The sequence below is a fragment of the Kitasatospora sp. NPDC054768 genome (assembly GCF_053612025.1).
The window spans coordinates 45,550-102,622 of record NZ_JBSHBN010000003.1 but is presented as its reverse complement, the minus strand read 5'-3'; the positions used below and the strand labels follow the sequence as shown (position 1 = coordinate 102,622).

The following is a 57,073-nucleotide window of genomic DNA, read 5'->3' as shown; positions in this document are numbered from 1 at the left end:
TGGCCACCGGCCTCGCCGGGCTGCTGGCCCTGCTGGCCGGCCGCCGCTTCGGCGGCCGGCCCGAGCGGCTCCCGGCGGCCGGGGCGGATCCGCTGGAGATGCCCGCGGGCGAGCGGTTCGTCTGGCTCTCCCGGGCCGCCAACCCGTGGTTGCAGCTGGCCGCCGCGGTGTTCGCGCTGGTGACGGTGGCGGGGGTGCTGGCCGCCGCGAGCGGGGTCGCCGAGCTGGACTGGGCGCTGGTGGTGCCGTTCGCCGTCGTCTCCCTCGCATGCCTCGCCTGCTCCTCGGTGCGGGCGCGGGTGACCGCCGGCGGCCTGACCGTCGGATTCGGCCCGTTCGGCCGGCCCGTGCGCCACTGGTCCCCCGCCGAGCTCGAATCCGCCCGCGCCGAGCAGCGCACCGCCGCGCAGGCGGGCGGCTGGGGCTACCGGATGAACCGGCTCGGCACCACCGTGATGCTGCGCGGGGGCGTCTGCCTGGTGGTCCGCACCCGTCAGGGCACGGACTTCGCGGTCAGCGTCGACGACGCCGAGCGCGGGGCGGCCCTGCTCAACGCGCTGATCGCGCGCGCCGGGCAGCCGACCGGCTGAACCGGTTCGGCGGAGGCGAAGGGGCGGTTCGGCCACCACGGCCGGACCGCCCCACCGCTTGCACCGCTCGCACGGCCTGCACCGCTCGCACGGCCTGCACCGCTCGCACCGCTTCCGCCGCCGTCAGGACTCCCCCGCGCGCAGTTCGGTGGCGATCTGCCATCGTCCCGCGACCAGCGTCTCCAGCACCACCCCGAGGCAGGCCACGAGCGCCAGTCCCGCCGTGGGCAGCAGCACCGGCAGCACCGCCGGGCCCAGGCCGTCGCCGGCCTTGGCGCCGATCAGGGTGGAGAGGTCGAAGGCCGGCCCGAGCAGGACGGCCGCCACCGCCGCGACCACCGCACCGCCGACGGCCGCCGCCAGCGTCCGCGGCAGTGCCTCGGCGACGATCAGCGCCAGCCCCTGACGGGGTCGCAGGCCCATGGTGCGCAGCCGGGCGAGCACCGCCGTCCGGTCGGGCGCGGCGCGCAGCAGCGTCAGCAGGACCGCGAGGACGGCGAATCCGGCACTGGCGGGCGCCGCGTACCAGAACAGCCGTCCGGCGGCCTGCTGCAGCGGGTCGTCGGCGAGCTGCGCGGCGTACTCGCGGCTGCCGCCCACCGCGTAGGCGGGCGGCAGCCCGTGGTCGCCCTTGCCGTCCGCCGCGGCGTTCTCCGAGATGAGCCTGGCGAGGCCGGTCGGCTCGACCAGGCCGCGTTCCAGGAGGAGCGACCTGATCCGCCCGGGGTCGAGGCCGTCGCCCACGGCCAGCCACCCGGTCCACCGGCCGAGCTCCGGCAGGCGTTCCACCGCGGGACCGCTGGGCACCACGACGAAGGGCAGGGCCGGCTCCGGCAGCGCCGGGGTCGCGGTGACGATCCCGGCGACGGTGGTACGCAGCTCGCTCGCGGTGGACAGGTGCACCGTCGGTGCGCCGGCGCCCAGCCGCGCGGCCAGGTCGCGGCTGAACAGCGCGGGCACCGGGGTGTCCGGGCCACCGGGGGTGCCGGCGAGCTTCGCCGGGTCGAACTCGCCGGCCCCGAGGGTGCGGGCGATCTCGGCGTACGCGGTCGGCTCGGCGACCACCAGGGTCACCTTGGTGTAGTTGTTCGCGTCGGCGCCGACGAACAGCGCCCGGGGGTCCACCCGGACCGCCGTCGCGCCCCGGGCCTGCGGAAGGTCGCCCGCGGCCTTGAGGAACGGTTCCGGCAGGGTCGCGTAGCCCGGCACGGAGACGGCGACGTCGCCGCCGGTCGCGAGGCGCGCGGCGCTCAGCCTGCCGCGGTCCACCGCGTCGAGCAGGGTGGCGCCGAAGCCGGTCGCGGTGACGGCGATCAGCAGGGCGAGCAGCGGCAGCGCGGAGGGCCGGCGCCGGCCGGAGTGGTCGCGGGAGGCCCGGGAGAGGCCGAGGAAGCCGATCAGGCCGCGGCCCCGGCGGGCCAGGGCGGCCAGTCGGCCGATCACCACAGGCTCGATCCGTGCCAGCAGCAGCCCGCCGGCGACGGCGAGCAGCAGCGGCGCGGCCACCAGCAGCGGATCCGCCCCCCGGCCGGGGTGGCCGACGCCGCGCCGGCGGACCTCGGCCACCGCCACCGCGGTGACGGCCAGCAGCGCGACTTCGCCGATCAGCCGGCGCCACGGCCCGGTCCGCCGGGGGTGCGTCCGGAGCAGGGCGGCACGCACCGGGAAGGCGAGCAGGGCGAACAGGGTGGCGACCAGGCCGGCCGCCACCGCGAAGCCCCACCGGGGGGTGGGCAGCAGCACCAGGGCGAGCACCGCTCCGAGTACCGCGGCGGGCAGGACCGTCACCGCGCTCTCGCCGAGCAGCCGCAGCAGCACCCCGCCGCGCGAGCAGCCACGGGCCCGGAGCAGCCGCAGTTCGGCGGCGCGCCGGTCGGTGCCGAGCGCGGCGGCCAGGCAGAGCACCACGGCGGCGACGCCCGCGACGCCGGCCGGGCCGACCGCGCCCAGCGCCATCGCGGCCCGGTAGCGCTCGGCCGCCCAGGTGAGGACCACGGGCAGCGTCGAGACGACCCGCAGGTCGGCGCGCCCGGTCGCGGTGACCAGGGCGTCGGCCTCCGGCCCGGCCAGGAGGGGCGCGACGGCGGCGCGGGTCCGTTCCAGACGGTCGGCGCGCAGCGGGGCGGGGTCGACGGAAACCCGCCAGAAGTTCTGGACGGACGGGCTCCAGGCGGTCAGCGCGCCCACGCTGCCGTCGTCGACGAAGCCGGTGACCTCCTGCCAGTTGCCGTGCTCCGGGTCGAGCCCCAGGCAGGGGCGGTTCGGGCAGCCGATGCCGACCCAGAACGGGTCCGACGGGTCGTTCTGCCGGTAGATGCCGGTCACCACGGTGGTCCGGCGGCGGTCGGGGCCGCTGCTGCCGTTGTCGAGGACGTCTCCGACCCTGATGCCGATCGCCTCGGCGGCCGCCCGGCTCACCACCGTCGGCACCGGGGCGCCGGCCGCGGCGGGGCCGGGCCAGCTGCCCTCGGTCAGGGTGACCCGGTCGGCGAGGCCCTGCAGCCGGATCAGCAGGATCCTGGGCGGGATGTCCTGGCTCACCCGGTGGTAGCCCGGGTTGTACACGGGGTTGGTCTCGGTCCTGGTGCCGTGCGCCAGGCGTTCCGGTGCCAGCGCCACCGTCGCGCCGACGCGCGCGACGATGTCCCGGTCGACGGCGTCGAGGGCGGCGGCGGTGTCCGTCGGGCGGGCCTTGGAGGCGAAGTGCAGGCTGGTCGCGTGGATGCCCTTCTGGCGCACGAAGTCCCGCAGCGCCGCGTCCGCGTTCCGGTCCGTGACGCGGGGGACGGCCACGGTCAGCAGGACGGTGACGAAGGCGAGGGCGGCCGTCAGCAGGGCCGCCGAGGGGCTGGCGCGCAGCCGGGTGCGGACCCAGCGGGCCGGACGGAGGGCGGTCCCGGCGGGGTCGGCCCTGGTGGTCACGGTTCCTCCACGAGGCGCAGCGGGACGGCGGCCGCCGATCGGCCGGGGTGGACACGGCGCACGGCGGCGCACGGGTCACCGGTGCACGGGGCTCCGGCGACCGGACAGCGGACAGCGGACAGCGGACAGCGGACAGCGGACGATGCTGTCAGATCCGATCGCCGATCGGAAGGGAACAGCACGAATCAATTCCCGCTCGGTCGGTGACGATTGGGCTGGTGGCAGCCGCCTGCCCGGCTCTCCGCGGGGGAGTTGAACCGGTGGAGCCGTCACGGCCGTGGTGGATGGTGACCCGAGGTTCTCCGGACGGTCATTGAGGGCGTAAACCGCTCACATCAGTGGTGCTTCGAACGCCGATGCGGGTACACAAGGTGACGGTCGCTCAGGTGTGTGGCGGCGCCCGTCCGACGCCGCCCCACCCCGTCCCCCCGCGACCGGAGGAACAACGGGCCGAGGAGCCCGTGGAAAGGCAAGGAGGCGTCCGTGACGCACGACTCGCGCACGCAGAACTCCCCCGGTGTCCGGCGGAGCATCCAGGACGTTCGAACCATCGCGATCCTTCGCCTCGGCGTCGGCCTGATCGGCGTCCTGCTGCCGCCGGCCCTGCCGTTCGGCAACTGGCTGGCCGCCGAGGTGACGGGGCGCGGCACCGACGACTTCTGGCCGGGCTCGATGAGCGCCGCCTACTACACCGACACCCGGAACCTCCTCGTCGGCGGACTGTGCGCCCTCGGGGTGTTCCTGATCTGCTACCGCTTCGACCGCCGGGACGACCGCTGGAGCACGGCCGCCGGGTTCTTCGCGGTCGGGGTCGCGCTGTGCCCGACGGCCCCGGCGGGCGCCTCCGGCGTCCAGCGCACCGTCGGCGTGTTCCACCTGGTCTTCGCCGGCCTGCTGTTCGTCATGCTGGCGATGTTCTGCCTCCACTCCTTCCGCAATCCCCGCTCCACCCAGCCGGCCCGGGTGAGCACGGCCTACCTGGTGGCCGGGGTGGTGATCCTGGTCGCCCTGGCGCTCTCCGTCCTGGCCGGGGTGACGGGCCTCGGCTCGGGCTGGTCGGTGCGGCCGCTGTACCTGTGCGAGTGGCTGGCGACGTGGGCCTTCGGCATCGCGTGGATCGGCGCCGCGCTCGAACTGGCGGCGCACGGCCGGGGCGACGCCGGGTCCGCCGCCGTCCCCCGTCAGCCGGGCGCCGCCGCGCTCGACCCGAGGCACCCGGAGGCGCGGGCCTGAGGCACCTGGAGGCACGGGCCCGAAGCACCCGGAGGCGCGGGGCCTGAGGCACCCGGAGGTGCGGGCCTGAGGGCCCGTCATTCCGCCGCACCGGTCGACCGTTACCATGCGCACCATGGGCCGCCACCTCGGCGGTCGCTGACGGACGCCCAGCAACGGGAGAACGAGCATGGCGAACGAGATCCGGGCGGAGCACGGTCCGCACGAGGATTACCCATCGGTGGACCTGCGGATGGACGTTCCGCACTCCGCCCGGGTCTACGACTACCTCATCGGCGGCAAGACCAACTTCGAGGCGGACCGGGTCGCGGCGCACGCCTCGGTGCAGGCCTGGCCGTCGCTGCCGATCTCGATGCGCACCACCCGCGACTTCATGCAGCGCTCGGTGCGCCGACTCGCCGAGCAGTACGGCGTGCGGCAGTTCCTCGACATCGGCACCGGCATCCCGACCTCGCCGAACCTGCACGAGGTCGCCCAGGCGATCACCCCCGAGGCCCGGGTCGGGTACGTGGACAACGACCCGATCGTGCTGACCCACGCGCGGGCCCTGATGGACAGCACGCCCGAGGGCCGCACCTGTTACGTGGACGCCGACTTCCGCGACCCGGAGTCGATCATCAACAACCCCCGGCTGCGCGAGGTGCTCGACTTCTCGCAGCCGGTGGCGCTGTCGCTGATCGCGATCGTCCACTTCGTGCTGGACGAGGACGACCCGCAGGGCATCGTGCGCCGCTTCATGGACGCCCTGGCCCCCGGCAGCTTCCTCGCCCTGACGGTCTTCACGGGTGACACCGACCCGGTGGGCGTGGGTGGTGTCGGCCGCGAGTACAACGCGCGCGGCATCCCGCTCCAGATCCGCGACAAGGCCGAGGCCGAGGCGTTCTTCGAGGGCTACGAGCTGCTCGACCCGGGCGTCACGCTGGTGCACAACTGGCGGCCGGACGCCGACGCCCCGCCCGTCCGCGACCGGGACATCGCGATGTACGCGGGCGTGGCGGTCAAGCGCTGAGTTCCGGCTCCTCGTGATCGAGTGCCGAATCGTTTCTGCGATGGGCCCGGCCGACCGGCCGGGCCCGTTCAAGCAGGCCCGTGAAAAGCACGCCCGTTCCAGCAGGCCCGTTCAAGCGGACACGGAGACCAGGCCCGCCTCGTAGGCCAGGATGACCAGCTGCACCCGGTCCCGGGCGTCGAGCTTGGCCAGCAGCCGTGTCATGTAGGTCTTGACGGTCGCGATGCTGAGCACCAGTTCGGCGGCGATCTCGGTGTTGGACAGACCCCGGCCGACCAGGGTGAGGATCTCCCGCTCGCGCCCGGTGATCGCCGCCAGCCGCCGCTCGGCCGCCACCGCGGCGGCTGCGGCAGGGGCGTGCCCACCGCCCCCGGGCCACTGCGGGCGGCCGGCGATGAACGCCCCGATCAGCCGCCGGGTGACGCCCGGCGCGATCAGCGCGTCCCCGGCGGCGACCACCCGCACCGCGCCGAGGATGTCGTCCAGCGCCATGTCCTTGACCAGGAAGCCGGACGCCCCCGCGTGCAGCGCCGCGTACACGTGCTCGTCCTCGTCGAAGGTGGTGAGCACCACCACCCGGGTCGGCCCGCCGTCGGCGGTCACCAGCCGGGTGGCCTCGATGCCGTCCATGCCGGGCATCCGGATGTCCATCACCACGACGTCCGGCCGTAGTTCGGCGGCCAGCCGGACGGCCTCCGCCCCGGTGCCCGCCTCGCCCACCACCTCGACGTCGTCCGTCTCCGCGATCACCATCTCCAGCGCGGCACGCACCAACGGCTGGTCGTCCGCCAGCACCACCCGGATCACGCGCCCGCCCCCTCGACCGGGACCGGCCCGGAGACCGGCACCGGCAGCCGGGCGGCCACCCGGAAGCCGCCGCCGGGCAGCGGCCCGGCCTCGAACTCCCCGCGCAGCAGGACGGCCCGCTCCCGCAGCCCGGCCAGCCCGAACCCGGCCCCGGGTGTCCGGCCCCGGCCCCGCCCCCGGTCGGTGACCTCGACGGACAGCTCCCCCGCCGTGCGGTGGTCCACCGCCACCACGCAGGCGTCCACGTCCGCGTGCCGCACCACGTTGGTGACCGATTCCTGGACGATCCGGAAGGCCGCCAGGTCGACCTCCGGCGGCAGCGGCCCCGGCTCGCCGTGCCGCCGGACCTCCACCCGCACCCCCGCCGCCGTGGTAGCCCCGGCCAGCCGGTCGAGGTCGGCCAGGCCCTGCGACAGCGTCGCCGAGGCCTCGCCGTCGGCCCGCCGCAGCACGACCAGCATCCGGCGCAGCGCGGCCAGGGTCTCCCGCCCGGCGGCCTCGATCTCGCCCAGCGCCTGCGCGGCCCGCTCCGGCCGACGGTCGATCACCCGGCGGGCCGCCCCGGCCTGGAGGGCGACGATGCCGAGGCTGTGCGCGACGGTGTCGTGCATCTCGCGGGCGATCCGCAGCCGTTCGGCGGTGACCGCCTCGTCGGCCGCCCGGGCGCTGAGCGCCTCGGCGTGCTCCCGGTTCTGCCGCACCGAGCGGCCGACCAGCCAGGCGACCAGCGCGAGCAGCGCGGCGCCGTCGGCCGAGCCGATGTGGGTGCCGGTGAAGATGCCCACCGTGCTGCCGCGCACCAGGCCGATGTGCAGCACCAGGAAGACCATGACCAGCGCGAACGCCGCCCGGGAGCTGCGCCGGGGCCGGTCGGCGGTGATCAGGCAGAGCGCGGTGTCCACGGCGAGCAGCGCACCGGGCGGCACCTGGGCGCCGCCGGCCCAGCCGTCGGTCTCGGTGAACGCGGCGACCAGCAGCAGGGCGACCGAGAGCACCGGCAGCCGCCGCACCAGCGCCGCGCCCGCGAAGGCCAGCACCGTGTCGGCCAGGGTGAACGCCCAGCCGCCGTGCGCGGCGGCGCCGGGGTGCTGCGCGGCGGCGCCGCCGAGCCGTACGGCGGGGTAGCCGGCGGCCGCGCACCAGGCGAGACCGACCCAGACCTCGGGCGGGACGCGCCGGAACAGCGGCGGGGAGGGGGTCGTGGACATGGTTCAAGATCGTAGCGACGGGCGCCGCCCGCCGTCATCCAGCCCTGGTTGTACGACCGCGGGTGACCTGCGGTGTCGACGCCGGTCCGATGCGCCCGACCGGTTCCCCCGGGCACCGTGGACCCCATGATCGAAGTTACCGAACTGACGAAGCGCTACGGCCGCGGCCGGCACGTCCGCACCGCCGTCGACCGCCTCTCCTTCACCGTCCGGCCGGGCCTGGTCACCGGCTTCCTCGGCCCCAACGGCGCGGGGAAGTCCACCACCCTGCGACTGGTCCTCGGCCTGGGCGACCCCACCTCCGGCACCGCCACCGTCGACGGCCGCCCGTTCCGCGGCAGGCCGCGCGGCCTGCGGCACGCCGGTGCGCTGCTCGACGCGGGCGACGCGCACGGCGGGCGCACCGGCCGGGCCCACCTGCGGGCGCTGGCCCGCGCCAACGCGATCCCGGCCGCGCGGGTCGAGCAGGTGCTGGAGGAGGTCGGGCTCGCCGCGGCGGCCGGGCGGCGGATCGGCGGCTACTCGCTGGGGATGCGCCAGCGCCTGGGCATCGCCGGGGCGCTGCTCGGCGACCCGCCGGTGCTGCTGTTCGACGAGCCGCTGAACGGGCTGGACCCGGAGGGCGTGCTCTGGGTGCGCGGACTGTTCCGGCGGCTCGCGGACGAGGGCCGCACGGTCTTCGTCTCCAGCCACATGATGGCCGAGATGGAGCACACCGCCGACCACCTGGTGGTGATCGGACGCGGGCGGCTGCTCGCCGATGAGAGCCTCACCGGGTTCGCCGCCCGGGCCGGCCGGGCCGCCGTCACCGTCCGGTCCGCCGAACCCGACCGGCTGGCGGCCGTGTTGACGGCGGCGGGCGCGGCCGTGCGGCCCGGCCCGGACGGCACCCTCGCAGTGAGCGGCCTGGACGCCACCCGGATCGGCGAACTCGCCCTGGAACAGCGCCTGTTGCTGCACGCCCTGACCACCCGGGGCGCCTCCCTGGAGGAGGCGTTCATGGACCTGACCGCCGACAGCGTCGAATACCTCGCCGGAGAGCCCCGATGAACACCCTGCCCACCCGCACCGCCACCGAGCCCACCGGCGCCGCCACCGAGCCCGCCCGCGCCGCCGCCCTGCCCACCCGCGCCGCCACCGAGCCGCGCGCCCGCTTCGGCGACCTGCTGGCCGCCGAGTGGATCAAGTTCTGGTCACTGCGCTCGATCCCCTGGGTGCTCGGCCTCGGCGCCCTGGCGAGCATCGCCGCCAACCTCAAGTCCGCGGTGTACACCCGCGACCACTGGACGCCGGGCGAAGGCGATCCGGCGGTCATGGCGCAGACCGCGCTGAACGACGCCTTCAACCTCGTCTCCGCCGACATCCTGATGCTGGTCGCGGGCGGCCTCGGCGCGATCGTCATCGCGGGCGAGTACGCGACCGGGCTGATCCGCACCACCCTGGCGGCCGTGCCCGACCGCCGGGCGGTGATCCTCGCCAAGGCCTGCGTGCTGGCCGCCGTGCTGTTCGGCTACGGGGTGCTCACCGTCGGCGTCTCCTTCGGCGGGAGCCAGGCGATCCTGGCCGGGACCGGCATCGGACAGTCCGTCACCGACCCGGCCGCGCTGCGGTACGTCGCGGCGGCGGTGCTGTTCGGCCCGGTCTGCGCCCTGGTCGGGCTCGGCCTCGGCACCCTGATCCGGCACAGCGCGGGCGCCGTGGTGGGCACCGTCGTGGTGCTGTTCTTCCTCCCCTCGCTGGTCACCGAGCGCTACCGCTGGAGCGCCGACCTGCTGCACGCCCTGCCGATGCCCGCCTGGCAGCGGCTGGCCCGGACCACGCTGGCGGGAATGCGCCCGTCCGAGTACCCGGCCACCGTCACGGGCGCCTGGGTCACCTTCGCGGTGTGGTCGCTGGCCTCGGTGGCGGTCGCCGCGGCCGCGGTCCGCCGCCGGGACCACTGACCGCCGGGAGAGCGCCCGCAGCGGAAGGCCCGCAGGGGACGGGCCCGCAGCGGAGAGCCCCGCACCGGAAGGCCCCGAGCGGGGGCGCTCAGAACGCCGCGATGCTCCCCGGCGCCCGCTCGGCCCGGCTGAGCGCCCGCAGCACCGCCGCCCGGCCGTGCCGCCGGGCGGCCAGCCGGGTCAGCAGGACGACGACGGACTCGAAGGCCTCCGGCGGCAGTTCGGGGCCCGGCACTCCGACGCTGACCGCCAGGTCGTCGCCGTGGACGGCCAGTTCCATCGTCCGGGTGGCCAGCAGGTCGTCCAGGGTGAGCGACCACGGGCCCCAGAACGGCAGCCGGACCGGTCGGGTGCCGTCCGCCGCCGCGAGCGTGCCCGCGAGCTCCGGCAGCACGGCGGCCAGCCGGCGGTGCAGCGCGGCCGCACCGTCGGCCGCGAAGGCCTCGCTGCCCTCCCGGATCCGCACGTTGGCGTCCGCGGCGAGCGCGGCGCCGACCCAGGCCGAGCGGGCGTAGTGCTCCAGCAGGCCGACCACCGGCTCGGCCGGCACGGCGGCGGCCAGCAGCTCCGGCAGGCAGAGGACCTGGTAGGCCAGGTGCCCGGCCAGTCCGCCGACGCTCCACCGCGCCAGCGCGCTCGGCCGCTGCCAGGCCCGGGCCACCTCCGGGCGGCGCAGGAGTTCCTCGGCCGTACCGGCGGCGGCCAGGAAGTCCCTCCGGGCGCCCGTCACGGCCCGTTCCCCACTCGTGGCCCGGTGGCCCGGAAGCCGCCGCGGCCCGAGGCCATGTCGGCGACCGCCACCAGCAGCGCCGTCAGCACCAGCCCGGCCGCGACCGTCACGCCCAGCTGGAAGGCCAGCGCCCAGTCCGGGCGGGGGCCGGCCGCGTGGGCGAAGAACACCGAGCCGACGACGGCGATGCCCACCGCCGAGCCGACCCGCTGCGCGGTCTGCATCACCCCGCCCGCGCTGCCCGCCCGGGCCACCGGCACCTGCTGGAGGGTCAGCGTCTGGTTCGGGGCGATCACCAGCCCACTGCCCACCCCGGCGACCAGCAGCGGCAGCGCCGTCGTCCAGCCCACCCGGGGCCCCGACCACAGCTGCACCGCCAGCGCCGAGGCCAGCAGCCCGGCCAGCACCAGCACCAGTCCGGCCACCACCAGCCGCCGCCCCAGCCGGCTCACCAGGCGCCCGCCCACCGCCGCGGACACCCCCGAGCCGACCGCGAACGGCGTGATCGCCAGGCCCGCCGTCAGCGCCGAGTAGTGCAGGCCCGCCTGGAGATAGAGCGTGAAGATGAAGAAGATCGCGGTGAACCCGGCGAAGTACACCAGCGACAGCAGCGTGCCCGCCGCGTACGGCCGCACCGCGAACAGCGCCATGCTCACCAGCGGTTCGCGCCGCCGCCCGTAGTGCAGTTCCCAGCCGACGAAGGCCGCGAGCAGCACCGCCGCCAGCGGCAGCAGCAGCCAGCGGGCCGAGCCGTGCCACTGCTGCGCCTGGACGAACGGCAGCAGCAGCGCGACCGTCCCGGCGCCGAGCAGCAGCACGCCGACCGGGTCGAAGTCCCGGTGCCCGGCCCGCTGGTCGGCGGGCGGGGGCGCCGGGAGCAGCCGGCGGGCGATCGGCAGCACGGCGACGCCGATCGGCAGGTTGACCAGGAACACCCAGCGCCAGCCGTCCTGCGGGCCGACCAGGTGGATCAGCAGCCCGCCGAGCAGCGGCCCCACCGCGGTGGACAGCCCGATGGTGGCACCGAGCGCGCCGAAGGCCCGGCCGCGCTCGGCGCCCTGGAACAGCACCTGGATGAAGCCGGACACCTGCGGCACCAGCACCCCGCCGGCCGCGCCCTGGAACAGCCGGGCCAGCACCAGCCACTCCTGGCTCTGCGCCGCCCCGGCGAGCGCGCTGGCCACGGTGAACAGTGCCAGCCCGGCGAGGAAGACGGCTCGTCGGCTGCGCGCGTCGCCGAGCCGCCCGGCGGGCACCAGCACCAGGCCGAAGGCCAGCGCGTAGCCGCTGAGCACCCACTGCAGGCCGCTGTCGGACATGTGCAGCCCGGCCCGTACCGTCGGCAGGGCGACGTTGACGATGCTGACGTCCAGCAGGGTCATGAAGCCGGCGACCAGGCAGACGGCGAGCGCCCGCCAGCGCCGGGTGGCGGCCCGGACGCCCACGGCGGTGGCGCCGGGCCGGGGCGGGTGCACGCTGCTGCGCGGGGGGTCGGCGTTCATGGGAGCCTCTTCCCGGGGCCGGGGCGTCCGGGTCGGTGGATGATCGCCGGTCGGCTTCGTTCGGCCCGTCGTCGGTCGGCCTCGGTCGGCCTCGGTCGGCTTCGTTCGGCCCATCGTCGCCCGGGCCTCCCGGGGCCGCCACCCGGGCCACCGCTCGGGCCGGCACTCGGGGCGCCGCCCGGGCCGCCGCCGCCCGTCCTCACCCGAACGGCCGAACCGGATCGCGACCGCCGCCCGCACCCCGGAGGCTGACGGCATGACCGTCGCCACCGAGACCCCGCCCTCCGCCCCTCCGGTGCTGGACGTCCGGCAGCGGAACGTCGTCTTCGCCACCATCGTGCTCGGCATGCTGCTGGCCGCCCTCGACCAGACCATCGTCGGCACCGCCCTGCCCACCATCGTCGCGGACCTCGGCGGGGCCGCGCACATGTCCTGGGTGGTGACGTCCTACCTGCTGGCCGAGACGGTGGCCACCGTGCTGGCCGGCAAGTTCGGCGACCTGTACGGGCGCAAGCTGCTGTTCCAGGTCTCGGCGATCGTCTTCGTCGGCGGCTCGTTCCTGTGCGGCCTGGCCACCGACATGACCCTGCTGATCGCCTGGCGCGCCGTGCAGGGCTTCGGCGCGGGCGGCCTGATGGTCACCTCCATGGCGCTGATCGCGGACGTCATCCCGCTGCGCGAGCGCGGCAAGTACCAGGGCGCGATCGGTGCGGTGTTCGGCGTGGCCACGGTGATCGGGCCGCTGCTGGGCGGGCTGTTCACCGACCACCTGTCCTGGCGCTGGGCGTTCTACGTCAACGTGCCGATCGCGGTCGTGGTGGTCGCCCTGGCCGCCCGGACCATCCCCTCGGTCCGCTCGGCGACCCGCCCGGTCGTCGACTACCTGGGCATCGTGCTGGTCGCGGTCGGCGCCGGCGCGCTGATCCTGGCGACCAGTTGGGGCGGCAACCAGTACGCCTGGAGCTCCGGGGTGATCATCGGCCTGTTCGTCGGCGGCGCGCTGGCGCTCGGCCTGTTCTGCTGGGTGGAGACCCGGGCCGTCGAACCGATGCTGCCGATGCGGCTGTTCCGCAACCCGGTGTTCACGGTCTGCTCGGTGCTCAGCTTCATCGTCGGCTTCGCCATGCTCGGCGCGCTGACCTTCCTGCCGACCTTCCTCCAGTACGTGGACGGCGACTCGGCGACCGTCTCCGGCGTGCGGACGCTGCCGATGGTGATCGGTCTGCTGATCGCCTCGATCGCCAGCGGCAACGCGGTCAGCAAGACCGGGAAGTACCGGGTGTTCCCGATCGTCGGCACGGCGGTGATGGCGCTCGGCCTCTACCTGCTGTCCCGGCTGGAGCCCGACACCGGCTCCGCACTGGCCTCGCTCTACATGTTCGTGCTCGGCGTCGGCATCGGGCTGAGCATGCAGGTGCTCACCATCGCCGTGCAGAACACCGTCGACTACGCCGACCTCGGCACGGCCACCTCCGGGGTGACCTTCTTCCGCACCATCGGCAGCTCCTTCGGCACCGCGGTGTTCGGCACCATCTACGCCAACAGCCTGCAGACCGAACTCGCCGACGGGATCGCCACCGCCGCCCGGCTGACCGGCGCCGACCCGGCCGTGCTCAGCCAGGCCGCGCAGAGCCCGCAGGGCCTGCACCAGCTGCCCGCCGACCAGGCCGCGCCGATCGTCCAGGCCTACTCCGACGCCCTGCACACCGTGTACCTGTGGACCATCCCGGTGGCCGTGGCCGGCTTCGTGGTGGCACTCTTCCTCAAACAGGTGCAGCTGCGCGACACCGCCCGGGCGGGCTCCACCGACATGGGCGAGGCCTTCGCCCAGCCGACCACCGCCGACTCCGACCCGCACCTGGAGTACTCGGTCTGCCGGATCGTGCGCGGGGTGGACCTCGACGCCGTCCGGACGATCGTCGCCGGCGCCGGCGCCCGGGTGGACCTGGCCGGGGCCTGGGCGCTGATGGAGGTGGCCGGCCACACCAGGGCCGTCGGCCACGCCTCGCTCGACCTCATCGCCGCCCGCAAGCGGGTGCCGCCCGAGGTCCTGGAGCCGGTCTTCGACCGGATGGCCGCCGAGGGCTACCTCCTGCGCGAGGGCGACGCCCTCTCCCCCACCGAGGCCGGCACCCACGAGGTCCGCACCCTCGCCCACGCCTGGTCCGACTGGCTCAACGCCCGCCTCGACGCCGACGCCGGCCGCCCCCGCAGCCCCCAACTGCGCGCCGCCGCCGACGCCATCGCCTGGCGCCTCCTGGTCGAGGACCTCGCCAACGGCCTCCCCGCCCACGCCCGCCCCAAGGACGACGCCAGGGTCTGACGAACGGCTACAGGCGGGTGGTGTCGAGGTCGAGGTCGAAGGGCGCCGGAAGGCGCACGGGCGCGCCGAACGGGTACGGGCCGCTCTCCGCGGCGTAACCGAGCCGGGTCGGCTCGCTGTACAGGGTGCAGCTGCGGTTCTGGCGGTCGACCAGGAGGTAGAGCGGAGCGCCGTACTGGCCGTAACGACGGCGCTTGACGACGCGGTCGGTCTCCGCGTTGGACGGTGAACTGACCTCGACGATCAGGAAGGTCTGGTCGGGCAGCAGTGCGCCTTCGGTCTTCAGGGCGAGTTCGGCCGGCACGACGGCCAGGTCCGGGATGTACCAGTTCTCGCTGCCCGGCAGGTCGAGGTTGCCGGACCCGGACACCAGGTCGAGCTGGTCCATGCGGGGGCCGAGCTGGCGGCGGACGATCTCGGCGGCGGACTCGTGCGCCCATGACGGCGACATGGGGGTGATGACTCCCTCGATGATCTCGGTGCGGTCGCCCGCGATGTGCCGGATCGCGTACTTCAGTGCCCGCTCGGGGTCGCTGACGGTGCTGTAGTCACCGGGGACCTGGGGTGCCGTACTCACAACGCGTCTCCTTCCGTCGTGCGATTCTCCCCCGGATCATGCGGCCGCCCCGCTCGTCGACCGGCATTGGACGCGCACTGACCGTTCGCGCTCGCAACAGGACCGGTTCGCAGAGCATTCTGCCTCCCCGCCCGGGAGCGGGCGGGGAGGCACGAGACCGACGGTCAGCGGGAGGCTTCCGCCGGGATCGGGGCGGGGGCGGTGCGGCGGGAGGAGAAGGCGATCACGGCGAGGCTGGCGAGGGCGAAGGCGGTCACCGCCGAGAGCATCACGGTGTAGGAGGCCACGGAGGAGAGCGCCGCGAGCACGGCGGGCAGCAGGAAGCCGGAGTAGCAGAGGGCGTAGTAGACGCCGGTGATGCCGGCCACGTCGTCGGGGGTGACGAGGCGCTGGATCTCCAGCAGGCCGGAGACGACGCCGATGCCGTAGGCGGCACCGAGGAGGACCGCCCCGCCGAGGCCGAGCAGCGGGGAGCGCACCGCCGCGTCGCCGGCGCAGACGGCCATGCCGCAGGCCATCAGCACCATGGAGACGACGACGCCGCGCGCCGAGTTCAGCGAGTCCAGGCGCTTGGCGAGGGGCTGGACCAGGGCGCCGGTGCCGAGGGTGAGGACGGTCAGCAGGGTCGCGTAGGCCAGCGACCAGTCGCCGAGCCGGTCGCCGACCAGCTGCGGGGTCACCGCGTACGCGACGCCGGCCGAGCCGAACACCCACGGGGCCATCGGCAGGACCACCCGCAGGAAGCGCCGGTGCCCGGCCGCCGGGACCTTGAGGTCGGCCCAGAGGCTGCGGACGGCGGCCGAGCGGGCCCGGGTCTCGACGGCCTTCGGGAGCAGGAACAGCGCGGGCAGGGTGACCAGCAGGTGGGCGAGGTACGGGGTGACCATCGGCCAGGGGCCCCACTGGGCGAGCGCGCCGGCCACGCCGGCGCCGAGGCCGAAGCCGACGGTGAGGGCGAGGGAGGCGCGGCGGGCTCCGGCGCCCTGGTCGGCGGCCGGGTCGTGCGGGGCCTGGGAGAGCTCCTTGACCCAGCTGGTGCCGACGGCCATCGCGATGCCGACGGCTGTACCGGTGAGGAACCGCCCGGCGTAGATGGGGAGTTCACCCGTGACGCCGCCGCACAGCACACCGCTGGCGGCGAGCGAGGCGACGACCGCGCCGATCATCAGCGGACGGCGCCCGTAGCGGTCCGAGGCCGCGCCGCCGACCAGCAGTCCGGGGACCAGCCCGAGGACGTAGGCCCCCAGGAAGGCGTCGACGGTGACCTCGGAGTAGCCGCCGAGGTGGCGGTACATCAGCAGCAGCGGGGTGAACTGGTTGCCGCCCCAGCCGCAACAGAGCATGGCCAGGGCCGCGACCAGCCAGGGCCTCCCCCGACCGGTGGGCGCGACGGGACCGGCGGACGGTGGCCGGGTGGTGCTCATGGTGGTGCTGCTCCTTGTCGGATGGTGGTCCCGGCGGTCCGTCGGGGTGCGCGGCCGTCGCCGCGCGGGAGGAGGAGGGAGGAGTGGCTCAGCGGTGCGCGTCCAGGTGGGCGCGCAGCGCCTCGGTGAAGCCGGCGGCGTCGCGGGCCGCGATGCGCTCGACCAGCGCGGCGTGCTCCTCGACCAGCGCGGCCAGCCGCTGCGGCCGCCGCTCCGGCCGCACCTGGAGCAGTTGCACGGCCATCCGCCGCTGGCGGTCGCGCAGCGTCTCGTAGAAGCGCTCGGCGAGCGCGTTGCCGGAGGCCGTCACGATGCCCCGGTGGAAGGCCTCGTCGGCGTCGGCGAAGGCGCCGAGGTCGGCCCGGCGGGCGGGTTCGCGCTGCTGGTCGATCAGGTCGGTCAGCTGCCGCAGCAGGTCGTCGAGCGGCTCGGCGCGGCGGGTGATCCGGCCTACCGCGGTGCTCTCCAGCGCCTCGCGCAGCTCCAGCACGTCCTCGGCCTCGCCGGGCCCGACCGGCACCACGACGGCTCCGCGCTTGGGGAAGAGCTGGAGCAGTCCTTCGGCCTGGAGCCGCAGGAAGGCCTCCCGGACCGGGGTGCGGCTGAGCGAGGTGCGCTCGGCGATCTCGCCCTCGCTGATCAGCGTCCCGCCGGGGAGGCCGCCGCCGAGGATGAGGTCCTTGGTCAGTTCGTACGCGCGGTCCGCGGCCGGAACGCGGGCGGGGACCGGGACGCGGGCGGGAGGCGGGGTGTCGGCCATGGACCACACCGTAGCACCATAGATGCAAGCTTAGATGCAACACCTGGGACAGGGCCGTCCGCAGGACGGAGCATCGGTTTCCGTACTGCTCAGGGCCGGAAGAATGCGCTTTCTCACCCCCTCCGCAGGACCGAGGATGGGCGGGGCCAACCAGCTCCTCGGGAGGAAGCCGTGTCCCCTGTGTCGCCAGCCCTGTCGCCCGTCGACCCGGGCCTGCTGCCGCTCACCGCCGAGTTCCGCCCCGAGGGCCTGTCCGTCGGCGGGGTGCTCCTGGACGAGGCGGCCCGCCGGTACGGCACGCCGCTGTTCGTCTACGACGAGGAGCACCTGCGCCGCCGCTGCCGCGAGGCGGTGGCCGCCTTCGGCCGGGGCAACGTCGCCTACGCCTCCAAGGCCTTCCTGTGCACCGCGATGGCCCGCCTGGCCGCCGAGGAGGGTCTGCTGCTGGACGTCGCCTCCGGCGGCGAGCTGCGCACCGCCCTGTACGCCGGGGTAGACCCGGACCGGATCGTGCTGCACGGCAACAACAAGGACGAGGCCGAGCTGCGCACCGCGCTCACCGTCGGCCTGCGCCACATCGTGGTGGACAGCTTCGACGAACTGGACCGGATCGAACGGCTGCACCACGAGGAGGGCCTGCCCCCGGCCCGGATCCAGCTGCGGGTGGCGCCCGGGGTCGCGGCCGGCGCCCACCAGGCCATCCGCACCGGCGGCCACGACTCCAAGTTCGGCTTCGGCCTGGCCGGCGGCGCCGCCGAGGCCGCGGTGCGCCGGGCCGGGGCCTCCGCCGCCGTACGGCTGGAGGGCGTCCACGCCCACGTCGGGTCCCAGGTGCTGGACCCGGCCGAGCTGGCCGACGGCGCCGCCGCGGTGGCCCGGTTCGCGGTGGAGCACGGCCTGCGCCGGCTGACCGTCGGCGGCGGCCTGGGCGTGGCGTACCTGGGCGGGCAGAGCGCCCCCTCCTTCGCGGACTGGGCCGAACGGGTCCGCGCGGCGGTGCGCGGCGCCGGCTGGAACGGCCCGGTGGGCGTCGAGCCCGGCCGGTCGATAGCCGCCCGGGCCGGGCTGACCCTGTACCGGGTCGGCACCGTCAAGCGGATCGAGGACGTGCGCACCTACGTCAGCGTGGACGGCGGGATGAGCGACAACCTGCGCCCCGCGCTGTACGGCGCCCGCTACGAGGCCTTCCTGCCGCGCTGCCCCGAGGCGCCCCGCCCGCGGCGCGCCCGGCTGGTCGGCAAGCATTGCGAGAGCGGCGACGTGATCATCGACGACGCCGCGCTCCCCGTCGACCTCCGGGTCGGCGACCTGCTGGCCACCCCGGTGACCGGCGCCTACGGCTACGCCATGGCGTCCAACTACAACAAGCTGCCGCGGCCCGCCGTGGTCTTCGTCCGCGACGGCGAGGCCCGCGTGGTGGTGCGCCGGGAGACCGAGCACGACCTGCTCCGGCTGGACACCGCCGCCGACGGGACGGCGCGACCGACCGGGGAACCGGTGGCCGCACTCCCGGCGCACACGGCCTAACCTGGGCCGATGCTGAACAGCGCCCGACTGCACGTCCTCCTGGAGATCGCCCGCCGGGGCACCATCGTGGCCGCGGCACAGGCCCTGCACCTGAGCCCGTCCGCCATCTCGCACCAGCTCGCCCGTCTGGAGCAGGAGCTGGGTGTCGCGCTGGTGGAACGGGCCCCGCAGTCCCTGCGCCTGACGCCCGCGGGTGTCCGGCTGGCCGAGCACGCCCAGGCGATCGCCGATCTGATGGCCGTCGCCCAGGACGACCTGCGGGCGCACGCCCAGGCCGCGGCCGGCGTGCTGCGGATCGGCTTCTTCGCCTCCGCCGGGCTGGACCTGCTGCCACGGGCGCTGGCCGCGTTCGCCGCCGGGCACCCGCAGGTGGAGCTGGAACTCATCATGGGCCAGCCGCACGAGCTGGTCCCGGACCTGGAGGCCGGCCGGCTGGACGCGGCCGTCGTCTTCGAGCACCCGCTGGACCCGTGGTGCCGCCGGGCGGCGGTGGACGTGCGGATGTACTTCGACGAGCCGCAGGTGGTCGTGGTGCCGCTGCGGCACCGGCTCGGGCGGCGCTCGGTGGTGCGGCTGGCCGAGCTGGAGGGCGAGAGCTGGATCGGCACCCACGGCGGCAGCACCGGGGAGCCGGTGCTCGAACGCGCCTGCGCCGCCGAGGGGTTCCGTCCCCGGGTGCGCTGCCGCAGCGACCACTACCAGGTGACCATCAACCTCGCGCGGGCCGGCATGGGCGTCGCGCTGATCCCGGCGCTCGGCCTGGCCGACAGCGCCGGGGTGCACGTGTGCCGGCTGGACCATCCGCAGCTGTACCGCCGGATCGGGGTGGCCACCCGGCCCACCAACCGCAATCCGGTGCTGCGCGCCTTCCTCGCCGAACTCGGCTCCGCCGCCGGGGAGATCAGGTCGCTGCTGGACATGCGGTGGGGCGCCTGAGCGCCCCGCACGGACTGAGTTCCCCCACGGCCCGCAGGCTCCCGGCTCTGTGCGGCGGGCCGCGGCTGTGCCATGCTGCACCCGCCGGCACCCGTCCACCGAGGGGGACCCCCGTGATCCGCCGGATCTCCGCGCTCCTGGTCGCCGCCGCGGCCCTGCTGTCCGTCGCGGCGACGGCGGCGACGACCCACCACCGGCACGCCTCGACCTCCGTCGTCGCCGAGGAGGCCGAGGACTCCACCGCGGGCGGACACACGCCGAACCGCTCGGAGCCGACCGGCCGTTGAGCCCGCCGGCCGGCTGAGGCGGTTCGGCTCGGGCGGGCCGGCTCAGGCGGGTCGGCTCAGGCGGGTCGCTGCGCCCAGGCCGCGAGGGCGCGGCCGACGTCCCGGATGGCGTGCACGGCGGCCCGTTCGGTGCTGGGCCCGAGCGCCACGTCCCAGTGCGCGACGACCGCGTAGGCCACCCGGCGGGCGCCCACGATGACGCCCGCGTCGGCCCGTACCCCGGTGTCCGTGCCGGTCTTGTTGGCGACCAGCAGGCGGCCGGGCAGCGGCGCGGGGAAGCCGGGGGCGAACGGGTCGTGGTCGATCAGCGCGGGCACCAGGCCGTGGTCGGTGTTGGCGCGCATCCAGCCGAGCAGCCGGGCCGAGGCGGCCGGGCCGGCCAGGGTGCCCCGGACCGCGAGGGCCACCAGCCGGGCCAGGTCGCGGGCGGTGCCGGTGGCGAAGACCGGCGGGACGTCCGGCCCGCGCTCGTCGCGCACCCGGTCGTGCAGGGTGAGCCGTTCAAGTCCGAGCTCGCGCGCCAGCCGGGCGGTGGCCGGCAGGCCGACCAGCCGCAGCAGGGCGTTGGTGGCGGTGTTGTCGCTGACCGCGGCGGTCAGCCAGGCCAGGTCCTCCACCGTCCAGTCGGGGCGGCTCAGCCGGCCGAGCAGGCCGGTGCCGCCGGTGACGTCCTCGGGGAGGATCTCCACCGGCTGTCCGGCCGTCAGCTCCCCGGATTCCAGCCGCCGCGCGACCTCGGCGAGCAGCAGCAGCTTGGAGGCGCTGGCGACGGGCAGGACGACGGTGTCGTCCACCCCGACCGCGCCGGCGTCGACTCCGCGGTCCGCCTCGGCGGCGTCCACGTCGACGGCGGCCACCGCGAGGGTCAGCGGCAGGGCCGCGGAGCTGCGTGCGGCGGCGGCCACCTGGGCGAGGCTCATCGGACCCGCACCACCTCTCCGGCCCGGATCGCGGTCGGCCGGCCGCCGCGCACCGCGACCCGCCCGGCCACCACGACGGTCTCCACGCCCACCGGCGGCAGCAGCGGCCGCTCGAAGGTCGCGCCGTCCAGGACGGCCGCCGGGTCGAGCACCACCAGGTCCGCGACGGCACCGTCCCGGACCACGCCGCGCCCGGCCAGCCGGAACCGTTCGGCGGGCAGGCCGGTCATCTTGTGCACCGTGAGCTCCAGCGGCAGCAGCCCCTGTTCGCGCCCGTAGTGACCGAGCACCCGGGCGAAGCTGCCCGCCCAGCGGGGGTGCGGGCGGCCGGGTTTGGGCACCCCGTCCGAGCCGATCATCGACAGCGGGCTGGCCAGCACCCGGCGGACGTCGTCCTCGCGCATCGAGTGGCTGATGATGGTCACCTCGCCCTGCGCCTCCAGCAGCAGGTCGCAGACGAGGTCCACCGGGTCGGTGCCGCGCTCGGCGGCCAGGTCGGCGATCCGGCGGCCCTCGGCCGTACGGCGGGCGGGCGCGGCGGCCACCGAGATCAGGTCCCAGCCGCCGTTGCCGACGGTGTTCTCCCAGCCCTCGACGCCGTGCGCGATGTCCGCCCGGATCCGGTCCCGCACCTCCTTGCTGCGCAGCCGCTCCAGCAGCGCGGCCGGCCCGCCCTCGCTGGTCCACGGCGGCAGCATCGCGTGCAGCACGGTGCTGCCGGCGGTGTACGGGTAGACGTCGCAGAGCACGTCCACGCCCTCGGCGCGGGCCTGCTCCAGGCGCGGCAGGGTCCGCAGGGTGGCGCCCCAGGCGTGCCGCCCGGCGGTCTTGTGGTGGGAGACCTGGAGCGGGGCGCCGGAGCGCACCGCGATCTCCAGCGCCTCCTCCAGCGCCTTCTCCACCTGGGACATCTCGTCGCGCAGGTGCGTCACGTACGGCTTGCCGTGCCGCGCGGCGACCTTCGCCAGGGCCACGATCTCCTCGGTGTCCGCGTAGACGCCGGGCGGGTAGATCAGCCCGGTGGAGAGTCCGGCCGCGCCCTGGGTCAGCGCCCGGTCGAGCAGCCCGCACATGGCGGCCAGCTCCTGGTCGGTGGGCGGGCGGTCCTCGAAGCCCATCACTCCGGCGCGCAGCGTGCCGTGGCCGACCAGCGAGGTGATGTGGTTGCGGCGCAGTTCGGGCCGCTGGCCGGCGGCGAAGGCGTCGAAGTCCTCGGCGGGCAGCACCGGTCCGAGGCCGAAGGAGACCCGCAGGTGCTCGGCCAGTTCGGGCAGCCGCCCGGGCAGTGCCGGGAACAGGCTGATCCCGCAGTTGCCGCTGATCTCGGTGGTGACGCCCTGGAGCAGCGGGGCCAGCCGCAGTTCGTCCAGGGCGTCGCCGTCGGTGTGGGTGCCGCCGCCGAAGGGGGCGGCGAGCGCGTCCGAGTGGGTGTGGACGTCGATGAAGCCGGGGGTGACGACCCGCCCGGTGACGTCCAGGGTCTCGGCCGCGGTCACGGCGGTGCCGGGCGGCAGTACGGTGACCCGGCCGCCGGCGACGGCGAGGTCGGCCGGGCGGGCGGGCGCCCCGGTGCCGTCCACCAGGGTGGCGCCGCGCAGCAGCAGGTCGACCGGGGTCGTGGTCACGTCCGCTCCCATCAGTCCCATCGCTCCCATCAGAGCACCGTCGAGAGGAAGGCCCGGGTGCGGTCGTGCCGCGGGGCGGTGAACACCTCGGCCGGGCTGCCGGCCTCCACGACGGCACCCTGGTCCATGAAGACGACCCGGTCGGCGACCTCGCGGGCGAAGCCCATCTCGTGGGTGACGACGATCATCGTCATGCCGCTGCGGGCGAGGTCGCGCATCACGCCGAGCACCTCGCCGACCAGCTCCGGGTCGAGCGCGGAGGTGGGCTCGTCGAAGAGCATCAGGGTCGGCTCCATGGCCAGCGCCCGGGCGATCGCCACCCGCTGCTGCTGGCCGCCGGAGAGCTGGGCCGGGTGGTGGTCGGCGCGGTCGGCCAGGCCGACCCGGGCGAGCAGTTCGCGGGCCCGGCGCTCGGCCTCCCCGCGGGGGCGGCCCTTGACCGCGATCGGGCCCTCCATGACGTTCTGGAGCGCGGTGCGGTGCGGGAAGAGGTGGAAGCGCTGGAAGACCATGCCGATCCGCTCGCGCTGGTGGCGGATGTCGCGCGGCCGGCGCTCGCGCAGCCTGCTGCCGGAGGCGCCGTACGGCTCGTAGCCGACCGGTTCGCCGTCCACCTCGATCCGCCCGGCGTCGATCTTCTCCAGGTGGTTGAAGCAGCGCAGCAGGGTGGACTTGCCGGAGCCGGAGGGGCCGATCACGCAGAGCACCTCCCCCGCCCGGACCTCCAGGTCGATGCCGCGCAGCACCTCCAGGTCCCCGAACCGCTTGCGCACCTTCCGGGCCGACAGGACCACCTCGGCGGCCGGCTTCCCCAGGTCCGTGGTCGTCACTTGACCTCCCCCTTCTTCACGCGCTTTCCCGCTCCGCCGCGCCCCGGGCGCAGGTTGGCCAGCACCCGGCGGTGCAGCGCCGGCGGGGCGCCGGCCGGGTTGAACCTCCGCTCCACCGCGTGCTGGGCGACGCTCGCGATGGTGGTGAGCACCAGGTACCAGATGGACGCGACGATCAGCAGCGCGATCACCTCGAAGTTGGCGAGGTAGAGGTGCTGAGAGACGGTCATCAGGTCGGCGCCGGCGATGACGGAGACCAGCGAGGTGGTCTTCAGCATCGAGATGAACTGGTTGCCGAACGGCGGGATGATCACCCGCATCGCCTGCGGCAGCACCACCCGGGTGAGGATCTGCCGGTTGGACATACCCAGCGAGGCGCCCGCCTCGCGCTGCCCGGGGTCGACGCTCTGGATGCCGGCCCGGACGATCTCGGACATGTAGGCGCCCTCGTTGATCGACAGGCCGAGCAGCGCCGCCACGAAGCCGGTGATCAGGGTGTTGGACTGCCAGCTGACCAGCTTGGGCCCGTCGAACGGGATGCCGATGCTGATCTCCGGGAAGAGCAGCGCCAGGTTGAACCAGAAGATCAGCTGGACCAGCAGCGGGGTGCCGCGGAAGAACCAGGTGTACGCGCCGGCGGTTGTCCGCAGCACCGGGCTGTCGGACAGCTGCATCACCGCGGCCACCACACCGATGACGATGCCCACCACCTGGGAGATCAGGGTGAGTTGGACGGTCACCCAGAGTCCTTCCAGGATCACGCCGTCGAACTGGTACTTGGCGACGATGTCCCAGTGCAGGTTGGGGTTGACGATGACGGTCCAGGCGAGCCAGACGGCGACGAAGGCGGCCGCCAGCACGGCGAACCAGCGTGCCGGGCGGGGCCGGCCGGTCACTTCGAAGGCCAGGTCGTCGTCGACGGGGCCGGCGGCGGCCGTTCGGGGTGCCGGGGCAGGCGTCGCGGGCGCGGGCGTCGCGGGGTCGGCGGGGATCCCGGGGTCTCTCATGTCGGTGCTCATCTCGTCGGTGCCGCCGTTCTCACTGCGCCGCGTTGACGGTGGCGCGCTCCACCGCGCTGCCGCCGACCTGGTAGGTGTCCAGCACCTTGCGGTACTCACCGTTCTCGATCAGCTCCTGGAGCGCCTTCTGCACCGCGTCGCGCAGCCCGGCGTCCTTCTTCGCGACCGCGATGCCCCACGGCGCCGTGCCGTACTGCTCCGGCAGCACCTCGTAGGAGCCGCTGTTCTGCACGAACATCTGCGCCACCGGGTAGTCCACGATCGTGGCGACGGCCCGCTCGCTGTCCAGCTGGAGCAGCCCGGTCGGGGCGTCCTCGCTCTGCGAGATCGCCATCCTGGTGGCGCACTTGGCGTTCTGCTGCTCGCCGATCTCCAGGTTGGAGCTGCCCTTGGCGAGGACCACCTTCTTGCCGCAGAGGTCCTCGATGGACTTGATGCCCTCGGGGTTGCCCTTCTTCGTCATGATCACTCCGCCGGTGCGGAAGTAGTCGACGAAGTCGACGGCCTGGCGGCGCTGCGCGCTGTCCGTCATGGAGGACATCACCAGGTCGTAGCGGCCGGCCTGGAGGCCGGGGATCAGGCCGTCGAAGGAGGAGTTGGCGAGCTCCAGCTTCAGCCCGAGCCTCCCGGCGACGGCGGCGGCGAGGTCCGGGTCGACCCCGGTCAGCTCGGTGGTGCCGGTCTTGTACATCTCCATCGGCGGGTAGCCGACGGAGGTGGCCACTCTGAGCACGCCGCTCTGCTTGTTCTTCGCCGGGAGCAGCTCGGCGGCGCTCTTCCCGGAGTTCTGTCCGGCCTGCGCCGCGCCGGCGGCCGGGGAGCCGCCCTGGTCGGAGCGCCCGCAGGCGGTGGCGGCCAGGACGACCAGGGACAGTGCGGCCAGACAGCGCAGGGAACGGGGGCGGTTCATCGGCTACTCCCTCGGGCGGTGACGGTGCGCCGATGCTGGCAGCCGGGTCCGGGTGAACGGAAGATGATGAAGCCATTGCTGCCTCACCAACGATTTTGGTACGGCTGACCGCCCTGTCCTGCGGACTTCCGGCCGTGCCCGACCGTGCCCCACCAGCCGGGTCGACCGGTCAGCCGTCAGCCGGTCAGCCGGGTCAGCCGGTGAGCCACGGGGCCTCCGGCAGCTTGGCGTCCGCCTGCCGTCCGGTGAGCTCGACGGTGGTGGGGGTGCCCAGCCCCGGCATCCGCATCGTCACCCTGCGCAGCCCGCCGTCGCCGTCGACCCAGTAGGTCAGCGGCGAGCGGGCGCCGTCGGGCGCGGAGCCCTGGGCGCGCGGACCGGCGAAGCGGTCGTAGCCCTTGCCGTCGATCCGGTCCCGGCCCAGCCAGCGGGCCCCGGACTGGGCGAGCAGCAGCGGGTTGTCGGGGCGGTCCGCGCCGAGCTGGACCAGCAGGTTCAGTCCGGCGTCCAGCGGGTCCGCCGTGTAGGTCCGCGGTGACCAGCCCTGGCGCGGGATGCGCTCGGCCTGCTGCCAGGCCGGGGCATCGGTGGCGGGGGCGGTGGCGGTGTCGGTACCGGCCCGGTCGGGGGCCAGCCCGAGGCCGCCGGTGTCCCAGACGATCAGGCCGTGGTCCAGCGGTCCGCTCGCGCCGGTGGTCCGGTAGCGGCCGACCCCCCGGTGGTTGCGGTAGTCGACGACCCCGTCGACCCGGATGGTGACGCCCCCGCCCTCCTCGGCCGTGAGCGTCACCGCCACCGGGCTCGCCTGGTAGAGGTTCAGGCGCGACAGGGCGAGCCGGCCGGCCTCGTCGGTGGTCACCGGGCGTTCGACGGCCTCGTCGGAGACCGTCCGGTAGACGGCCACGCCGCCCGCCGCGGCGCCGCACACCACGATCGCGATCAGGGCCTTGAGCCAGTGGGACCGCCGTGGTCCGCGGCCTTCGGCCTTCGTCCTGCGGGGCATGCAGCCGCTCCCTTTCCTCGGTCGGACACGACAGTCGGGCGGGCCCGGGGACCAACGGTCCCACGAACCCGCCCGATCGGGCCCGCTGCCGGGCCCCCTTCACGTACCCCGCGCGGGGCTAGCCGCGCCGGGCGGCCTTGCGCCTGCGGGCCATCAGCACCGTGGCGGTGCCGAGGGCGATCAGCGCCGCCGCGCTGGTCAACACGATCGGCATCCCTTCACCCGCACCGGTGTTGGGCAGGTGCCCGGACGCCGGGGGCACCGGGGCCGGGGGCACCGGAGCCGCCGACGTCGGCGCCGGGGTCGGCGTCTCGGTCGGGGTGGGTGTCGGGGTCGGCGTCGGGGTGGGGATCAGCTTGTTGACGGCCGTCACCTCCACACCGGCGTCGAGGTTCGCCGAGGTCAGCTTCAGCGGGCCGAGGACGGTGACCTCCGGCGCCGCGTAGCCGTCCGGCGGGCTCAGCTCCTGCCAGTAGTACGTCCCCGGCACGCCGGTGCCCTGGCAGATGCCGTCGGCGCCGGTCGTGCAGGGCTCACCGACCTTGGTGTCGGGCTTGTCGCCGGTCGGCTGGAGCCCGTCGGTCCCGTTGGTCTCGTGCCACAGCTGGAACTTGGCGCCGGCCAGCGGCTTGCCGTCCTGGTCGTGCTTGACCAGGCGCAGCGCACCCTCCTGCAGCCGGAAGCCGAAGTCGTAGGTGTGGTCGTTCTCGCCGGGGCCACCGGTGGTCAGCGCCCGCTCCGGGAACCTGCCGTCCTTCGGCACGATGCCCTTGGAGTCGATGAAGTGGTTGTCACCGACGTCGTGGTCGGTCGGCACCCACTGGAAGAGGGGGCCGTCCTTGGCGTAGTCCGCCGGGTTGTCGAGCTTGATCGTGTACTTGGTCCTCGGCTTGAGGCCGCCCTCGACGTTGCTGTCGTCGAAGTAGTACTCGCCGCGCTTGGTCGTCTTCGTCGTACCGACGAGCTTCCCCGTCTCGTCGTACAGGTGGACGGTGGCACCCGGAACCGGCTTCTGGCCCGGCAGTTGGAGGCCGCTGCGCTCGGGGTCGTACCAGACCCGGTTGCCGATCTGGAGCGGCGCCTGGTCGCAGAGCACCTCCAGGTCGCCCATCGCGGCGCCCTTGCCGAACGGCGGGACGCCCGGGGCCGTGTTGAGCCGCACGCCGCCGTCCGCCTTGCCGTCGCGCTTCTGGAAGGCGCTGCCGTAGCCGAAGGCCTTGCTGTCGCTGTCGTAGCCCGAGATCGCGATGGAGTCCTCGACCTTCGAGAACGCCATCCCGGCGTTGGCGGGGTTGTTGTGGCCGATCCGGCTGTTGTCGAAGAACCGCTGGCCCCGGGTGGTGGACCCGCAGCCCAGGTTGGTGTCCAGCACGTAGGTGCCGTTCACCGGGCAGGCCTTGAGGAGGTCACCACCGGGCAGGACCATGGAGCCCTGGCCGGCCGTCGGGCCGGCCGCCGACTGGTCGCCGAAGCGGTCCCGGAAGGCGAGCAGCATCGAGCCGTCGGTCTCGAACGCGATCTCGGCCACCGCCGGCTCGGGGTTGGCCAGGTAGTTGGCCCCGCAGGCATGGCCGTTCTGGGTGGTCGGGAAGGTGTCCTGCCACGGGAACCAGCTGGAGCCGGGGCACGGGGTGCCGACCGTGTTGCCGCGCGGGTAGTCGAGCGGCTGGTTCAGCACCGCCGACTTGAACGCGCCGGTGGCCAGGTCGAACGGCAGCACCACGGCCCGCAGGTCCGAGGCCTTGCCGGTGGACTCGCCCGAGCAGACGCCGCCGAGGAAGCCGGCGCCGTCCTGGAGGCCGAGGCCGTACGGACGCCAGTCCCCCGGCGCCGGGCAGCCCGGGTCCGGGATGGCGTAGGCGGCCTTGGGCGTGGCCGCCGTCGCCGCGGTGGCGTCGTAGCGGTAGAGCTTGCGGTCGTGCAGGTTGACGACGAAGAGGTCCTTGCCGTCGTCGGTGATCTTGATGCCGCCGAGGCTCTCCTTGCCCGCCGCGGCCAGGAAGTCGTCGTCGTTGCCCGGGCTGTGCGGGGTGGTGCCCGCGTCCGGGACGGTGGCGAACAGCGTGGTCTTCTTCGTCGCCCAGTCGGTGACGTAGATCCCGCCCGGGCCGCCGGGGCCGTAGCTGGTGGTCCGCTTGGCCTGGGCCGAGGAGAACACCCGCCGGTCGGCCTTGTTCCAGGCGATGCCGTACAGGTTCCCGGTCTGCCCGGCCGTGGCCACGTCGGTCAGGGTGAAGTCGGCACCGGCCGTTCCGCGGGATTCGTACGGGAAGGACACCAGCGTGTGCTGGGCGTCGCCCTCCCGGGGCGGGTTCTGACAGGTCGACACCAGCGGCGCGTTCTTCTGGCAGTAGTCACCCGGGCTCCAGAGCCCGGTGGTGATCTCCACCTTCTTGCCGCCGGAGAGGTCGACGAACTCCTCGTTGGAGCTCAGCTTGTTCGCCCCGCCGTCCAGGCCCTCGCGGGAGGCGAAGGCCGGGTAGAGCACGCCCGGCTTCGGATTCACCACCTGGACCCGGTACTTGCCGCCGGTCAGCTTGCTCGCGGCCGGTGCCAGCGTCACCGTGCCGTCCGCCGCCGTGGTGCCCTCGACGGAGGCCCCGGCCTCGTCGGTGAGCGTCACCTTCACGCCCGCCATGCCCGATTCCAGCCCGGGCGTCCACACACCGTCGGTGTCCACGGCCCGGATCACGTGGACCGCCACCGTGCCGTCACCGGTCTGGGGGAAGGCCGGAGGGGCCGCCGCCAGGGACCAGGATCCGGCCAGCACGGCCAGCGTCACCGCGCCGCCCGCGGTGCGAAGGCCCGCGGCACGGCGGCCGGGTGGGCCCGTCCGCCGCCCGCCGGGGCCGCGCGCGGCACCGGCGGTTCGTTCACTTGTCGTCGTCATCCCTGCTCTCATCGTCAAGTTGGGCCTGCCGCCCGACCTCATGAGCGAGTTCGAGAGTGGCGGAAAGCCGCCATTGTTAACGGGAGCTTAAAGGGACTTCACACAAGTTCGCCGGGGAACAGGGAACTTTGACCCGTCATCAGGCGTTACGAGGCCGTCACGACCGTTCGGCCGGCCCTCGCCCGCACCCGGCTGACCAGCGGGGACCGTCCGACCACGCCTCGCAGCAGCCGATCGTCGCCCTCCCACGCCGTTGACCGTCGAACACGCTTCCCGCCGGAACCCCGCACATCCGCCCCGACCCAACCACCCCAAGCACAACGTGAGCAACGATCGCGCACCGATTGGCCCCGGCGCGGGGCGGGCTGGCACGATGTCCGAATGCGCATTCTGGTCATCGGCGGCACCCGCTTCATCGGTTTCCACTTCGCCGAGGCGGCCCTGGCAGCCGGGCACGAGGTCACGGTGCTGCACCGCGGCCGTTCCGGCGCCGGGCTGCTCCCGGACGCCACCCACCTGATCGCCGACCGCGACGCCGACCTGTCCGCGCTGCGCGGCCGCAGCTGGGACGCCACCGTCGACCTCTGTGCCTACTTCCCGCGCCAGGTACGGGAGTTGGCAGCCGCTCTCGATCCCGGCGCGGCCGGGCGCTACCTGCTGGTCTCCTCGCTCTCGGTGTACGACGCCCCGGCCGCCCCGGGCTTCGCCGAGGACTCCCCGCTGCTCCCCGCCGACGGCCCGGAGGCCGCGGAGGTCACCGCCGAGAGCTACGGCGTCCTCAAGGTCCAGTGCGAGCGTGCCGCCCGGGAGGCCTTCGACCCGGAGACGCTGCTGATCCGCCCGACGTACGTGATCGGCCCCCGCGACTACACCCACCGCTTCGACCACTGGGTGCAGCGCCTCGCCCGGGGCGGCGAGGTGCTCGCCCCCGGCCGGCCGGACGCGCCGCTCCAGGTGGTCGACGTCCGCGACCTCACCGCCTGGATGCTCGGCCTCCTCGCACAGGGCGCCTGCGGCGCCTACCACGCCGCCACGCCGCCGCCGTTCGGCATGGGCGACCTGCTGGACGCCGTCGCCGCCGCGGTCGCCCCGCCCGGCACCACCCTCACCTGGGTGTCCGAGGACTTCCTGCGCGCCGCCGGCGTCCCGGAGCGTGCCCTGCCGCTGTGGCCCGCCGCCCCGGAGATCCGCGCCACCAGCACCGCCGATCCGGCCGCCGCCCTCACCACCGGCCTGACCCTCCGCCCGGTGGCCGAGACCGCCCGCGACATCCGGCCGTTCGAGCCCCTGCCGGACGCCCTGACCCCGGAGCGGGAGGCCGAACTCCTCGCCGCCTGGCACCGGCGGCAGGCCTGAGGGCCACCGTCGCCACCGCCGCCGCAGCCACCACCGCAGCCACCGGCGTGGGGCCGACCGCCGCCCCGCAGCAGCCGGTCCGGCCCCGGCCCGGACATCTCCCGGGCCGGGGCCCACGCGCCGCTTCCGCACCGCTTCGCCCCCGCGCCGCTCGGCCCGCGAGACCGGTCAGCCCGCGACGGGCGGGTTGAGCCGGGCGAAGGCCTCCTGCCGGCGGTACGGGAAGTACGGGTACGGCGCGGTGCGCGCGCTCGCCGCGTCCAGCCGGGCCACCTGGTCCTCCGTCAGCGCCCAGCCGACCGCGCCGAGGTTCTGGCGCAGCTGCTCCTCGTTGCGGGCGCCGATGATGACCGAGGAGACGGTCGGACGGCGCAGCAGCCAGTTGATCGCCACCTGGGGGACGGTGCGGCCGGTCTCGGCGGCGACCTCGTCCAGCGCGTCGACCACCCGGTACAGCAGCTCGTCCTCCACCGGCGGGCCGTAGTCGGCGGTCTCGTGCAGCCGGCTGCCGTCCGGGAGCGGCTGCCCGCGGCGGATCCTCCCGGTGAGCCGGCCCCAGCCGAGCGGGCTCCAGACCAGGGCCCCGACGCCCTCCTCCCGGGCGAGCGGCATCAGCTCCCACTCGTAGTCGCGGCCGACGAGCGAGTAGTAGACCTGGTGGGCGGCGTACCGGGGGCGGCCGTGCCGGTCGGCGAGGGCGAGGGACTTCATCAGCTGCCAGCCGGAGAAGTTGGAGACGCCGGTGTAGCGGATCTTGCCGGCCCGGACCAGGTCCTCCAGGGTCGCGAGCACCTCCTCGATCGGGGTGCCGGCGTCGTAGGCGTGCAGCTGGAAGAGGTCCAGGTGGTCGGTGCCGAGGCGGCGCAGCGCGTCGTCCACGCTCCGCACCAGCCGGGCGCGGGAGGTTCCGGCGTCCTGCGGGCCGTCGCCGGTGGGCAGTCCGGCCTTGGTGGAGATCAGCACCTGGTCGCGGCGGCCGCGGATCGCCTGGCCGAGCACCTCCTCGGAGGCGCCGTCGGAGTAGACGTCGGCGGTGTCGAAGAGGGTGACGCCGGCGTCGATGGCGATGTCGAGCAGCCGACGGGCCTCCTGGACGTCGGTGGTACCCCAGGCGCCGAACAGCGGGCCGCGGCCGCCGAAGGTGCCGGTGCCGAGACTGAGCGCGGGCACCTTGAGCCCGGACGCGCCGAGCCTGCGGTACTCCATGTCGGTGGCGATGGTCATGACGGTTCTCCCCTCGGAGCCCCTAATGGGACTCCCGTTCCGTTAGGATGCTCTGAACCTAGCAGACCCCATGCTTCTAATGGAACAGGAATCCCGTTAATGGCCGTCGAGCCCTCCACGCCCGAGCCCTCCACGCCCGGCACGGTCCGCCCCGGCGGCCGGACCGCCCGGGTCCGCGCCGCCGTCCTGCGCGCCGCCGAGGACGCCCTGGTCGAGCACGGCTTCAGCGGCCTCGACCTCGGCGACATCGCCCAGCGGGCCGAGGTCGGCCGCACCACCGTCTACCGCCGCTGGGGCAGCACCACCGCCCTGGTCGCGGACCTGCTCGCGGAGATGGCCGAGCAGTCGCTGCCGCGCACCGACAGCGGCTCCCTCGCCGGGGACCTGCGGGCCAACGCCCGGCTCGTCCAGCGCACCCTGGCCGACCCCCGGCAGGGCGCGCTCTTCCGCGCCGTCATCGTGGCGGCGACCTGCGACCCGGACGCGGCCGAGGCCCTGCGGCACTTCTACCGGCGCCGGGTCGAGGAGTGGGCGCCGTGCGTCACCGCGGCCGTCGAGCGCGGCGAACTCCCGCCGGACACCGACGGGTCCGAGGTCGTCCGGGCGGTCTCGGCGCCGCTCTACTACCGGATGCTCACCACCGCGGAGCCGCTGGACGAGGCGTCCGCCGACCGTGCGGCGGAGGCCGCCGAGGCGGCGGCCCGGGCCGGGGCGTACCGGCGCCGGGACGCGTAGGGCCGGTACGCCCCGGACGCGAACGGCCGCACAGCGCCGAAGCGTTGTACGGCCGTCGGGCCCGGGTGGGCCCAGGTGGGCCCGGAAAGGGCCGGGAGGGCACGGGAAGGGCCGGGAGGGGGCGAGAAGGGCCCGGGGCGTCAGCCCTCGTCCGGGTCCTCGTACTCCTCGCGCAGGTTCTCCAGCAGGCCCACCCAGAGGTCCGACTCGTCCGGCCCCTGTCCCGCCGCGGCCACCAGCGCGGCGAACTCGTCCAGCGCGGCCCCGGCGTCCCCACCTCGGATCCGGCCCTCCAGGCGGGCCAGCAGCCCCAGCGCGCCGATCACCTCGGGCAGCGAGTCGGCCGCCCGGCCGCCGTAGCCGCTCCCGTGGTCCCAGCCGTTCGGGTCGTAGATCCGTACGGCGCCGGTGTCGCCGGCCACCATCAGGTGCTGGTCGTCGAACGTGCCGACGCAGTACCCCCAGTTGCTCGGCGGGGTGTCGTCGTCCGGTGTGCGCTCGCCGAACAGCTCGTCCAGGTCCGCCTCCCACATCCCGCGCTCGGGCAGCTTCGCGGCGTCGAAGCCGAGGAATTCCAGTTCGACGGCCGGCGCGCCGACCTCGGTCAGGAACACCCGGGCCTCCTTCGACGTCAGCCGCTCGGGCAGCGCCGCGGGCTCGGGCCGCCACAGCGTGCCGGGGCCGAAGCAGGACTCCAGCCAGGCCGCGTCGGGGTTCCGGACGGCGGCCGTCAGCTCGGCGTCGGCCGTGGTCATCGGTGCGTCTCCCCCGGTCGGAACGGTACTCCGGCGCCATTCAAGCGCACCGCTCCGACGGCGAGGGCCGCCGGGGGTCGCCCCGACGGCCCTTCCGGGGCTCCGGCCCGACGGCCTAGAAGAAGCCGTCGTCCTCGTAGTAGTTGTTGACGACGACCTGCGGGTCGTCGTCGAAGGCCTCGTTCAGCAGCGCGCCGCCGACCAGGCCGGCCGCGCCGGCGCCGATCAGCGCGCCGGTGCCGAAGCGCCGCCCGCCCTGGGCCTGCTGGCCGGGCACCTGCGGCTGGCCCTGCTGGACCGGCTGCTGGACCGGCTGCGGGTAGCCGGCCGGCTGCGGGGTGTAGAACGGCGGCACGTTGGTCTGCACCCGCTGGGCGCAGGCCACGCAGGCCTCGATCCGGCGCGGCACGCCCCACTGCGGCGACCAGTACACCGCCGTGGCGCCGGCGCCGTGCGAGGGGTCGAAGAAACACGTCACGGGGGAACTCCCTGGTCCTGGCGGGGTCGTCGGAACGGCGGGTACGGCCGCGGGCAGCACGGCCGGGACCGCGGCCGCGACCGGAACGGGCGGCGCGGGCGGGGCTACCGGCGGCTTCACCGGGGCGGGCGCGGCGGCGGGCGCCGGCTGCAGGACGTCCACGCCGAAGTCGGCGGCGATGCCCGCGAGCCCCGCGGCGTACCCCTGCCCGACCGCGCGGAACTTCCAGTCCGCGCCGTGCCGGTACAGCTCGCCGAACACCATCGCCGTCTCGCTGCCGGCCTCCGGCGCCACGTCGTACCGGGCCACCTCGGCGCCGGTGTCCGGATCGGCGACCCGGATGTGGGCGCCGCGGACCTGCCCGAAGGACTGCCGCCGCTGGGCCGCGTCGTAGATCGCCACCGCGAAGACGATCTTCTCCACCCCGGCGGAGACCTCCGCGAGCCGGACCTCGATCTGCTCGCGGTCCGGGCCGCCGCCGGACCCGCCCCGGTGCCGGACCGAGCCGTCCGGGCTCTGCAGGTTGTTGAAGAAGACGAAGTGCTGGTCCGAGGCGACCTTCCCGTCCGTCCCGCAGAGCAGCGCGCTGGCGTCCAGGTCGTACCCGGCTCCGGCCGTCCAGCCGAGGCCCACCCGGACCACCCTCAGCCCGGGGGCCTGCTTGCCCAGGGAGACGTTGCCGCCCTTCGTCAGGGCCACGCTCATGGAACTCCTCCACCACCGTACGAGTACCGCTGTTCGACCACGACAACGCTGTAGAAGTTGCCTCGGTTCCCGGTCGAACCATCAGTTTTCCGTCAAGGCCGGAACACCGCCCCACCAGCGGCGGAACACCGTCCGGGCGCCCCGGCGGCGGCCGGAGAGGCACCGCGGTGGGCGCGGTGGGCACGGGCGCGGCCTCTCCCCGGACGGGCGGAGCGCCCGGCAGCGGGGGACGCCGGGTCGGCACTCTGGCGGGCCGTCAGGTCCGGACCTATTGTCAGCGGACATGACATATCTACGCCGCGCCGCCGGACTGGCCGCCGCGCTCACCGGAACGCTCGCCGCCCTGCTGGCCCCGGCCGCCGCCCAGGCCGCCCCGGCCGGCTGCCGCACCTCCGCCACGGTGCCGCTGGACGCCGAGCAGGCCCGCCTCCAGGACGCCCGCACGGCTGGCTTCACCGAGCGCTCCGGCCTGGGCGAGCTGCCCGGGGGCTTCCCCGCCGCCCTGTGCGAGGCCCGCAACGCCCGGCAGGCCGAGCGGGTGGTGACCGCCTGGGGCCGGACCCTCTGGCAGGCCGGCCTGGACCGCGCCCAGGGCCGGCGGCCGAGCGGCGAACTGCCCGCCCGGGACGACCGCCCGCTGTACTGGACCAGGCTCGCCATGACCGTCCGGCTCGCCCGCTGGCAGCCCCGGTTCGGCGTCGACCACGCCGCGCTGCGGTCCCGTTTCGAGGACGCCTCGCGCGGTCTGGACGACGGTTTCGACTCCGCCCGCGGCGTCCGGCGGATCTTCGTCAGCGGCTTCGACCCGTTCGGCCTGGACACCGAACCGCGCCGCGCCAACCCCTCCGGCTCGGCCGTCCTGCAGTTGCACGGGCAGCGGATCACGCTCGCCGACGGCAGCACCGCGGAGGTCCGGGCGGTCGTGCTGCCGGTGCGCTACGGGGACTTCGACGGGGGCATCGTGGAGCGCGCCTTCGCCCCCCACCTGTGGCCGGGCCGGCAGTCCGCCGACCTGATCACCAGCATCAGCCAGGGCTACCCGGGCAAGTTCACCCTGGAGGAGTGGGCCGGGCGCGCCCGCTCCGCCGACCCGGCGACCGACAACGTCGCCGCGCTCTCCGGCGGCACCACCCAGCACCCGGTGGACGCCCCGGGGCTGGCCCCCGGGCCGCAGTTCGTCCGCACCACCCTGCCGACCGACGCCATGAGGGCCGTCCAGCAGCCCTACCCGGTGCTGCTCAACACCTTCGTCACCGAGATCCCGGCGGGCGCCACCGCCCCCGTGTTCCGGCCGGACGGCCCCACCCCCGGCTCCCGCGCGGTCTCCGGTGGCGGCGGCGGGTACCTCTCCAACGAAGTCGCCTACCGCTCCAACCGGCTGCGCACGATCCTGGCCCCGGGCCTGCCCGGCGGCCATCTGCACACCCCGGTCCTGACCGGCCTGCCGGCCGACCCGAACCTGCTCACCGCACCGGAGTTCGAGCGCAACGAGACCGCGATCGGCGACGAGGTGCGGGCGATCCTGAGCGCCGCCCGGCTCTGACGGGCCGTCCGGGGGCGGGCGCCGGCGCACCGGCCCGCCCCCGCACGCCCGTTCAGACCGGGTCGGCGAAGCGGGTGCCCACCGCGCGGGCGCGCGACTCGGCGATCTCGGCGTAGGCGGCGTCGCGCCCCGCCCAGTGCGAGCCCTCGACGGACTTGCCGCGCTCCAGGTCCTTGTAGACCAGGAAGAAGTGGGTGATCTCCAGCAGGTCGAACCCGCGCAGGTCGTCGATGTCCCGCAGGTCCACGTAGCGCGGGTCGCGGGCCGGGACGCAGAGCACCTTCTGGTCCGGGCCGCGCTCGTCGCGCATCACCCACATGGCCACCGCCCGGCAGGTCCGCACGCAGCCGGGGACGGCCGGCTCGCCGCCGAGCACCAGGGCGTCCAGCGGTTCGCCGTCGCCGCCGAGGGTGCCCTCGACGAAGCCGTAGTCGGCCGGGTAGCGGGTGGCCGTGAAGAGGGTGCGGTCCAGGCGGATCCGGCCCGCCGCGAAGTCCATCACGTACTTGTTCCGCGACCCCTGCGGGATCTCGATCATCACCTCGAACTCCACCGCGGCCTCCTCCTCGGCTCCTGGGGGAATTGTCCGCCGTCCGGACGGCCATCGAAAGCACCCCCGCCGTTCGACCGGCGCCGCCACCCTCCGGCGCGAACGCCCCCGACCCGGACGGGCACCCGCGCCGCCCGCGCCCGGGCCCTCGACCCGCGCCCGCGCCCGCGCCCGCACCCGCACCCGCACCCGCACCCGCCGCAGCGGCCCGCAGCGGCCCAGGTCTCGATTGTGCGGCGGAACCGACGGCCCGACGGTTCTTCGTCCACGATTCCCCTACGGTGACGCCTGCAACAACCGTCACCACGCAAGAGGGGGCACGCCCATGTCCCGGAGCCGGAAGCTCCACCGCCTCAGCAACCCCGACGCCGACGAACGCCGCGCCCAGCGCGCACTGTTCCGTCACCTCCGCGACGACACCAACGCCAACCGCGGCCGGATGGCCAGGCGCGTCCGCGAACTCCAACTCCTGCTGGCGATGGACCCGGTCGGGTTCGAGGGCCTCATCGGCCGGCTGATGGAGGCGATGGGCATGAAGGTCGAGCTCACCGCCCGGTCGCGGGACGGCGGCGTGGACGTCCGCGGCATCGACCCGGACCCGTTCCGGGGCGGCAACGTCATCGTGCAGGTGAAGCGGTACCGGGACACGGTGACGCCCTCCGCGGTACGGGACCTGTACGGGACGCTGCGGCACGACCGGGACGCGACCAAGGCCGTCCTGGTCACCACCAGCAAGTTCGGCCCCAGCTCGCACCAGTTCGTCGCGGGCAAGCCGATCAGCCTGATCAACGGCTCCGAACTGGTCGGGCTGCTCAGGCACCACGGCTTCGACGAGGTGTTCGCGGACGCCCAGGACGAGGCCTCCGCCACGGCCGGCGCCCTGGACGACCTGCCCGCGATCGAGGTGGCCACCGAGCCCTCCCGGCTGCTCCTGCACTGGACCGGGGAGGAGGAGTACGACATCGCCGCGCTGGTCTGCACGGGCAACGCGGCGCTCTCCGACGACCACCTGGTCTTCTACAACAACGGCTCGACGCCCGACGGTTCGGTGCGGCTGGTGACCGGCTACGGCGACGCGAACGCCTGCCTGATGGTCGACTTCGACGCGCTGCCCGCCGAGGTCGACCGGCTGGTCGTCATCGCCGCCGCCGACACCGAGAACCACCCCGGGGCCACCATGGGCGGATTCGCCGGGCCGGCGCTGATCCTGGAGGCGGGCTCCGGGCAGGACGCGGCCGTGGTGCACCTGGCGGACGGCGCGGAGACCAACACCGCGATGCGGCTCGGCCGGTTCGACCGCGATCCCTCCGGGGACTGGGAGTTCACCCCGGCGCTCGCCGGGTACCCGGGTGGGCTGCGCCAGGCCGTGACCGCGTACGGGCTGGAGGTCGTGGACGCGTGACGGGGCGGGGCACCCGGCCGCCACCGGGTGCCCCGCAGTTCGACTCTCGGCGCAACTCTCAGCGCAAATCTCAGCGCAACTCTCAGCGCACGACCGGCAGTTCCAGCACCGACCCCCGGTCGCCGCCCCAGCCGATCCGGTAGCCCGCCTGCCCGTCGGCGGGGAGGAGCTGGAAGGAGTCGGGATTGGCGGCGGCGACGGTGAGCCTGATCCGGTCGCCGGGCCGGAACAGCACCGAGACGGGCTGGAGGTCGATGGTGACGCGTTGGGTGCGGCCCTGCGGGAAGTCCTCGGCGTCCTCGGCCGCGTAGCTGCGCGGGGTGCGCAGCCGGCGCCAGTCCGGGTTGTCGTCGCGGTCGGCCACCGCTCGCTCGGTCAGGGCCAGTTGACCCTCCGTCAGATAGGTGACCCGGCCGTCCGGGGAGACGTCCTCCAGGTAGACGTGCAGGGCGCCGCGCGCCGAGCCGGCCAGTCCGGTGACGTCGAGGGTGACCTTGCCGTTGCCGGTGACCCGGGTGGCGGCGGTCAGCGGTGCGGTGGTGTAGCTGAGCAGTTTGGCGTCGACGGCGGCGCGGTCGGGGTAACTGACCTCGTCTCCGCTGAGGTTGGTGTTCCAGCGGTCCAGCGGGCCGGTACCCGCGGTCGGGTCGAGGCGCAGCAGGTCGGAGCCGCCGCGGCGGTCGTCCGCCAGGCCGCCGAGGGTGCCGCCCGCGCCGAGGGGGAACCGCTGGGTGCGGGTGCCGGGCACCGGCCAGCGGGTGGTGGTGCGCCAGACGCCCTCGTTGAAGGTGTAGTAGTGCACCTGCCGGCGGCCGTCGGGGCGGGCGTCCCCCCGGACGTAGCGGTCGAAGAAGTCGACCACGCGCCGGTCGTTCTCCTCGTGTTCCCGCGCGGTGAGCGGGCGGGCGGGCTGGAACGGGTCGGCGAGCCAGCCGGCGCCGTGGTTCCACGGGCCGATCCAGTCGTCCTGGGTGTTGGACAGGCCGGTGAACTGGGAGAGCACCCCGTTGGCGGTGCCCGCGTCGAGCCAGCCGGCGCGGGTGAGGACGGGCACCCGGCCGGCCTCGACGGCGTCGGTCCGCTCGCCGACGCTGCCGACCGTCCAGCTCTTCGGGCCGTCCCGGTAGTCGCGGTGGACGCCGGCGTGCGCCATCTCGACGAGGTTGGCGTTGTTCGTGTGCTCGGCGCGCGCGGCGGCGAGCAGGGCCGGGCCGTCGGGCCCGTCGACCGGCCGGGGCTGGAAGCCGGTGAGGCCGACGTCCGCGCAGAGCCTGCGGGTCTGCTCGTCGGTCTCGCAGGTGGTGCCGCCGGCCCCGTCGAGGATGCGCAGCAGCAGCGCGTACTGGGCGATCCGCGGTTCGATGAGCACGCCACCGGGGCGCACCAGGTCCTCGTACGGGTCGAAGTCGTAGGAGATGGGGGCGGCGGCGGTGATGTGGTGGTTGCCGAGGGAGGTGGCGAGCATCGCGGTGTCGCCGCCGTAGGAGATGCCGGTGGTGCCGACCCGGCCGTTGGACCAGGGCTGGGCGGCGATCCAGTCGCTGAGCGGGCCGCTGTCGGCGGTCACGTCGGCGCCGAGTTCGGAGGTGAGGGTGCCGAAGGAGGCTCCGGTGCCGCGCAGGTCGGCGGTCACGAAGGCGTAGCCGCGGGCGGTCCACCGCTCGGCCTCGCCGCTGGTGCCACCGGGTTGGCCGGCCCGGACCCGGGCCCGCCAGTAGCGCTGGGTGACCAGGATGGTGGGCAGGTGGGCGCCGGCCCGGGTGCCCTCGGGCAGGTAGACGTCGACGGCGAGGCGGACCCCGTCCGGCATGGTCACGTAGCGCGACCGCAGATGCGGCTCGGCGGGCCCGCCGGCCCCCGCGTCGGGCCCGGCGGCGGCCGCCGGGACGACCGAGAGTCCGAGTGCGGCGGCAGCCGCGACCAGCGCCGCCAACGGGCGGCGCGGTATCCCCCGCCTCATCGGACGATCGCCTTCCGGGGGCCTTCCTCCGGGCGTACCTCGGCACCGTCCGGGACCGTCACCACGGCGGCGTCCCCGACGTCCGCGCTGTGGAAGGGCTGCCGACCTGCCTGATTGCTCATTGCGACGACCTGGCCTCTCTCGTACGAGCGAGTAGCGTGGTCCCGTCCCCCACCGTCGATGGGACCACGCGCGCCCGGCCGTCCACCAGAGCGCCCTACCCCGAGACGACCCCGATGCGGCCCTGACCCTCCCCGGAGTCCTGGACGTGTCCGCCGGCCCGGCCGTCGCCGAAGTCGCGCACCGCCTCGGTGACGATCGACTCCAGCCGGGCGTGGTGGGCGCCGCGCCAGTAGGCCTGGCCGCAGTCGGCGCACTGGGCGAAGGCGTCGTAGGAGCGCTCGGTACCGTCCCGCAGCTGCTCGCGCACCGAGGTCTTGGTGGCCGGGTGCAGGGTGCCGTTGCAGGTGGTGCAGCGGCTCCAGGGGGCGAGCGGCGGCGCGAAGCGGGAGAGCACGTCGCGCAGTTGCTCGGCGGGACGGTGGCTGTAGACGTAGGCGCCGGCCCACAGTTCGCGCCGGCGCAGCAGTCCGCGGTCGCGGGAGAGCATGATCCGCTGTTCGGCCGCCGAGCGGGCGGCCAGGGCGGCGTCGCCGATGTCGGGGTTCTCGTACGCGGCGTCGACGCCGAGCAGGCGCAGCCGCCGGGCGAGGGTGCCGAGGTGGACGTCCAGCAGGAAGCGCGCCGGGCCGGGCACGGGCTGCGGCCTGGCCACGGCCAGGACGGCGATCTCCTCGCCGTCGGCCGGCACGTGGGTGTCGGGCACGGCCCGGCCGTCCACCAGCAGGCCGCCGACCTCGGTGAGCGGGACGCCCAACGACTCGACGACGTGGCCGAGGGTCGAGCTGCCGTCGGTGCGCAGCGCGGTGCGGCCGGCCCGCCGGGGCGCGGAGACGAAGAGGTGCAGCTCGGGGGCGAAGTCGAGCCGGATCTGAGGTCGGTCCACGCGGCCAGCATGCCAGCGGGCGGCGGGCCGGGGCCACCGGGTTTCCGGCCCGCTCCCCCGGGCCCGCCTTCATGACCTCCCGGGTCGGGCCCGCCGTCGCGGCCTTCCGGGTCGGGCCCCGGCGCGACGTCCCCGGCCGGGCCGCCACCGCGGCGTTCGCGCTCAGGCCTCCGGCGACGCGCCCGCGGCCACCGGCGACGGCGGTGGCACCGCGGGGCCGCGGTCCCGCGCCGCCCAGCGGGCGACCGGCCCCATCGCGTACCCCGCCGCGAGGAACACCCCGCCGAGGACCAGCCAGCCGGCCAGGCCCCCGTCCAGCAGCAGCGTGGTGAGCAGCAGCGGCCCGAGGGTGCGGGCGACGGCGACGCCGGTGCCGAAGAAGCCCTGGTACTGGCCGATCCGCCCGGCCGGGGCGAGGTCGAAGGCGATCTGCCAGCTGCCGGCCGACTGCTTCATCTCCCCGGCCACCTGCAGGACGGAGGCGGCGACCAGCAGCGCGCCCACCGCCCAGACCGGCACGTCCAGCGCGGACAGCCCGAAGACGGCGCAGGAGCCGAGCAGCAGCAGCCCGGCGGAGCGGACCGCCCGGGCGGCCGGGTCCAGTCCGGTGATGCCGCGTGCCGCCCGGACCTGGAAGGCCAGCACCGCGAGGGTGTTGAGCACGAACAGCGCCGAGCCGAGCCAGCCGATCCCGGGGGCGCGCGCGGCGATCCAGAGCGGGATGATCAGGCTGAGCAGGGGCATCCGCAGCAGCAGGACGGCGTTGACCGCGGTGACGGCGGCGTACCGGCGGTCGCGCAGCACGGCGAGCCGCGGCCCGGCGTCCGACGGCCCCGCCGGGGCCGGGGCCTCGGGCAGCCGCCGCAGGACCAGCGCGCTGAGCAGGAAGCCGAACGCGGTGACGGCGAAGGCCGAAAGGTAGGCGGCGCGGGTGCCGACGCTGAGCGCGATGCCGCCGATCGCCGCGCCAACGGCCAGTCCGCCGTTGAGGGTCGACTGGATGTGGGCGAGCAGGGAGGTGCGCTGCGCGGGCGGCACCAGGGCGGCGACCAGCGCCTGGCGGGCGGCGGTCAGGCCGGACTGCGCGGTGGCGTAGAGGCAGACCGCGAGCAGGAACAGCGGGTAGGAGCGGATCACCAGGAAGGCGGCGACCACGGCCGCCGTGCCGAGTGCGAGCGCCACCGAGGTGCGGCGCGGGCCGCGCCGGTCGGCGAGGTGGCCGAGCGGGACGCCGGCGACGGAGCCGAGTGCCCAGGCGAGGGTGAGGCCGAGCCCGAGGGCGGTCGGCGACATTCCGACGACCCGGGTGAAGTAGAGCGCGGAGCAGGTGTAGTACGCGCCGTCGCCCACGGCGGCGGCCAACTGGGCGGCCGCGAGGGTCCGCTGGGGCCCGGCGGGCGGCAGGGCGTCCCAACGGGCGGCTCGGTCGGTCGGCATGCTCCTCCTTCTCTGGTGCGCGGGTGTCACCCGCCGGACGCATCCGGGCGGTCACCCACACGCGTCCACCTGCGTAAACGTCTTCACGGACCGTCACCCCTGCCCGCGACCGCCGGACGGGCGGCGCGCGGAGCCGATCTCCGCGACCGCCGGTGCCGGCACGCCCCCACTCTAGGGAAAAACCGGCCCAGTGGAACGGTCCAGTGATCAAGGAATTCCCTGGGCCAATCCGTCGCGCCGCCGCACCGCCGACCGACCCCTGAACCCGCGTGCGAGAGGCGCCAGTTGGCGCCTCCGAGCCCTTCCGGGCGAGCTCGCCCCGGCCTTGCCCGCGCCTCCGAAGCGCCGTCCGTACCCGCTCCGAATCCACTCCGGCCGCCCGCCGCGAAACCGCGATCGGGCAGACCAGGGGCCAACTTTGACCGTGTTGACCCGTCAGTAGCGCCCTTTTATGCTCAACGGCGTTCGCGATCCGGCACCGGGCCGGGGCCACGCCGCCCGCCCGTTCCCGTCGCCGTCCCCGGCTCGAAGGGTGGCCCCCCATCAGCACCTCCACCGCCCCCTCGGACTCCCCCAGCCGACCCGGCGGCACCGACCACCCGCACAACCGCGCCCTCCCCGGCGGCCCGGACACCGCCGCCGCCCCGACCGCCCCGGACACCGCGGCACCGAAGGGCGCCACCCGCCGCCGGCGCTTCCTCACCTACCTGCTGGCCGCGCCCACCCTCACCATCGCCGCCGGCCCCGGCCTCGACGCGGCCGCGCCCGCCCCCGCACGGGCCGCCGCCCCGACCCCCGTCCCGCGGCCCGCCGCCCCCGCCCTACCGGTCCGGGAGACCGCCCTCCCCCATCAGCTGATCGGCCTGCCCGGCATCCCGGACATCGTCGATCTCGGCGACGCGATGATCATCGCCGGTCTGCCGACCGCGCACCTGCTGGTCCTCGAAGTCACCCTCGCCGGCCGGGCCGCGCTGCACCTGCCCCGACTGGAGGTCGGCCAGGGCCTCACCACCTCGATCGCCATGATCGTCGCCGAGGAGCTCGACGCCCGCCTCTCCGACGTCGACGTCCCGCTCAGCGACTCCCGCCCCGAGCTGCTCTTCAACCAGCTGACCGGCGGCTCCAACTCGATCCGCTCGCTGTACGACCCGGTGCGCGCCGCGGCCGCCGCCGCCCGCGCCCGGCTGGTGACCGCCGCCGCCAAGCGCTGGAACGTTCCGGCGACCACCCTGCGCACCGCCGACTCCGCCGTCCTCGCCCCCGACGGCCGCCGCCTCGGCTACGGCGACCTCGCCGCCGCGGCGGCCACCGTCGCCGTACCCGCCGTCCCGTCCGTCCCCAAGACCGCCGACCAACTGCGCCTGGTGGGCCGGCCGACCGGCCGGATCGACGCCCGCGACATCGTCACCGGCCGCGCCACGTACGCCGGGGACCTCCAGATCCCGGGCGCTGTGCCCACCGTGGTCGCCCGGCCGACCACCGTCAACGGCACCCTCAAATCCCTGGACGCCTCCGCCGCCCGCGCCATGCCCGGGGTGCTCGGCGTGGTGCGGATCCCGACCGGCGTCGCCGTCCTCGCCGAGACCTTCGACCAGGCGCTCAAGGCCCGCGACGCGCTGCGCACCACCTGGAACCCGGGCCCGGTCGCGGGCCTGTCCGACGCCGACGTCCGGTCCCGGCTGCGCGCCGCCCACCTGCCCTCGCTCCCGCCGCCGCTGCTCTCCCACCGGGTGCAGGCGGAGTTCGACTTCGCCTTCGTCAACCACGCCCCGATGGAGGTGCTCACCGCCGTCGCCGACGTCCGGCCGAACCGCGCCGAGCTCTGGTTCGCCTCGCAGAGCCCGATCCTCGCCCAGGGCACCATCGCCGCCGAACTCGGCCTGCCGGAGAACGCCGTCACCGTCCACGTGGTGCGCGGCGGCGGCTCGTTCGGCCGCCGGCTCTTCTTCGACGCCGCCCTGGAGGCCGCCCAGGTCTCCAAGGCCGCCGGCCGCCCGGTCAAGCTGATGTGGACGCGCAACGACGACATGCGCCACGGCCGGGTGCGCCCGGCCAGCCACCACGTCATCCGGGCCACCTACGGCCTCGGCCAGGTGTTCAGCTGGGAGCACCACGTGGCCGGCGTCCGGACCGACCTCGGGCACGGCCTCGGCGACATGCTCACCGCCGCCGGCTACAACCTCCCGCTGGCCGGGCTCACCGCCTCCGAACTGTTCTTCCTGCTCACCGAGAAGATCCCGTACGACGTCGGAGTGCCCACCCAGCTGCTCGCCGAGGTGCCGCTGGAGCTGAACACCGGAAGCTGGCGCTCGGTCTACTCGGGCACCGTCCGGGTCACCGACGAGATCATGATGGACGAACTCGCCCGCCGGATGGGCCAGGACGAGCTGGGCTTCCGCCGCGACCGGATGCGCAGCGCCGCCGGGCGGGCGGTGCTGGACGAGCTCGCCAAGCGCGGCAACTGGGGCCGCCCGATGCCTCCCGGCCAGGCCCAGGGCATCGGCTACCACGACGAGCACAGCGCCAGCGCCGGGTACCTGGTCGAGCTGGACGCCACCGACCGCGCCAACCCCCGGGTGACCAAGGCCGTCGTCGTCGCCGACGTCGGCCGGGTGATCAACCCCAGGGGCCTGGAGGCCCAACTGACCGGCGCGCTGGTCGACGGCATCTCGGTGATCCTCCAGGCCGGTAACCACCTGGACAACGGGGCTTTCCGGGAAGGAAGTTACAGCGACTTCCACTACGCCCGGCAGCGGCACACCCCGCCGGTGGTCGAGGTCCATCTGATGCCGCCGAGCGGACCGCCCGGCGGCGCGGGCGAGCTGGGCGTCCCGGCCGCCTCGGCCGCCGTCGCCAACGCCTACGCCCGCGCGACCGGCACCAGCCCCCGCTCCTTCCCGATCGCCTTCTGACCACCGGCACCATCCGACCACCTGCTGAGGAATCCCGACTCCCCATGCCCACCCACACCTTCGTCCTCAACGGGCGGCCCGTCAGCGTCGAGGCCCCGGACGACATGCCGCTGCTCTGGGTCCTGCGCGACAAGCTCGGCGTCACCGGCCCCAAGTACGGCTGCGGGGTGGGCGTCTGCCGCGCCTGCACCAGCCACCTGGACGGCGAGGAGTTCCAGCCCTGCACCCGGTCCGTCAAGGACTGCGAGGGCCACACCGTCACCACCATCGAGGGCCTGGCCGACGGTGAGGTCCTCCACCCCGTCCAGGAGGCCTGGCTCGCCTGCGACGTCGCCCAGTGCGGCTTCTGCCAGCCCGGCCAGATCATGACCGCCGTCGCCCTGCTGCGCCGCACCCCGAACCCGACGGACGCGGACATCGACCGGATCCAGAACGTCTGCCGCTGCGGCACCTACCCGCGCATCCGCGAGGCGATCAAGCAGGCCGCCACGCGGCAGGCCGCCAAGCCCTGAGCCGCCCCGAGTCGGCTTGAACCGCCCTCGGCCGCCCTCAGCCGCCCTGGGCCGATCGGCACCCCGCGGCCCCTGGCCCGGCCGGTCCGGACCACCTAGGCTTGCCGGACCCAGTCGCCGAGCCGGCAAGGATGACGCATGATCAGGCGCCGTTCACTGCTCGCCCTCGCGGGCCTGGGCGGGTCCGCCGCCCTGCTGCCCGCCGGGGCCGCCCTGGCCGCCCCGCCGCGCACCGTCGACCTGCCCGCGCCCACCGTCGACCGGCCGGTCGGCACCACGAGCCTGCACCTGGTGGACCACGACCGACCCGACCCGTTCGCACCCACCCCCGGCCCGCGCGAGTTGATGGTGCAGTTCTGGTACCCGGCGCGCGGCACCGCCGGCCGGCCCCGCGCGCCCTACACCACCCCCCGGGTCGCGGCCGTGATCGAGCGGAGCCTGCCGCTGGACCCGGGCACCCTCGCCCTGGTCCGCCCCACCGCCCGCGCCGGCGCACCCGCCCACCCCGGCCCGCTCCCCCTGCTGCTGCTCGGGCACGGCCGCAAGGGCGGGCGCAGCAACTGCACCGCGCTGGCCGAGGAGTTGGCCGCGCACGGCTACCTCGTCGCGGCCGTCGACCACACCTACGACGCGGCCGCCGTCGAGTTCCCGGACGGCCGGCTGGTGCTCAGCGTCCTGCCGGAGGACCCGCCGGACTGGGACGCCGCCGAGCGCCAGGAGATCGCCGCGCGGGTCGGCGACCTGCGCTTCGTCATCGGTGAACTGACCGGCCGCCGGCTGCCGTTCCGGATCGACGAGGAGCGGATCGGCGTGCTCGGCCACTCCATGGGCGGAGCCGCGGCCGCCGAGGCGCTCCGTCAGGACCGGCGCCTGCGGATCGGCCTCGACCTCGACGGCGGCCTGTTCGGCTCGCCCGTCCCGGAGCTCGGGCTGGACCGCCCGTTCCTGCTGCTCACCTCGCTCGACGACCACGACACCTGGCAGCGCTGGCGCGAGCACCACCGTGCCTGGGGCCGCCAACTGCGCACCCTGGGCGCCGGCCACCTCAGCTTCACCGACCTGCCGCACGCCGCCGCCCCGGGCAACCTCCCGGACCACCTCCCCGCCGAGGTCGTCACCGCCCTGCTCGGCACCCTGCCCCCGGCCCGCGCCACCGCGCTCACCCGCACCTACGTCCGGGCCTTCGCCGACCGCTTCCTGCGCGACCGCCCCTCCCCGCTCCTCGACGGCCCGTCGCCGCGCCACCCGGAGATCGAGTTCCGCTGGAGCCACCCGTAGGAACCGCCGGCCCCGGGGCGCGGCGCCGGGGTGCGCGGCTCCCCGCGGCCGGGGGTCCGCGGGCAGGCCCTGCCTAACTCATCAGGCCCGCCGCCGGGTCGCGGCCGAAGAAGGCGGCGAGCCGGTCGTACGCCGGGGCGTCGTCGGGGACGGCGACGGCGGGGCCGAAGGCGTGCCGCTCCTCCTCCGCGCCGCGGTACTCGGGCTTGAGCGCACCACCGGCCCAGGCGAGCGCGGCGAGCGCGACCTCGTGGTCCAGGCCCTCGGTGGACTGGCCGGTGGCGTGGGCCAGGTCCCAGCCGTGGACGGCGAATTCGGCGGTCTGCTGGTCGACCGGGAAGCGGGCCGGCAGGGCGCCGAAGCCGGGGACCTCCAGGGTGCCGCCGAGGTCGCCGGCCGCGCGCCAGGCGTCGACCAGTTCCTCCGCCCCGGCCTCGAAGGCGTGCAGCCAGTCCTCCTCGACCCGTTCGAAGGGCTGCGACCAGTCCGGCTGCCCGCCCTTCGCCCGTACGGTGAACTGCCGCAGGTCGTGCAGGAGGTGGCTGATCAGGTCGCCGACGTCCCAGGAGCGGCAGGGCGTCGGGTGGCCGGCCAGCTCGACGCCGGTGCCGTCGATCAGCCCGGCGGTCTGCGCGAGGGCCCGGGCGAGCAGCCCGATCGGGTCTTCCGCTGCGGTCATGGCACACCTCTCGGTACGGGGTCCCGGTACGGGAGCACGGGTCGTGCCGGGCGATCGTAAGCGCGGGCGCCGACAACCGCCCGGCACGACACCGTGCCCGCCGGGCCCCGCGCGTCAGGCGGCGAAGCCGCCGTCCACCGCCAGTTCGGCGCCGGTGACGTACCGGCCGTCCTCGCCCACCAGGTAGGCGACGGCGGCGGCGACGTCCGCGCCGGTGCCGAAGCGGCCGAGCGCGGTGAGCCCGCTCTGGAACTCCGCCGACGGGCCGTCGACCGGGTTCATGTCGGTGTCGATCGGCCCCGGGTGGACCAGGTTGGCGGTGATCCCGCGCGGCCCGAGCTCCCGGGCCAGCGCCTTGGTCAGGCCGATCAGCGCGGCCTTGCTGGTCGCGTACAGCGTGGCGCCGGGGAAGGCGACGCGCTGGGCGATGCAGCTGCCGACGGTGACGATCCGTCCGCCCTCGGCCAGGTGCGCGGAGGCCGCCCGGGCGTAGAGGAAGGGTGCCCGGACGTTCACCTCCAGCACCCGGTCGACGTCCGCCAGGGTGAGGTCGCCGATCGGGCCGAGGACGCCGACGCCCGCGTTGTTCACCAGGACGTCCAGCTTCCCGAACCGCTCGACGACGGCCTCGACCACGCCCTCCACCGCCTGCGGGTCGGCGCTGTCCGCCCGTACGGCCCAGCCGGTCCGCCCCATCGCGGTGATCTTCGCGGCGATCTCCTCGGCCCGCTCCGCACCGCCCTGGTAGGTCACCACCACGTCGGCGCCGTCCTCGGCCAGCCGCAGGGCGACCGCCGCCCCGATCCCCCGGCTGCCGCCGGTCACCAGGGCCACCTTGCCGTCGAGCACCATCGCACCGTTCATCGTCATATCTCCAGAACTCCTCGTTCCGATCTCGGACATGACTCGATCCTGGTCCGACGGGCTTCAAACCTCCGGCGGTATTCGGACGTTGCGTTCAACGTTCAACAATGCCGTGCGGCACCCCCGCACCCCGGCGCACACGCCCACTAGTGGTAGTACGACCCGACCGCCGGCTGACCCGTCCAGTTGGGCCCGGCCGCCGGGTCGGCTCCGGCGTAGGCGAAGGGCAGCGCGACCTCCCGCCCGCCGTCCAGGACCAGCAGGTGCCGGCGCGCCCGGTACTCGAAGCCGGCCGCCCGCAGCGCCGCCACCACCGCGCGGGCCGCGCCGGAGCCGTCCGGGCGGCGCACCGACTCCGGGTCGAAGTGCGCGGCGAACCGGCCGTCCGGGGTCAGCCAGGAGGCGGCGCGGGTGATCGCACCGAGCTGGTCGCCGAGGTAGTGCAGCCCGTGCACACAGGTGATCAGGTCGTAGGACCGTTCCGGCTCCCAGTCCGCCACCGCCGCCGTGACCAGGCGCAGGTGCGGCAGCTCCGCCAGGTCCGGCGGCGCTGCCGGCGGGCCGACCAGGTCCACACCGGTCAGCTCCACGACCGCCCCCGGGGTCCGGCTCCGGGCCGCCGCCAGCAGCGCCCGGCCCTCACCGCTGCACAGGTCCAGCCATCCCGGCGTCGCACCCCCGTGCTCCGCCAGCCAGGCGAGCGGGTCGAAACCGAGCTCGCGGGCGTAGCTGTTCACCCCGGTGAGCCCGCGCTCGCGGTTCATCGTGCTGTTGGCCACCACCGGGGAGGCGGTGAGCTCACTGTCGTCGATCAGTCGGACCATCGGCCGACCCTACCGGCGAGGGACGCGACGGCCGACCGCACGCGGAGGACGGGGCCCCGCAAGGGCCTGCCAGGGCCCGCAGCGGCCCGCAGCGGCCCGTAACGGGCCGTTAACGGCCCGCGAACGCACCGGAACCGGCCGGAGCGGCCACCCCGTCCAGGGCGGCCGCTCCGGCCGGTCGGCAAGGCTCCGTCGGGCGGCTCCCCGCCGGGCGGCCTCCCGTCGAAGGGTCAGACCGTCAGCGTCTGGCCCGGGAAGATCAGGTCCGGGTCGCCACCGATGGTGCGCACGTTCTTCCGGTAGAGGCTGTCCGTGTCGGTGCCGAACGTGGCCGCGATCTCGCTCAGGGTGTCACCACTCCTGACGGTGTAGCCGCCCGCGGCGGTGTTCTTCGGCGCGACCGGCGCGGACTGCGCGGGCTTGGCCGAGGGCTGCCCCTGGGGCGCCTGCTGCGCGGCGGCGGCCTTGGGGGCGGCGGGCTTGGCGGGCTTGGCCGCGGGCGCGGCGGCGGGCTTGGCGGGCTTGGCCGCCTTCGCGGCCGGCTTGGCCTCCGCGCCGCCCGAGGTGTCGACGGCGGCCGGGGCGCCGCCCCTGCCCAGGCCCGCCTTCTGCGAGCAGACGGGCCAGGCGCCCGGGCCCTGCGAGGCGAGGACCTTCTCCGCGACGGCGATCTGCTGCGCCCTGCTCGCCTTGTTGGCCTGGGAGGCGTACGCCGTCCCGCCGTACGCGGCCCAGGTGGACGGGGAGAACTGCAGTCCGCCGTGGAAGCCGTTGCCGGTGCTGATGCTCCAGTTCCCGCCGCTCTCGCACTGGGCGACGGCGTCCCAGGTGGAGGCGGTAGCGGCGGAGGCCGAGGTGGCCGTGACGAGGCCGGCCACCGGCAGGGCCGCGACGGCGGCGCCCGCGACGATCGCCATCCGAACGCGGTGGCGCTTGGGGGTGGCGGTGGTGTCGGTGGCAGCGGCGGTCTCGTGACGGGGATTCATACAGGTCCTCTCGACAAGTCCCGGGTGGGCATGCGGAACCAGGCCCGGGACATGGGCCGGCAGTTTTTCGCTCACCTCACTCGACGGGCGGCCGGACACGTGTCGGACGTGCCGTGCCGCCCCGGTCACCTCCGCACGCCGACGGCCTGTTGGAGCCGGCCTCGTCGGCGGGCACCGCCCTCGCGCCGCTGGTCAGTCGGCGGGCAGTGCGTCGGGGTGGACCCGGGTGGCGCTCGTTGCGCCGCCAATGAAGCTAGGGGGCATCACCCGGACGCAGCAAGCAATTCTTGGACGTCGCAGGTCAGTTGACTGTTACCGGCGGTATTGATCAAGAAGTTGCGCCTGATTTGAATACTTTTGACCGAATTTTCAAGATCGAATGATCGAAATCCGTGCCCTCGCTCACACCTATCCCTCCGAGAAAGCTCACACGCCATCCACACGGAGGAATCGTCGGCTGACGCACCGTCACCATCCGGTCCGGAGTTCCCGGTTCCGCGCCGCCGCCGAGTGGCATCCGTCACGCCCGACACGCACCGCGATCGAAAAGGGACTCTCAGTGACGGCCGTCGAGCTCCGCGTCCCGGGCCAACAACGCCGCCTGGACCCGGTTCTCGCAGCCCAGCTTGGCCAGGATCCGGCTGACGTAGGTCTTCACCGTCGCCTCGCTCATGTGGATCCGCGCCCCCGCGTCGGCATTGGACAGACCCTCTCCGAGCAGCGCCAACACCTCCAGCTCGCGCGGGGTGAGCACCTCCAGCCGGCGCCGCGCCGCCACCGCGCGGGCGGCCAGCGAGGCACTGCGGCCGGAGGCCAGCGAGTCGACGATGTGCCGGGTGGCGGCCGGCGAGAGGAAGGCGTTGCCGCCCGCCGCCGCCCGGACGGCCTGGATCAGCTCGTTCGGCGCGGTGTCCTTGAGCAGGAAGCCGGCACCGCCCTCGGTCACGGCGCGCAGGACGTTCTCGCGCTCTCCGAAGGTGGTGAGGATCAGGGCCCGCGCGCCGGGGGCGACCCTCGCCAGCTCCCCGAGCGCCGTCAGCCCGTCCATCACCGGCATCTGAATGTCCAGCAGCACCACGTCCACCCGGTGCGCCCGCGCGAGCTCCAGCGCCTCGCGCCCGTCGGCGGCCTCCGCGACCACCTCGATGTCGGCGGCGGAGCCGAGGATCATCCTGATCCCGGCCCGGATCAGCGGCTCGTCGTCGGCGACGAGAACTCGGATCACGCTGGTCATTCCCCTCGAACAGTGCTTCGGCTGCGGCACCATCCTCACATCCCGGCGGGACCGCTCCGAACCACCCCGATCCGGACCACCGTGCTCCGAAACCGGCCCGGCCCACCCCGCCGGGGCACCCGCCCGCGCACGGGGGCACTCAGCCCCTGGCGACGTACTCCTGCTTCTCCACCAACGCCCCGTCCCGGAAGCAGAATCGCGCCACGTGCTCCTCGTTCCAGCCGGCGCCGGGCGCACCGTTCAGGACGAACCAGCGGCAGTGCGCGCCCGCCGGCACCTCGGGCCCCGTCCCCTTATAGGTGTCGGTGAAGAAGTTGTTGCCGCGCGGCAGCGTCTGTAGCACCTCGGCCTCGGCGGTGCCGACCCTGATCTGGTCGTACATCGGCTTCTGCACGGTCGCGTCGTTGGTGCCCCGGACGAAGGCGATCACGCCCCAGACCACCAGGCCGAGCACGATCAGCGCGACCGCGACCACCCCGAGCGCGCAGCCCATCGCCGGGCTGCGCCGCCCGCGCTCCGGCTCCTCGACGGGCGGCGGGCCGTCCAGCATCCAGTCCTCGGCCCCGCCCGTCGCCGCCGCCGCGTCCTGTTCCGCTCCCTCGTACGGGAGCACGGCCGCCAACCGGAAGCCCTGCTCCGGCGTGGGCCCGGCGTGCACCATGCCGCCGACCAGCCTCGCGCGCTCCCGCAGGCCGGTCAGCCCCTGACCGCCGCTGACCGCCGCGCCCCCGCCGCCGCGTGCGCCCACGAGCTCCGGCGCGCGGGTGTTGCTCACCTCCACCACCAGCGCGTCCGGCTCGTACCGCAGCGCGACGGCGATCGGCGCGCCCGGGGCGTGCTTGTGCGCGTTGGTGAGCGCCTCCTGCACGATCCGGTACGCCGCGTGGTCGACGGCCGCCGACAACGGACGCCGCCCGCCCTCCAGGGTGAGGTCGACCTCCGCCCCGGCCGCCCGGGAGGACTCCACCAGGCCGCCGATCCCGTCCACCCCGCCCCGGGCCGGCGGGCCGGCGGCGGCCGTCCCGGCGGTGGGCGGCAGCGCCGTCGACTCGTCGTGCAGCACCCCGACCACCTCGCGCAGCTCGCGCATCGCCGCGACCGCCGCCTGCCGCAGCACCCCGACCGCCTCGCGCTGCCGGTCGGTGAGCGTCCGGTCCACCTCCAGCGCACCGGAGTGCACCGAGATCAGCGCCAGCTGGTGGCCCAGGCTGTCGTGCATGTCCTGGGCGATCCGGTGCCGCTCGCGCAGCCGCGCCTGGTGCACCACCATGACCCGCTCGCGCAGCAGCTGCTCGTTGCGCTCGCGCAGCGCGTCCAGCAGGGCGCGGCGCTGCGCCCGGTAGCGGCCGTAGAGCGCCGGCAGCACGGCGATCACGAGGAAGAAGCCGAGCGACAGCGACAGCACCAGCTTCGGCGAGAGCGAGGCGACGTCCTTCACCGCACCCGTCACCGTGAACAGCACCCAGCCCACGACGAAGGCGCCGACCAGCGACCAGACCCGGCGGATCCGCGCGCCGGCCGTCCAGCCCGCGCACACCAGCAGCGGCATCGGTCCGATCGACCAGCCGGCCAGGGCCGCGGCGGCGAGCAGCACGGTGGCCGGCAGACCCTTGCGCAGCACCCACAGCACCGCGACGGCGAGGCCGAGGGGCAGTGCCAGGCCGGTGTTGGCGAGCAGCTCCAACAGCGCGGCGAACCCGCCCATCAGCAGCGCGGCCACCGCCTCGCCCACCACCCGCCGGGGCCGCCAGGGCCCCGGCAGCGCCGTCCGTACCACCGTGTTCCAGGCCCGCGCGATCGCTTCCACGCGCCGAGGCTATCGGTCCGGCCGGGGCGCCCGCCGTCCTCCTTCGTCGCGGCCCCCGCCGACGAAAGTCGCCTGGTCGGCCCGGCGGACCGCCCGCCGGACCACCCACCGGACCACCCGCCCGCCGGCCGCTCAGCCGAAGGCCGTGAGCAGCAGCGCCACGTCGTCCACCCGGCGGGTCGACCCGACCTCGCGCAGCAGCCGCTCGGCCGCCTGCTCCAGCCCCTCCCCCGCCGCGGCCCGGGCCAGCGCCGCCCGCAGCCGGTCCACGCCCCGGTCGATCGCCACCGCGGGGTCCTCGACCAGTCCGTCGGTGTAGAGGGCGAGCACCGCCCCGCTGCCCAGCCGCAGGTCGCTGACCGGGTATTCGGCCAGGTCGTCCACCCCGAGCAGCGGACCGCCCGGGACGTACAGCGCCTCGGCCCGCCCGCCGGGGTGACGCAGCACCGGCGGGAGGTGTCCGGCCCGGGCGATCCGGGCGAGTCCGACGGCCGGGGTCAGCCGGACCAGGCAGCAGCTGGCGAGCAGCCCGGGGTCGAGGTCGAGCAGCAGCCGGTTGGTGCGGGCGAGCACCGCGTCGGGCGGGTCGCCGCCGGAGGCGAAGGCGCGCACGGCGCTGCGCAGCTGCCCCATCGTGGCGGCCGCGCCGACGCTGTGGCCCTCGACGTCGCCGATCACCAGGGTGACGTCCCCGCCGGTGACGATCGCGTCGTACCAGTCGCCGCCGATCTCCATGCCCTGGGTGCCGGGCAGGTAGCGGGCGGTGATCCGGATGCCGGGCACCTCGGGCAGCCGGTGCGGGAGCAGTGCCTGCTGCAGGCCGCGGGCCAGCACGAACTCGGCGTCGTACAGCCGGGCGCGCTCCAGGGCCTGGGCGATGAAGCCGCCGAGCGCGGTGAGCAGGCCACGCTCCTCCACGGTGAACGGGCGCGGCCGGTCGAAGCCGATGATGCAGGTGCCGACCGGACGGCCGGAGGCGATCAGCGGCAGGAAGGCCCAGGCGCCCATCTCGTCCAGGGCCAGGCCGGGGTAGGTGGCGGCGAGTTCGCGCACCGACTCGAAGAAGACCGGGGTGCCGGTGCTGAGCGTCTCCGCGCCGGGCACCCGGGCGTCGATCGGGGTGCCCTCGAAGGCCTCCAGGAAGCCGTCGGGGTAGCCGGCCTGGGAGAGCAGGTGCAGCTGCTGGTCGCGCACCGCGTAGATGGCGAGCTCCTGGCCGCCGAAGGACGGCAGGACCTCCTCGGCCACCGCCCGGCAGACGTCCCGCACGGTGACCGCCTCGGTGAGGGCGCTGGCCAGCTGGAGCAGGTGGTGGGTGCCGCCGACCCCGGTGCGGCCGGCGGGCGGCGGGGTGGCGGGCGGTTCGGCGGCGCCCGGCGGCGGCTCGGCCGCGACCACCCGGGCGGTGACGCCGTGCGGGTCCGGGTAGAGCGAGAAGGCGAGCCAGCCGTCCGGCGGGCGGGCGGCCAGGAAGGCGGTGGGCCGCTGGGAGAACAGGGCGGCGCGGTAGCGGTTCTCGTAGACCGGGTCGGCGAGCCAGGGCAGCACGTCCCAGGGGTGGCGGCCGAGCAGGTCCTCGCGGCGGGCCCGGAGCAGCGGTTCGGTGGCGCGGTTGGCGTAGCCGATCCGGCCGTCGGGGTCGAGCGAGAGCACGCCCTCCTGCAGCCGCTCGACGGCGGCCCCGGCGGCGGTCAGGTCGCGCACGTCCAGCACCGCGCCGACCAGGTGGGTCCGGCCGTCGGAGATCGCCACGGGCACCCGGGCCCACAGCTCCACCGGGTACGGCAGGCCCTCCGGCCCGAGCACCCGGACCCGGGCGGCCAGCACCTCGCCGCGCTCCAGCGCGACGCGGGCGGCGGCCCGGAACGCCGGCAGGTCACCGGGGGCGACCCGGCGGTTCAGCGCGGCCACCGTGCCGTCGAACTCGCCCGGCCCGAAACCGAAGATCTCCCGGAACTGCTCGTCGGCGGCGAGCGCCCCGGTGGCCACGTCCCAGTCGAACAGCCCGACCCGGGTGGTCGGTACCGACGACGGCGGCGGCAGCTCCACCACGGCCACCTCGCCGCCCGGCTCCACCGACTGCCCGGTCCCGGCCAGCTCGGCCAGCTGCTCGCCCAGTCGGGCGGCCGCTTCGGCCAGCTGCCGGGCGGCCGGCTCCGGAAGCCCGTCGTCCGAGGTGGGCCACAGCCCGCTCAGCACGCCGAAGCGCTCCTCGCCGTGCGCCACCGGCACGCAGACGGAGGCGACGTCGTACGGCAGGCCGACCGCGAGCTGCGGGAAGCGCCGCATGGTGTCCTCGGTGTCGGTCAGGGTGATCACGTGCCCGGTCCGGAAGCAGACCGCGACCGGCAGCGGGCCGGCGGCGGCCACCCGCCGGAACGGGCTCATCACCGCCAGCGGCACGCCCGCGATCGTGCGCAGCACCAGCGAGCGGCGGTCCCGCGAGCGCAGGTACACCATCACTCCGTACACCCCGGTCGTCCCCAGCGCCCGGCGCACCGCCTCGGCGAGGAGCTCGTCCCGCCGCTGGTCCGTCTGCGGGGCCGGGTCCCGGACGGACGGCGGGAACGCCCGGTCCGCCTCCGCGCCGGCCCCGGGCTCCGGCGGCCGGTCCGGACCGGGCCGCGTACCAGGGGCCCCACCGGTCGCGTGCGGATGGCGCATGCTCTTTTGCTACGCCCGGCCCGCAACCGTGTCAAGGCGAGCCCGCACCGGCTCCGGGCTGCCCCGGGGCGCGGAGTGCACCAGCATGGACGGCATGCCGAGCCGATCCCGCCGCACCACCGTGGTCAACCTCAAGGGCCACCGCGACGACCCCGGGTACGCGGACGTCGTCTACGTCGGCCGCGCGATGCACCGCGGCGGCTGGCACCTCGCCGAGTCCCCGCTGCACTGCCCGTACCGTCCGGGCCCCGGCCTCGCCCGCGAGGAGATGGTCGTCAAGTACCGCGAGCACCTGCTCGCCCGCCCGGACCTGCTCGCCCTCGTCCCGCCCCTGCGCGGCCACCGCCTCGGCTGCTGGTGCGCCCCGCTCCCCTGCCACGCCGACGTCCTCGCCGACCTCGCGGACCACCCGCCGAACTGAGGCCGGGCGGCTCGGAGTCCGGAGAGGTCCACCGTCACGGCGTACCTCCCCCGGGCTGCTGGGCGGGCCTCACGCTGTGTGCCACGGCCTGGTACGAGCCCTCGTACGAGCGTTGCGGCGGTTTCGGACGGTTCGGGGACTGTTCGATATTCTCCGGACGGGTGGCGGCGTGGGGCCGCCGGTGGGGAAGCGAGAGCCGTATGCAGTCGTCGTCCGGGGGGCCCGCGCGCGGAACGTCGTGGCAGTGGGACGAGGAGACGGACGGCGGCGGGGCCACCGAGGACGTGATCGCGGGCGGCGGGGAGCGCACCGGGCCGAGCCGGCGCCGACTGCTGCTCGGGGCCGGGGCGCTCGCGGCGGGCGGGGCCGCCTGGGCGCTCGGCCGTTCGGGTGGCGGTGGGGCCCGTCCCTCGCCGGGGCCGACCGGGCCGCCGCCGACCGCGCTGTCCGGCCCGACGCCGCTCTGGACCTACCGCGGACCGGAGGCGATGACCCCGGAGCGGCTGACCGACCCGCCCCGCCGCCCCGTCTTCCTCTCCCGGAAGGGTCTGCAGGTCCTCGATCCGGCGAAGGGCACCGCCGCCCGGCTGTTGGTCTTCGACCCACCGGCCAACCGCAGCTGGCCCAGCGACCTCGACATGCTCGGCACGGTGGTGGTCGGGCCCGACCAACACATCAACCCCACCTACCAGGGCCAACACCAAACCCCCCCCATCAACCACCCCACCCCCCACAGGAGCCAGCCCCAGCCCCACCAACTGCACGG

46 protein-coding genes and 1 pseudogene (1 of these 47 cut by a window edge) are annotated in these 57,073 nt (G+C 75.1%); 17 read left to right on the top strand and 30 right to left on the bottom strand.

Going from position 1 to position 57,073, the window contains the following annotated elements:
• Positions 1-590, top strand: partial view of a DUF1648 domain-containing protein gene (locus ACWGKU_RS01710; protein ID WP_452178937.1) — the 3' portion only. 424 nt of this gene lie to the left of the window's left edge; only the last 590 of its 1,014 coding nucleotides appear in the window; its start codon lies beyond the left edge, outside the window; its stop codon occupies positions 588-590.
• Positions 591-713: 123 nt separating this feature from the next.
• On the opposite strand, the gene ACWGKU_RS01705 is transcribed toward ACWGKU_RS01710, so the two are convergent.
• Positions 714-3,512, bottom strand: coding sequence for a hypothetical protein (locus ACWGKU_RS01705; protein ID WP_452178936.1), 2,799 nt, complete (start codon positions 3,510-3,512; stop codon positions 714-716).
• A gap of 483 nt (positions 3,513-3,995) precedes the next feature.
• On the opposite strand from ACWGKU_RS01705, the gene ACWGKU_RS01700 reads away from it, so the two are divergent.
• Together ACWGKU_RS01700 and ACWGKU_RS01695 are read left to right on the top strand one after the other, a co-directional pair.
• Positions 3,996-4,745 (top strand): hypothetical protein, encoded by a 750-nt coding sequence (locus ACWGKU_RS01700; protein WP_401053572.1) that lies wholly within the window; start codon positions 3,996-3,998, stop codon positions 4,743-4,745.
• A 169-nt stretch (positions 4,746-4,914) separates the two neighbouring features.
• Complete coding sequence (locus tag ACWGKU_RS01695) at positions 4,915-5,754, top strand: SAM-dependent methyltransferase (RefSeq protein WP_401053571.1); 840 nt, start codon at positions 4,915-4,917, stop codon at positions 5,752-5,754.
• A gap of 111 nt (positions 5,755-5,865) precedes the next feature.
• Here the strand turns inward: ACWGKU_RS01695 and ACWGKU_RS01690 are convergent, their stop codons facing one another.
• Both ACWGKU_RS01690 and ACWGKU_RS01685 read right to left on the bottom strand, forming a co-directional pair.
• Complete coding sequence (locus ACWGKU_RS01690) at positions 5,866-6,507, bottom strand: response regulator (protein ID WP_401053574.1); 642 nt, start codon at positions 6,505-6,507, stop codon at positions 5,866-5,868.
• Positions 6,508-6,557: 50 nt separating this feature from the next.
• Positions 6,558-7,769: a sensor histidine kinase gene (locus ACWGKU_RS01685; RefSeq protein WP_452178935.1), complete on the bottom strand. Its 1,212-nt coding sequence runs from the start codon at positions 7,767-7,769 to the stop codon at positions 6,558-6,560.
• A 126-nt stretch (positions 7,770-7,895) separates the two neighbouring features.
• Between ACWGKU_RS01685 and ACWGKU_RS01680 the strand changes: the two genes are divergently transcribed.
• Positions 7,896-8,819, top strand: coding sequence for an ATP-binding cassette domain-containing protein (locus ACWGKU_RS01680; protein WP_401049629.1), 924 nt, complete (start codon positions 7,896-7,898; stop codon positions 8,817-8,819).
• Complete coding sequence (locus ACWGKU_RS01675) at positions 8,816-9,712, top strand: ABC transporter permease subunit (RefSeq protein ID WP_401049630.1); 897 nt, start codon at positions 8,816-8,818, stop codon at positions 9,710-9,712. Before ACWGKU_RS01680 ends, ACWGKU_RS01675 begins: the two co-directional genes overlap by 4 nt.
• 88 nt (positions 9,713-9,800) lie before the next feature.
• Here ACWGKU_RS01675 and ACWGKU_RS01670 read toward each other — a convergent pair whose 3' ends face one another.
• Both ACWGKU_RS01670 and ACWGKU_RS01665 read right to left on the bottom strand, forming a co-directional pair.
• Positions 9,801-10,442, bottom strand: coding sequence for a maleylpyruvate isomerase N-terminal domain-containing protein (locus tag ACWGKU_RS01670; protein WP_401049632.1), 642 nt, complete (start codon positions 10,440-10,442; stop codon positions 9,801-9,803).
• Complete coding sequence (locus tag ACWGKU_RS01665) at positions 10,439-11,944, bottom strand: MFS transporter (protein WP_401049633.1); 1,506 nt, start codon at positions 11,942-11,944, stop codon at positions 10,439-10,441. Before ACWGKU_RS01665 ends, ACWGKU_RS01670 begins: the two co-directional genes overlap by 4 nt.
• Before the next feature lie 256 nt (positions 11,945-12,200).
• Here ACWGKU_RS01665 and ACWGKU_RS01660 point away from each other — a divergent pair, with 256 nt between their 5' ends.
• Positions 12,201-14,267: an MDR family MFS transporter gene (locus ACWGKU_RS01660; protein WP_452178934.1), complete on the top strand. Its 2,067-nt coding sequence runs from the start codon at positions 12,201-12,203 to the stop codon at positions 14,265-14,267.
• 7 nt (positions 14,268-14,274) lie between these two features.
• Here the strand turns inward: ACWGKU_RS01660 and ACWGKU_RS01655 are convergent, their stop codons facing one another.
• The 3 genes from ACWGKU_RS01655 to ACWGKU_RS01645 form a co-directional block, all read right to left on the bottom strand.
• Positions 14,275-14,844: a Uma2 family endonuclease gene (locus ACWGKU_RS01655; RefSeq protein WP_401052071.1), complete on the bottom strand. Its 570-nt coding sequence runs from the start codon at positions 14,842-14,844 to the stop codon at positions 14,275-14,277.
• A 164-nt stretch (positions 14,845-15,008) separates the two neighbouring features.
• Positions 15,009-16,268, bottom strand: a complete 1,260-nt coding sequence (locus ACWGKU_RS01650) for an MFS transporter (protein WP_401052073.1) — start codon at positions 16,266-16,268, stop codon at positions 15,009-15,011.
• A gap of 88 nt (positions 16,269-16,356) precedes the next feature.
• On the bottom strand, positions 16,357-17,028 hold the full coding sequence (locus ACWGKU_RS01645) for a GntR family transcriptional regulator (RefSeq protein WP_401052076.1): 672 nt from the start codon (positions 17,026-17,028) through the stop codon (positions 16,357-16,359).
• A gap of 180 nt (positions 17,029-17,208) precedes the next feature.
• Here ACWGKU_RS01645 and lysA point away from each other — a divergent pair, with 180 nt between their 5' ends.
• The 3 genes from lysA to ACWGKU_RS01630 all read left to right on the top strand — a co-directional run bounded on the left by lysA (position 17,209) and on the right by ACWGKU_RS01630 (position 19,778).
• Positions 17,209-18,555, top strand: a complete 1,347-nt coding sequence (gene lysA, locus ACWGKU_RS01640) for a diaminopimelate decarboxylase (protein WP_452178933.1) — start codon at positions 17,209-17,211, stop codon at positions 18,553-18,555.
• Between the two features lie 9 nt (positions 18,556-18,564).
• Complete coding sequence (locus tag ACWGKU_RS01635; RefSeq protein WP_401052081.1) at positions 18,565-19,491, top strand: LysR family transcriptional regulator; 927 nt, start codon at positions 18,565-18,567, stop codon at positions 19,489-19,491.
• A gap of 113 nt (positions 19,492-19,604) precedes the next feature.
• Positions 19,605-19,778 carry a hypothetical protein gene (locus ACWGKU_RS01630; RefSeq protein ID WP_452178932.1) on the top strand — a complete coding sequence of 58 codons (174 nt, stop codon included), beginning with the start codon at positions 19,605-19,607 and terminating at the stop codon, positions 19,776-19,778.
• 56 nt (positions 19,779-19,834) lie between these two features.
• Here ACWGKU_RS01630 and ACWGKU_RS01625 read toward each other — a convergent pair whose 3' ends face one another.
• From ACWGKU_RS01625 to ACWGKU_RS01595, 7 genes are all read right to left on the bottom strand, one after another.
• A complete protein-coding gene (locus ACWGKU_RS01625; RefSeq protein WP_452178931.1) occupies positions 19,835-20,698 on the bottom strand; it encodes a serine hydrolase in 864 nt (287 codons plus the stop codon).
• Complete coding sequence (locus ACWGKU_RS01620) at positions 20,695-22,323, bottom strand: N-acyl-D-amino-acid deacylase family protein (RefSeq protein WP_452178930.1); 1,629 nt, start codon at positions 22,321-22,323, stop codon at positions 20,695-20,697. The genes ACWGKU_RS01625 and ACWGKU_RS01620 overlap by 4 nt, the downstream gene beginning before the upstream one ends.
• Positions 22,324-22,352: 29 nt before the next feature.
• Positions 22,353-23,153, bottom strand: coding sequence for an amino acid ABC transporter ATP-binding protein (locus ACWGKU_RS01615; RefSeq protein WP_452178929.1), 801 nt, complete (start codon positions 23,151-23,153; stop codon positions 22,353-22,355).
• The gene (locus ACWGKU_RS01610; RefSeq protein ID WP_452178928.1) at positions 23,150-24,160 is read right to left on the bottom strand and encodes an amino acid ABC transporter permease; all 1,011 of its coding nucleotides are present in this window, start codon (positions 24,158-24,160) and stop codon (positions 23,150-23,152) included. The genes ACWGKU_RS01615 and ACWGKU_RS01610 overlap by 4 nt, the downstream gene beginning before the upstream one ends.
• Before the next feature lie 31 nt (positions 24,161-24,191).
• Positions 24,192-25,082 (bottom strand): ABC transporter substrate-binding protein, encoded by an 891-nt coding sequence (locus ACWGKU_RS01605; protein ID WP_401051175.1) that lies wholly within the window; start codon positions 25,080-25,082, stop codon positions 24,192-24,194.
• Positions 25,083-25,275: 193 nt separating this feature from the next.
• Positions 25,276-26,085 carry a hypothetical protein gene (locus ACWGKU_RS01600; protein WP_359900257.1) on the bottom strand — a complete coding sequence of 270 codons (810 nt, stop codon included), beginning with the start codon at positions 26,083-26,085 and terminating at the stop codon, positions 25,276-25,278.
• 118 nt (positions 26,086-26,203) lie between these two features.
• Positions 26,204-28,975, bottom strand: coding sequence for an SdrD B-like domain-containing protein (locus ACWGKU_RS01595; protein ID WP_452191307.1), 2,772 nt, complete (start codon positions 28,973-28,975; stop codon positions 26,204-26,206).
• Between the two features lie 381 nt (positions 28,976-29,356).
• On the opposite strand from ACWGKU_RS01595, the gene ACWGKU_RS01590 reads away from it, so the two are divergent.
• Positions 29,357-30,331, top strand: a complete 975-nt coding sequence (locus ACWGKU_RS01590) for an NAD-dependent epimerase/dehydratase family protein (RefSeq protein WP_401052400.1) — start codon at positions 29,357-29,359, stop codon at positions 30,329-30,331.
• A 168-nt stretch (positions 30,332-30,499) separates the two neighbouring features.
• Here ACWGKU_RS01590 and ACWGKU_RS01585 read toward each other — a convergent pair whose 3' ends face one another.
• Positions 30,500-31,537, bottom strand: coding sequence for an aldo/keto reductase (locus ACWGKU_RS01585; RefSeq protein WP_401052404.1), 1,038 nt, complete (start codon positions 31,535-31,537; stop codon positions 30,500-30,502).
• Between the two features lie 117 nt (positions 31,538-31,654).
• Between ACWGKU_RS01585 and ACWGKU_RS01580 the strand changes: the two genes are divergently transcribed.
• Entirely contained in the window at positions 31,655-32,290 is a 636-nt protein-coding gene (locus ACWGKU_RS01580) for a TetR/AcrR family transcriptional regulator (RefSeq protein WP_401052402.1), read from the top strand.
• Between the two features lie 140 nt (positions 32,291-32,430).
• Here the strand turns inward: ACWGKU_RS01580 and ACWGKU_RS01575 are convergent, their stop codons facing one another.
• Positions 32,431-33,045, bottom strand: coding sequence for an SUKH-4 family immunity protein (locus ACWGKU_RS01575; RefSeq protein WP_401055298.1), 615 nt, complete (start codon positions 33,043-33,045; stop codon positions 32,431-32,433).
• Positions 33,046-33,676: 631 nt separating this feature from the next.
• Positions 33,677-34,228 (bottom strand): annotated as a pseudogene (locus tag ACWGKU_RS01570) (TerD family protein); the annotation flags it as partial.
• 283 nt (positions 34,229-34,511) lie between these two features.
• Here ACWGKU_RS01570 and ACWGKU_RS01565 point away from each other — a divergent pair.
• The gene (locus ACWGKU_RS01565; RefSeq protein WP_452178925.1) at positions 34,512-35,771 is read left to right on the top strand and encodes a pyroglutamyl peptidase; all 1,260 of its coding nucleotides are present in this window, start codon (positions 34,512-34,514) and stop codon (positions 35,769-35,771) included.
• Between the two features lie 52 nt (positions 35,772-35,823).
• Here the strand turns inward: ACWGKU_RS01565 and ACWGKU_RS01560 are convergent, their stop codons facing one another.
• Entirely contained in the window at positions 35,824-36,324 is a 501-nt protein-coding gene (locus ACWGKU_RS01560; RefSeq protein ID WP_452179339.1) for an inorganic diphosphatase, read from the bottom strand.
• Between the two features lie 322 nt (positions 36,325-36,646).
• Here ACWGKU_RS01560 and ACWGKU_RS01555 point away from each other — a divergent pair, with 322 nt between their 5' ends.
• The gene (locus tag ACWGKU_RS01555; protein WP_401050035.1) at positions 36,647-37,723 is read left to right on the top strand and encodes a restriction endonuclease; all 1,077 of its coding nucleotides are present in this window, start codon (positions 36,647-36,649) and stop codon (positions 37,721-37,723) included.
• 82 nt (positions 37,724-37,805) lie between these two features.
• On the opposite strand, the gene ACWGKU_RS01550 is transcribed toward ACWGKU_RS01555, so the two are convergent.
• From ACWGKU_RS01550 to ACWGKU_RS01535, 4 genes are all read right to left on the bottom strand, one after another.
• Complete coding sequence (locus tag ACWGKU_RS01550) at positions 37,806-39,683, bottom strand: CocE/NonD family hydrolase (protein ID WP_452179338.1); 1,878 nt, start codon at positions 39,681-39,683, stop codon at positions 37,806-37,808.
• Complete coding sequence (locus ACWGKU_RS01545; protein WP_452179337.1) at positions 39,680-39,805, bottom strand: hypothetical protein; 126 nt, start codon at positions 39,803-39,805, stop codon at positions 39,680-39,682. The genes ACWGKU_RS01550 and ACWGKU_RS01545 overlap by 4 nt, the downstream gene beginning before the upstream one ends.
• Positions 39,806-39,900: 95 nt before the next feature.
• A complete protein-coding gene (locus tag ACWGKU_RS01540) occupies positions 39,901-40,689 on the bottom strand; it encodes a Mut7-C RNAse domain-containing protein (protein WP_452179336.1) in 789 nt (262 codons plus the stop codon).
• 162 nt (positions 40,690-40,851) lie between these two features.
• Positions 40,852-42,126 carry an MFS transporter gene (locus ACWGKU_RS01535; RefSeq protein ID WP_452179335.1) on the bottom strand — a complete coding sequence of 425 codons (1,275 nt, stop codon included), beginning with the start codon at positions 42,124-42,126 and terminating at the stop codon, positions 40,852-40,854.
• A 902-nt stretch (positions 42,127-43,028) separates the two neighbouring features.
• Here ACWGKU_RS01535 and ACWGKU_RS01530 point away from each other — a divergent pair.
• The 3 genes from ACWGKU_RS01530 (at position 43,029) to ACWGKU_RS01520 (ending at position 46,828) form a co-directional block, all read left to right on the top strand.
• Entirely contained in the window at positions 43,029-45,038 is a 2,010-nt protein-coding gene (locus ACWGKU_RS01530; RefSeq protein ID WP_452179334.1) for a molybdopterin cofactor-binding domain-containing protein, read from the top strand.
• A gap of 44 nt (positions 45,039-45,082) precedes the next feature.
• Positions 45,083-45,550 carry a (2Fe-2S)-binding protein gene (locus ACWGKU_RS01525; RefSeq protein WP_452179333.1) on the top strand — a complete coding sequence of 156 codons (468 nt, stop codon included), beginning with the start codon at positions 45,083-45,085 and terminating at the stop codon, positions 45,548-45,550.
• A 138-nt stretch (positions 45,551-45,688) separates the two neighbouring features.
• Complete coding sequence (locus tag ACWGKU_RS01520) at positions 45,689-46,828, top strand: alpha/beta hydrolase (RefSeq protein WP_452179332.1); 1,140 nt, start codon at positions 45,689-45,691, stop codon at positions 46,826-46,828.
• Between the two features lie 73 nt (positions 46,829-46,901).
• Here ACWGKU_RS01520 and ACWGKU_RS01515 read toward each other — a convergent pair whose 3' ends face one another.
• From ACWGKU_RS01515 to ACWGKU_RS01485, 7 genes are all read right to left on the bottom strand, one after another.
• The gene (locus ACWGKU_RS01515; protein WP_452179331.1) at positions 46,902-47,507 is read right to left on the bottom strand and encodes a TIGR03086 family metal-binding protein; all 606 of its coding nucleotides are present in this window, start codon (positions 47,505-47,507) and stop codon (positions 46,902-46,904) included.
• A 114-nt stretch (positions 47,508-47,621) separates the two neighbouring features.
• A complete protein-coding gene (locus ACWGKU_RS01510) occupies positions 47,622-48,377 on the bottom strand; it encodes an SDR family NAD(P)-dependent oxidoreductase (protein ID WP_380547030.1) in 756 nt (251 codons plus the stop codon).
• Between the two features lie 140 nt (positions 48,378-48,517).
• On the bottom strand, positions 48,518-49,195 hold the full coding sequence (locus ACWGKU_RS01505; RefSeq protein ID WP_452179330.1) for a class I SAM-dependent methyltransferase: 678 nt from the start codon (positions 49,193-49,195) through the stop codon (positions 48,518-48,520).
• 230 nt (positions 49,196-49,425) lie between these two features.
• Positions 49,426-50,181, bottom strand: a complete 756-nt coding sequence (locus ACWGKU_RS01500; RefSeq protein ID WP_401050148.1) for a transglycosylase family protein — start codon at positions 50,179-50,181, stop codon at positions 49,426-49,428.
• A gap of 556 nt (positions 50,182-50,737) precedes the next feature.
• Complete coding sequence (locus ACWGKU_RS01495; RefSeq protein WP_387693569.1) at positions 50,738-51,406, bottom strand: response regulator transcription factor; 669 nt, start codon at positions 51,404-51,406, stop codon at positions 50,738-50,740.
• Positions 51,407-51,554: 148 nt separating this feature from the next.
• Positions 51,555-53,222, bottom strand: a complete 1,668-nt coding sequence (locus ACWGKU_RS01490; RefSeq protein WP_401050144.1) for a sensor histidine kinase — start codon at positions 53,220-53,222, stop codon at positions 51,555-51,557.
• Positions 53,223-53,354: 132 nt separating this feature from the next.
• Positions 53,355-55,886: a SpoIIE family protein phosphatase gene (locus ACWGKU_RS01485; RefSeq protein ID WP_452180798.1), complete on the bottom strand. Its 2,532-nt coding sequence runs from the start codon at positions 55,884-55,886 to the stop codon at positions 53,355-53,357.
• A gap of 94 nt (positions 55,887-55,980) precedes the next feature.
• Here ACWGKU_RS01485 and ACWGKU_RS01480 point away from each other — a divergent pair, with 94 nt between their 5' ends.
• Positions 55,981-56,307: a DUF4326 domain-containing protein gene (locus tag ACWGKU_RS01480; protein ID WP_452180799.1), complete on the top strand. Its 327-nt coding sequence runs from the start codon at positions 55,981-55,983 to the stop codon at positions 56,305-56,307.
• The last annotated feature ends 766 nt before the right edge of the window (positions 56,308-57,073 follow it).

Bases quoted from the DNA above. Each gene is read 5' to 3' on its own strand.
- ACWGKU_RS01695 (WP_401053571.1), top strand. From the start codon at position 4,915: ATGGCGAACGAGATCCGGGCGGAGCACGGTCCGCACGAGGATTACCCA.
- ACWGKU_RS01690 (WP_401053574.1), bottom strand. From the start codon at position 6,507: ATGGTGATCGCGGAGACGGACGACGTCGAGGTGGTGGGCGAGGCGGGC.
- ACWGKU_RS01685 (WP_452178935.1), bottom strand. From the start codon at position 7,769: ATGTCCACGACCCCCTCCCCGCCGCTGTTCCGGCGCGTCCCGCCCGAG.
- ACWGKU_RS01680 (WP_401049629.1), top strand. From the start codon at position 7,896: ATGATCGAAGTTACCGAACTGACGAAGCGCTACGGCCGCGGCCGGCAC.
- ACWGKU_RS01675 (WP_401049630.1), top strand. From the start codon at position 8,816: ATGAACACCCTGCCCACCCGCACCGCCACCGAGCCCACCGGCGCCGCC.
- ACWGKU_RS01665 (WP_401049633.1), bottom strand. From the start codon at position 11,944: ATGAACGCCGACCCCCCGCGCAGCAGCGTGCACCCGCCCCGGCCCGGC.
- ACWGKU_RS01660 (WP_452178934.1), top strand. From the start codon at position 12,201: ATGACCGTCGCCACCGAGACCCCGCCCTCCGCCCCTCCGGTGCTGGAC.
- ACWGKU_RS01650 (WP_401052073.1), bottom strand. From the start codon at position 16,268: ATGAGCACCACCCGGCCACCGTCCGCCGGTCCCGTCGCGCCCACCGGT.
- ACWGKU_RS01645 (WP_401052076.1), bottom strand. From the start codon at position 17,028: ATGGCCGACACCCCGCCTCCCGCCCGCGTCCCGGTCCCCGCCCGCGTT.
- ACWGKU_RS01635 (WP_401052081.1), top strand. From the start codon at position 18,565: ATGCTGAACAGCGCCCGACTGCACGTCCTCCTGGAGATCGCCCGCCGG.
- ACWGKU_RS01625 (WP_452178931.1), bottom strand. From the start codon at position 20,698: ATGAGCCTCGCCCAGGTGGCCGCCGCCGCACGCAGCTCCGCGGCCCTG.
- ACWGKU_RS01610 (WP_452178928.1), bottom strand. From the start codon at position 24,160: ATGAGAGACCCCGGGATCCCCGCCGACCCCGCGACGCCCGCGCCCGCG.
- ACWGKU_RS01605 (WP_401051175.1), bottom strand. From the start codon at position 25,082: ATGAACCGCCCCCGTTCCCTGCGCTGTCTGGCCGCACTGTCCCTGGTC.
- ACWGKU_RS01600 (WP_359900257.1), bottom strand. From the start codon at position 26,085: ATGCCCCGCAGGACGAAGGCCGAAGGCCGCGGACCACGGCGGTCCCAC.
- ACWGKU_RS01595 (WP_452191307.1), bottom strand. From the start codon at position 28,975: ATGACGACGACAAGTGAACGAACCGCCGGTGCCGCGCGCGGCCCCGGC.
- ACWGKU_RS01590 (WP_401052400.1), top strand. From the start codon at position 29,357: ATGCGCATTCTGGTCATCGGCGGCACCCGCTTCATCGGTTTCCACTTC.
- ACWGKU_RS01585 (WP_401052404.1), bottom strand. From the start codon at position 31,537: ATGGAGTACCGCAGGCTCGGCGCGTCCGGGCTCAAGGTGCCCGCGCTC.
- ACWGKU_RS01580 (WP_401052402.1), top strand. From the start codon at position 31,655: ATGGCCGTCGAGCCCTCCACGCCCGAGCCCTCCACGCCCGGCACGGTC.
- ACWGKU_RS01575 (WP_401055298.1), bottom strand. From the start codon at position 33,045: ATGACCACGGCCGACGCCGAGCTGACGGCCGCCGTCCGGAACCCCGAC.
- ACWGKU_RS01565 (WP_452178925.1), top strand. From the start codon at position 34,512: ATGACATATCTACGCCGCGCCGCCGGACTGGCCGCCGCGCTCACCGGA.
- ACWGKU_RS01555 (WP_401050035.1), top strand. From the start codon at position 36,647: ATGTCCCGGAGCCGGAAGCTCCACCGCCTCAGCAACCCCGACGCCGAC.
- ACWGKU_RS01550 (WP_452179338.1), bottom strand. From the start codon at position 39,683: ATGAGGCGGGGGATACCGCGCCGCCCGTTGGCGGCGCTGGTCGCGGCT.
- ACWGKU_RS01545 (WP_452179337.1), bottom strand. From the start codon at position 39,805: ATGAGCAATCAGGCAGGTCGGCAGCCCTTCCACAGCGCGGACGTCGGG.
- ACWGKU_RS01535 (WP_452179335.1), bottom strand. From the start codon at position 42,126: ATGCCGACCGACCGAGCCGCCCGTTGGGACGCCCTGCCGCCCGCCGGG.
- ACWGKU_RS01530 (WP_452179334.1), top strand. From the start codon at position 43,029: ATGATCATCGCCGGTCTGCCGACCGCGCACCTGCTGGTCCTCGAAGTC.
- ACWGKU_RS01525 (WP_452179333.1), top strand. From the start codon at position 45,083: ATGCCCACCCACACCTTCGTCCTCAACGGGCGGCCCGTCAGCGTCGAG.
- ACWGKU_RS01520 (WP_452179332.1), top strand. From the start codon at position 45,689: ATGATCAGGCGCCGTTCACTGCTCGCCCTCGCGGGCCTGGGCGGGTCC.
- ACWGKU_RS01515 (WP_452179331.1), bottom strand. From the start codon at position 47,507: ATGACCGCAGCGGAAGACCCGATCGGGCTGCTCGCCCGGGCCCTCGCG.
- ACWGKU_RS01510 (WP_380547030.1), bottom strand. From the start codon at position 48,377: ATGACGATGAACGGTGCGATGGTGCTCGACGGCAAGGTGGCCCTGGTG.
- ACWGKU_RS01505 (WP_452179330.1), bottom strand. From the start codon at position 49,195: ATGGTCCGACTGATCGACGACAGTGAGCTCACCGCCTCCCCGGTGGTG.
- ACWGKU_RS01500 (WP_401050148.1), bottom strand. From the start codon at position 50,181: ATGAATCCCCGTCACGAGACCGCCGCTGCCACCGACACCACCGCCACC.
- ACWGKU_RS01485 (WP_452180798.1), bottom strand. From the start codon at position 55,886: ATGCGCCATCCGCACGCGACCGGTGGGGCCCCTGGTACGCGGCCCGGT.
- ACWGKU_RS01480 (WP_452180799.1), top strand. From the start codon at position 55,981: ATGCCGAGCCGATCCCGCCGCACCACCGTGGTCAACCTCAAGGGCCAC.